Source organism: Parabacteroides sp. Marseille-P3160 (assembly GCF_900162725.1).
Taxonomy (GTDB): Bacteria; Bacteroidota; Bacteroidia; order Bacteroidales; family Tannerellaceae; genus Marseille-P3160.
Genome location: NZ_LT799418.1, coordinates 725804 through 783474, shown reverse-complemented (window position 1 = coordinate 783474; position 57671 = coordinate 725804). Strand labels below are relative to the sequence as shown.

Genomic DNA, 57671 nt, shown 5'->3' with positions numbered 1-57671 from the left:
GCGTATTAACGCATTTCCCATGTTAACATTTCCTTTTGCGGTAGTTGAAAAAGGAATGTATAATCCTGCCACACTGTTTCTTAAAAGATCTGTTGCATTTGAGGTGAGTTTTTCAACCTTTTTAGTTGGATCAATTTGAGAAATGGCTCCCGTCAAATCACTTTTACGCACTGTCCCGTATCCAACCACGACCACTTCTTCCAATGTCTGGGTATCTTCTCTCAAAACAACATCAATCGTCTTCTGATTGCCAACCGGAATTTCCTGCGCCATATATCCGATAAATGAAAACACCAATACCGCTTTCTGATTAGGAATAGAAAGGTTGAATTTCCCACCCAGGTCACTCATTGTTCCGTTACTTGTTCCTTTCTCTACTATATTCACCCCGATCAGAGGTTCTCCCTTTTCGTCAGTAACGATCCCTGATACTTTTGGGGGTTGCTGTTGCTGTGTAAATGTGACTCCATCACTTTCACTTTTGTTAGCATTAGCAGACAATACAATATAGGAACCATCAATCGTATATTTAACATCGGTTTTGTCAAATAGATAATGTAATGCCTCTTTCAGCGGCGCCTTGCGTAGATCAACGGAAACCTTTCGGTTCACGTCTACCGATTTATTATAGATAAACAGGAAATCGGTCTGTTTTTCTATGTCGTTCAATACATTTTCAAGTGTAGTGTTGCTATTGATTATAGTAACCTTCACATTTTGCGAATTTGCATTTCTTGCACTCATGCAGAAAATGCAACAAATAAAAAAGAAAGTGGCTATCTTCATAATTCTAAAAGAATGTATCCATCGGAGGCTTTTCATAGCAGAGACCTCCGACAAAGATTTTTTTTTCATATCTTTGTAGTTCTTGTAAATTAATATAATTAGAAATAATTGTGTTAGTTATATGCCGATAGGTGTGGGGCACTTGTCGGCATTTTTCTTAAAGGTTAACAAAAATGGTCATTCATAGGCATCTTGTTTTTTAGGTTATTATTTTATGTAAATTACGGTATCATCGGCATCTCTTTCAAAGGTGTATTTTGCATCGCTTTGTAATAACCTCAGTGCATAATCGATCCCGTCAGAGATACGGAATTTACCGCTGCATTCATAATCTGATATCTTTTTATTCTCTATAACAATCCGAATGCCATAGCATTTTTCAAAACGTCTCATCAACTCTTTGAAGTTTGTGTTTTTAAAGCAGATCAATCCATCTCGCCAACGATAGAGATCATAATCCTCAATAGGCATAGACGACATTTCTCCCTTTTTATTCATCTCCACCCGATGATTCGGGGATAGTAAGACAAAGTCCTCAGGATGATTGTTATTGATCATTTTGACAGAACCCTCCAGTAATGCCGTGCAAAGATCATCCGAATCGGCATAGGCTTCGACATTAAATTTCGTGCCGAAGACTTCAATGTTACAGCGTTCCGTATGTACAATAAATTTTTGATCTTTCGCCTTCGTTACGTCAAAGAAAGCTTCGCCATTTAGGTAGACCTCCCTTAAATCTCCGGAAAAAGAAGATGGATAAGAGAAAACCGTACGGGAGTTTAGCCACACTTGGGTGCCATCTGACAAGACGAGGTTAACCCTTTGACCCGCAGGAACCGAGATGGAATTCATCGCCAGGTTTATGTCTTTCTGATCTTTAGTGAGGAAATAGATCCCTGAGAGAAATGCGATTACGACAATGGCTGCAACCCTTATCAGCGTATGGAGTTTTATTGATAGCGTGTTTTTTGTTTTTACCATTGGGTTCGGAATATCCACCCACTGGATGATGTCGTATAACTCTCTTTGCTTCAGAAAAGATTCTTTGTTTCGTTGATCGGCCTCGACCCATCTTCGAACTTCGGAAAGCTGCTCTTTTGAAGCATTTCCTTTGAAATAGTTATATAATATATTCTGATCCATTTTTCCCGTTTCTGTATATAAGGCAAATGAACGTCCGGGTACCCTAATGGAAAAGTGATTTTTTTTATAAACGACCGTAGAAGAATTCGAATACAGGTAGTAACAGGGGGAGATAATCTTTCAATGCAATTCGTAGAACACCCAAGGCTTTGCTCATATGGAACTCAATGCTTTTTGTCGTCAGATTCATCGTTTCGGCTATTTCTTTATACGATTTTTCGTCAGAGCGGCTCATCATAAAGATGCGGCGTGTCTTTTCCGGCAATGTCTCAAGCGCTTTATCAAATAGTTGTTGAATCTCTTCAGAGAAAAGAGACTGTGGATCACATGCCTCTAACGAAGAAATACGCATTTGGAGATCCCATTCTTTATCTGATAAGATTTTTTCCGATAAATCATCCCAGGTACATTGCCTTTGCAGATAGTTCAGGCATTTATGTTTTATTACCGTCAATAGATACATGGGAACATTTTCCACTGTTGATAGGTTTTCTCTGTTTTCCCAATAATATAACAGACTGTCCATTACTAGATCTTCCGCTGCCTCAGTGTCGTGGACATAAGATTGTGCAAAGCGGATATAGCGTTGTTTATATTTTACCAAAATTTGGTTGAAAAATAGGTCTGTTTGTTTTTCCAAAATAGAATAGGCTTTTATTAGTTTTCCTGTTATGTAGCAAATATAAATATTCCCTGGCGATTCCGGTTAGTGCAAATATATGAAATCAATGGTTTTTTCAAGCATCCTTAAAACCTCTAATAACTTATCAAGTTTCTTTGGTTGATTTTATACGCTTTAAAAAGAGATTCAAGATTGCTTATGCGTTGCCAAACATTGAATAGTTACAAAAGCATAATGCTATTAATAAAAACGTCATGCATTAACTTACATGTTCATAATAAGATATAATTTTGCTTATTACGAACTTTAAATAAGGCTAATATGAAAAATCTTAATCTAATTTGGACAATGATCCTGTTAGTAATGGCAGGGTGCGGACAAAGGCAAGCAGGCAACGATGATTTCATAACAGTTGATGTCACTAAGACCGATTATCCCAAAAAGGAACTGATCCTCCAGGACTTTATGGATGTGGAGTATGTTCCGTTAGAGACGAAAGAGGGTTTTTATAACCGAGGGGTTGTGAATTTTGTCGGTGAAAAATTTATATTGGTTACAAACTCTCGGAATGGTGATATTTTTATTTATGGTAGGGATGGAAAAGCCATACAAAAGATAAACCGTAAAGGTCAAGGCCCCGAAGAGTATATAAGCATTAATGCTGGCATTATATTAGATGAAGATAATAATGAAATTCTATCCAATGATCTTTTTAATAGAAGAATCCTTGTCTATGACTTACGAGGAAATTTTAAGCGAAGTTTTAAACAAAAGGTCGCTACTGACCATGAAGAATTTTATACCAACATTTTTAATTATGATAAAGGAAATCTGATTTGCTACAATGAATACAATGAAAAGATACCATTTCTCATCGTATCTAAACAGGATGGAAGCATTACAAAGGAAATTGAAATCCCATATGAAAAGAAAAAATTTCTGCGACAAATCAAGGACGGGGAAACTCCCGGTTCGGCAACCGTTGTTTTTCCCGGCCGTCATCGTTCAATGATTCCACATAAAGGAAACTGGATATTGATAGAACTATCGTCTGATACGGTATATACGATGTTGCCGGATTATAGTTTGCATCCGTTTCTCGTAAGGTCTCCGTCCATTCAATCCATGGATCCGGAAATATTCCTGACTCTTCATCTTATTTCTGACTCTTATCTTTTTATGGAAGCCACTAAAAATGAATATAACTGGGAGACAAGAAATGGTTTTCCGAAAACTTACATGATGTATGACAGACAGGAAAAGGCGATGCGAAATTATACTATTTTCAATGGAGATTATTCTATAAAAAAAGAAATGTATATGAGTGCGACAACCCCTGTCAATCACGAAATCGAATCATGGTACCCATTAGAAGCTTACAAGCTTGTTGAATCTTACAATAAAGGGGAGTTGAAAGGAAAACTAAAAGAAATTGCCGCAACATTGAACGAAGAATCCAATCCGGTGATTATGTTGATAAAACATAAGAAATAGATCTGCTTTTAGTTTATTATCCATCTTGGAATCTATACATCATTCTGTTAGTGAATTGACAAATTCCTCAAATCGCAAAATCTTTGCACTATTTGCTTTATTGAAAAGCAGGTGTTCAAAATCTTTTTGTTTCTTTTTCAAATCAACCTTCCACAAGTTCCATGTGGATCCTATTTTTTTCATTTTAATATGGTTTAGAGGTTAATTAATGTTTAAATTTGGAGAAACCAAGGAAACTGTGTTTTATTGTGGTATTATACTGTTCCTTTTTGTTTAATTCCACTGTTAGTTTTTGCGGTTTGTTCTTTTTTCAATCTCTTTGATTGACGTAGCCGAAGAAATGTTCAAGATTCCGATCCGAAAAAAAGCTGGCACCAAACGGTAAAAAGGATGCACAAGGAGCAAGCCATTTATAAAGTGACTCGTCTTTGCGTACTGTTTGGTGTAAGCAGACAGTCTTATTATCAACATCATGAAGTAAATTTTGAATGTCTTGTATATTAGAATATGTCCTAATATTTGGAAACTTATGCCGTCCAATGAATTTAGTTTTTCATGATCCGTAAATTGTACTTGAAGGTAATTAGGAAATAACCTTGCAGGAGCTGGGTGTGCCGTTCGTAAAAACCATCGGCCATGGAATTGCGTTCGTAATTTTTCTGGTCGGCCAGGATGTCGATCCAGTTGATGGATAACTCCGCCTGCTTCTTCTTCAGGAATCTCCAGAGGGCGCTAACGTTCCACAAGATTTCGTCGTTGTCATTTCCTTGCAGGTTAGTCCCGTTCCGGAAATGATAAGAAGCATCGGAACGAATGGACAGTCCGAATGGGAAATTTCCGTATCCCTCCAACCGGAAGGAGTAATTACGGGTATGGGTACGGCTGTCGGTCAGCGAATTAACCGATTGCTGAAAGAAATTGTTGGACGAAAAGTAAAGTCCTCCCCAGCGGGGTTGGTAGCCGAGCTGCGCGTTTCCTCCCAGGTTGGAACTGCGGGTGCGGCTTCGCTCGGGAATGGCCGAACGGTTTTCATTGACCAGGCTGACGTTATTGGAATAACCCCCCCTTCCGTTCAATTGGAAGGAGAAAAGCCCTTTCCGTTTATTCCAGAGGAGAAAGGTGTTCAGGTTCCAGTTTCCGTTGATGTTGACGGGGTAGGTTTCCCGGCCTCCGGTCTGCTCATTGTATAAGACGGCCTGTGTGATACTGTTTTGTACGGTTCCCCATCCGATATTCGCCATCCATCCTTTGACGGGGTTATGCAGGTTTAATTGAAGATTATGATTGAACGACTGCTTCAGGCCGGTGTTTCCCCGGGTGATATAGAGCGGGTCGCTATTGTCGGTCAACGGGATGAGGGCCGACAAAGAAGGCTGGCTGGTGCCTCCGTTGTAATTCAGGCTGAGGCGGCTGTCTTTCTTGCGCCATTCTGCGCGCGCCGAAGGACGGAGGTCACAGGTTTGTAAAGTCGTGTCTGCTTGCAATTTACCTATTCTACGGTCGATCGTTCTCTGTTCAGGGGCGGCTGAAAAACCGAAATTCAGGTTCCACGTCCGGTCGTTATAATTGAGGCGGAGCCCGAGAGTATGCCCCTGGGTGCGGCTGCTGCTCCGGTTGCTCAGGCTGTCTGTATATCCTTCGGTATAACCGGCAGGGAGTTTCCCGTATTCGACCGCCTCGTCTCCGGCAAAAACCGAAAGGTCGTACGTATCCCGGTAATCCTGTTCTTTCCGCGTGTTCCACTGATAAGAAAACTGGAGTCTTGTCTTTTCGCCCAGCGGTTGTGTGAAGGCAAGCCGGGCGCCCCATGAATGGTTGTTCTGAGGGGATCGCTGATACTGGTTGCGGTGTAATACGGAGTCGTTCCCGGCTGCATCAGGCAGTTGGAAGTAAGTTGTGCGGGAGACCGAAAAATTATGCCCCGTTCCGGTCGTATTCGAATGCGTCAGCGAAAGGCTGAGGTTACTCCCTTTTTCGTTCAGGCGGCGGGTGAAATTGGCCGACCCATTATAGTACTGCATGCGGTTGGTGTTCGATACGCGATTGTCGTTGTTGTTTAAACGGATGCTGTCCGGTATTTTTTCCAGATCCGGGTCGAAGGCGGTCAGATCGATGCCGGGCGGAGCGTTAAAGGTTGCGTTCACGCTGTTATTCTCGCTTTCATTCCGGTTCAGTCCCATATTGCTGAAAAAGTTAAACTGCGTTTGTTTGTCGATTTCCCAGACTGCGTTGAGATTAGACAGGAACGATTTCATTTCCTGGCGTGTCCCTCCGGAAGAGAAAGAATACTGGTTGCCGCTGCTGAGGTATTGTTCGTGATAGGTGGAGGAGACGCCGCCGTTGCGGTTGAGGTTCTGCTGGATATTTCCGTTCAGGCTGAACGAGGAGCCGAACTTACGGGTGAAATTGACGCCGAGGGAACGGTTGAGGTTATCCTTATAGGTCGTGTTTTGGTTTGTATTCGAGGAGCGTAACATAAGGGATAAATTCTCTCCGCCTTTCCGAAAGAAATTGAACTGCCCTTCCAACTCCTTTTTGCGATAATTGCCATATCCTGCGCTGGCTGAGGCAAGGAGCGTCTTGTTGAACTCTTCTTTCGTCTGCAGGTCGAGTACAAAATTCTCCGCCCCGTCGTCCATCCCTGTCGCCCGTTCGGTTTCGGAGCGTTTATTGTACACTTTGATTTTGCCGATAAAGTCGGCAGGCAGGTTTTCCAGTGCGATTCGGTGGTTGCCGGAGAAGAAAGATTCGCCGTTTACATTGATCTCCCGTATCGGCGTACCGTTATAGCTCAGCGACTGTGTCTTCTCATCATATTCCAACCCGGGAATGCGTTTCACCAGATCCTGCAAATAAGAGCCCTCGGGCGTAGGGTAGGCGTCGGCATTGATGATAGTCGTGTCTCCCTCCATCTTCACCTCGGGAATTTGTGCGGTAACAATTGTTTCCTTCAGGTTGATGCCTGTTTCGTTCAATTGGATCGTACCCAACCGGAGGACTGACGCCGTGTCGTTCAATGCGCGATAAGCCGTCTCCATACCAAGAGAAGAGAATTTCAACAAGTAGTTTTTCCCTTTTTGTACTGGAAATTGCACCCTGAAGTTCCCTTTCTCGTCGGTCGCCGCTCCCTTCACAAACGAAGAATCTTTTTTCTCCAGGATGACAACGTTGGCGTAAGGCAAGTCTTTTCCCGCCTTTTTCCCGTTTTCCACAGTCTGTATCTTACCGGTAATAGTCCTGATTTGCTGGGCAAGCAGTGCGGAAGGGAAAAAGAATAAGAGCAAAAATAAAAACCAGGTATTTATATGCTTCATTTCTTTTTAAGGAATTAAAGGAATGGGCTCTATTCCGTATATTCTTCTATAGCCATTACCCTAGTAGTCCTGGCAATAACGTGCTAAGTTGCAAATTTATTTTCTGTTAAGGAAGGAATGGCTGGAATAAAATTCCTCCACGGGTATGCACTTTTCTGTAAATTTCCCTATTCCGCGGAATAATCGGACGGATTCGATTGTATATTTATAGGGATTCAGGTCTTTTTTTTACCTTGATGTGCCTGGTGGCCCACCAAGGTTGGTCACCAGTCACACCATGGTGGGCCTGCAGGCCCACCATGGTGTGATAAAAAAGCCAATAGAGAGAAAAAACGATTTCAGTACGGCATGAAACTCTTTTCATGCTGCCAACCTTAAATAATAACTACTATAAGGAGAACTATTTTTCCCAAATCCTTTTTTACTCCTGATTTTTGCCATTGGAACAAATGTTCATCGGTTTCTTCTGCTAACTTTAATTCATAACTCATACACCTAACACGTTTCTAATTTTTTCGAGCAGCTCAACGATTTCTTTAACTTTTTTAGTCATAAACAATTAATTTGCTTTTTTTTCGTTATATAATAAATTTAATTGGCAGGAAGGAATCCGGTCGGTTCATAAAGGCTCAAATAATATTTATTTCATACTGAATCATTCACCTATAAATACGATTATATGAAAAGGTTAATTTCTTTTTTGCCGGAGATGTTCTTTCTTGCAGGTTCCGGTTTTATATTTTTAATGGATCTTATTAAAGACCGATCTATCTCTTATCCCGCATTGGCAATAATCGCATTGATAATAACCCTGCTACTATGGAAAAACAAGATATACGCCTTGTTTTTATCCTACATTTCCGTGGCCTTTTGCTTATTTATGTTTTTGGCTTTATGGTCGGAACTAAGTGAATTTACCGCTCTTTCCGCCGGATTCTGGGAAATGCTAATAGTGGGGCATCTGTTATTACTTTCCATAATTGTATCAACTGTTTTCATACTGATCAAATACATCAAACAACGTTTTTGAAGGTTGTCATTTAAATATTCTACAACCACAGTTATATCATCAATATCGCTATCCTATACAAAATAGCCGTTTCGGTCGATGTGCAAAGATTATACGAGTTTGCCAAACCGGTATTGAATGAACGGGAAACAACCGTGTTAAATCAGGAACACTCTGTTTTATGGCAGGATTTAGTTAAGATAAGCTCCTCTCCGGGAGGAAAACGGCCGAAAGCGGTTCTTGCTTTAAATAAGTAACCATAAAAGAAGGTGCTAATACTCGTTTGCCAGCCAATCGGCAAAGAAATAATCGTACACCCGGTAGGCATCTCCTTCCTGCGTTACTAAACCTGTCTTTAGCAATGGTTTGAGCGCCGACTGCACGGAACTGGCCGAGGGTAAATTATATTTTTTGATAAATGCCGACGAGGTAACCCCTCTCGCATCCCCCTCTTTAGCTATGGCTTGAAGCACCAGTTTCTGCTTGGGAGCAAGTCGTGAAAGCAAGTCTTTGTAACTGCCTTCCTGCGTTTGGATAACGTTCTTCCAGGCAGTATCTAACTTTGAAGTATCACAGCATTCATCCTTTGCCGTGAGCGCAAAGAGTTCATTCATTATCATTTGTACAAACCAGGTGCAGCCATTAAATTGCTGGTAGACTTTTTCAACAAGAATGGGTTCGACTTGCTTTCCCCGTTCTTCAAACAGGCGGATGGCAAAGGTTGTATAAATCTCCATCGGTATCGGTTCTAATCCCATGCTGATGGCACTCTGATAAAATGGCTTGGAAGAAGAATTGAATAGGTTACTCATCAGATGTTGCTTACTGCCGGAGAAGATAAACATGGTTTGTTTGCATTGCTGGATTTTTGTACGTAGCAAAGCTTCCACATTCTTTTCCTCATAACTGCCTATCTGCTGGAACTCGTCGATCGCCACAAGGCAAGGCTTGTCGGCAGCTTCGAGGTACTCGAAAATTTCATCGAGTGTGGTTTGAGGTGCCCGGATATCTCCCAAGCCTATATCGAAACTTGGCTCTCCCGTCATCGTATCCAATTTAAAGCCAACACGCAAAGAGCGGATAATTTGAAAAAATCGTTCCGTCCAAACGGTTCTCTTTGGTTTCAGCTCATCATAAATGGCTTTGCCTAATAGATAGGCAAACTCGGCTAACGAGGTCGTAGCATAAATATCGACAAAGAAAGTATGATAGTATTCTCTAAATTGCTCTTGGTTGAAGCAATGCTGAATCAATCCTGTTTTCCCCATGCGTCGTGGAGAAATGAGAGCAACATTGCGTCCGTTCTTGATTTGTTTTATCAAAAACTCCGTTTCCTTTTGGCGGTCACAGAAAAACCTATCTGAAACATACCTGCCGACTACAAAAGGGTTAAGTATATTTGCCGTTTCCATACTGTTTTGCTTTTATTGCAAATATAATAATTATATTTACAATAATCTCTCTTCATCCAGCAAGAACTCATAGATGTTCATAGATTGCATACAAAATCAACTTCTAATTGCTTTCACTGGCTGTACTTCGTCAAGAAGGATATAATACATTTGGCTATCCACCATTTTGCCATCAATATATTCCAAGACTGCATCCGGATCACGCAAAGTTTTATTGCGTCTGTCCTCTAAATCAATCGGTTTCAGCCGTTCGGCTGTCGACTGCTTGAACTCCTGTAAGCTATGTTTCCCATTTCTTCAAACAAAGCGATCCTCCATCCGGAAGAAATCAGGCATTTTACACTTGCTTTCAAGGGTCTTTCCATCAATAATATATTTTATCGATATAACGTTTTATATTTAAAACAAAATAGTTATTTTTGCATAGAATATAAAACATTATGAAAGGTTATAAAACGATATTATTGCCCAAACTGACTACTATTCTAGCCGGGTTAGGCGAGAATATCAAATTTGCCCGGTTGCGCAGAAAATTAACAGCGGAGCAAGTTGCTGAGCGGGCAGGAATTTCACGTTCCACGCTTTGGCAGGTGGAAAAAGGTTTGCCAAGTGTATCTATGGGGACGTACGCGCAAGTATTGTTTGTATTAGGACTGGAGAATGATTTGTCGGAAGTTGGAAAAGATGATGTGTTAGGACGTAAACTTCAGGATGCCGAATTGGTTGTTGGAAGACGTGCGCCTAAGAAATAGACGGCTATGGAAACAGCACAAAAAAGAATATACGTTTATGCCGATTGGTTAGGATTGGAAAATCCGGAACAGATGGGAATTCTTTCTTCTGAATTATTGAGGGGCAAAGAGATTTTCTCCTTCGAATACGATAAAGATTGGCTAAAAAATCGTCACACACAGCTTCTTGACCCTGATTTAGGCTTTTATTCGGGTGTGCAATATTTGAGAGACGAGAAATCAAACTTTGGCTTGTTCTTAGATTCTTCCCCTGACCGTTGGGGACGTGTATTGATGAAGCGCAGAGAAGCGATTCTGGCTAAAACGGAAGGGCGCCCCGTAAATAAACTATACGAATCTGATTTTTTACTGGGAGTATATGATATGCATCGTATGGGTGCACTCCGTTTCAAGCTGAATCCTAAAGGCGATTTTTTGGATAACAACAAAGGTCTTTCCGCACCACCTTGGATTTCCATTCGTGAATTGGAACACGCAAGCTTGGAATTGGAACGTAATTTAGAAAAAGACAATCCTATCCTGTTGAAATGGTTAAATATATTAATGGCTCCCGGTTCTTCATTAGGTGGCGCAAGACCAAAAGCAAGCGTTCAGCATACAGATGGCTCATTGTGGATAGCAAAATTCCCCAGCGTAAATGACGAGACCGATATGGGGGCTTGGGAAATGGTTGTAAATGAATTAGCTCAAAAATCGGGAATAAACATTGCCATGGCAAATATCAAGCGTTTCAACAGTAAACATCACACATTTTTGACTAAACGTTTCGATAGAATTATAGAGGGAAAAAGAATACATTTCTCATCGGCGATGACATTGCTTGGATATACCGATGGAGCGGATTGTTCAGCGGGTGTTAGTTATCTTGAAATAGTGGAGTATATTATTCAGAATGCTGCAAATGCAAAAGAAGATTTGCAAGAATTGTTCAGAAGAATTGTCTTTTCGATTGCAGTGAGTAATACTGACGACCATTTACGCAATCACGGCTTTATTTTAACCAATAAGGGATGGATATTATCACCGGCTTATGACATCAATCCCAACCCGTATGGCGCAGGACTAAAATTAAATATTTCGGAGGAGGATAATTCGTTGGATTTTGATTTAGCCCTGCAAGTAGCTCCATATTTCAGACTGAAAGGAGAGGAAGCCAAGCAGATTATCGGGCAAATAAAATTAGTTGTTTCCGATTGGAGACAAACTGCCAACAAGTACAAGATATCGAGTTCAGAGCAATTGATGATGGAGCCGGCGTTCAGATATTGACTCTATTTCCCTCATTATGCGACCAATTATTAAAATGAAAGTGAATCATTAATTTGTCCCATTGCGTTGAAAAGCTGTTCTGAGTTTAGCTTGGAGTTAAATGATTGATAACCTGTTACATATTCAGATAGATAAACTCTTTCCCCAAATTTGTGAAAAGCGCTCTTTTGCCGACAAAGCGGGGTAGTTTGTTATTCCTTTCAATGGAAAGGCAAATGATTGTTCCCTGCATGCCTTATTTATGCCGTAAAATAATTGAATAAGAATTGAGTTCGGATTTATCGTAGTTTTTCCTTTTTTATTGGTTATTTGGGAAAGAATTACATTCACCTAAAATCTGAATAAAATGTTTGACCGGAAACTATTATGTCTTGCCTTTCTTTGCCTCTTCCTATGCTTTTCCTGCAACCGATTAGATATTCCATCCATGGGGAATATCTCCGACTTTCTGGATCAAAAGTTTAATTCCGAAGAAGGAGAACCTATGAAAAACGTATAAAAAGCGATTCCGGAGCTATATTAACTTTTATTTATTTTGCTCACTGATAAAGAGATATCCTTTTCTAATACATAAAAAAGCGATATAACTCCGATAGGCTATTTTATAAGAGAAATATAAAATATAACTTTGGTACTAAGAACTTTAAATCAAATCAAAATGAAAAAACGACCTCTTTTCGTAACAATAATTGTTACAAGTTTCATGCTTTTCTCAACAGGCTGCGGGACGGCGCCTGCTGGAGATGGTTCCGTCATCGTAACTGAGAGTGAGGGTAATTCCCTGACTGTATGTAATTTCAACAATGTGAAAGATACCGTTACGCTGAATTTAAGCGATTTGGTGCAAGATTTCAAGATTGTACGCTTTGAAAATAAAGATGAAGCCTATTTTAAACCTGCACTGCCGATCATCACCGATAAATATATCGGTATCCGCCAAAGTAACCGGCCTTTTCTGCTGTTCGACCATACGGGAAAATTGATTTGTAAAGTGGGAAGTATAGGAGGAGGTCCCGGTGAATATACGTCCCTTTATGATGAAGCCATACAAGACCAGCCAGGGAAAGTGTATTTGTCTCCTTTTGCCAATTCCCGAAAGGTTTTAGAATACAATACCGACGGTAGTTTTGTGGGGGAGATTATCGTAAAAGCCAATCTCAACAAACCCAAAATAGACGTTTCCGACAATGGGGACATTACCTTGGTCCACATGCCTTTTAGTACCGACGAAGATCCGTTTCTCGCTTTGCAATACGACAAAGACGGCCATTTGAAAAGCGAGTTGAAACCTTCCGGCGGCCTTCTGGTACAGGCGATGGATCCTACCTATGGTTTCGTAGGATTCAATAACGAAGTTTTCTCCTATCGGAATACGCCCGATTTCAGTTTTATGATTACTTCATGTGACACCCTGTTCCATTACGACAAAGAAAAAAATAAAGCGTATCCGAAATTCACAATGAATTTTGGCAGGGGAGAGGAAATTCCCGGACATATTTATAGCGAAATTGCGAACTACTACCTGACTGTAGTTTTCGGGAAAGGTGTAATTTATGTAGACAAGAAGAAAAACACGTCGGACTATATAAAAATAGTAAATGACTTTTTCGGACATATGGATGCGCCCACGTTCAATTTCAATAAAGGCTGGTTCTACCAAATGTTTGAGCCGTCGTCTCTTGTCGAAAAAATCGAAGAGCGGCTTGCTAAAAGCGATTGTTCGGCCAAAGACCGCAAGCAATTGGAAGAGATGATGAGCTCGTTAGACGAAAACGATAATAACGTGCTGTTTATAGCCAAACTAAAGTGACTCTATACTGTGGATAAGAAAATCCGGAAAACGTCAGGAAAATTAAAACTAAAGGATGCAGTTCTTATGAATGAGAACGAAATAAAAAATGATTACAGGCGGATATGGTGGTGGTGATACCTGTCCTTCTGGGGATGGGAGTAAAATAAAGGCTTGTGAAGGTAAACAATATAATGACAAATGTTGTATTAAATATCTATGGTAGAAAGTGCATTCAAACACCTTATACATCTAGTTCGTTGTATTGTTCTGATGTAAGGTAAACCTAAATAAAGTATATTTAGCCCTAAGAAATAAATTTCTATAGTTCAATATACTTTTCCTATATGGTCAAAAAATAAAAAACATGAATAGATATTTTTATAGGAGGATTCTGACTATTGCGACTTTGCTAGCCTTTGTTTCATTGGATCTTTTACCCAGTTCAGCCGTAAAAAAAGCGACACTGCCTGATCCGCAAATCAAAATGGAAATTGCTAAATTGTCTGGGAAAATCATTCATATGGACCCGGACACTTTGAATGAGAAACCAGTCATTACTTTGATGTTTCCTAATCCGGTAACAGCTGAAATCAAAGAATTTAAAACCGAGTTGAGAAAAGATGGTACGTTTAATTTCGAAGTTCCGATTGTTTGTAACATTCTCATAGGTAGCATTAGTTCCAATATTTTCGAATCTCCGATTTTAATCGGTTTGGAGATTGGTAAAGAAACAAAAATTGAATTTGTTCACACCGAAATAGGTCCTATAAAAGCAAGGATGAAATCTGGTATAGGTTTAACAGTCGATAATCCGTCTCGATTCAACGAAGTTATGCAAATGATGCATAATCCTATTCCGGAGCGTTATAAATTAAAATTATATAAGTTGACTCCGGCAGAATATGCTCAGGAATGCTGGAAGTTGCCCATGAAGGATTGACAATAACAAATGACTGATGCAATAGGTACAGATTGGGAAATCCTATTAAAGAATAATATAGGTTTCTTTCAATTGTATGAAAGGAGTCGTTTCTAGTAAATTTTATTCATATCATGTAAGAATTGAGCAAGAATTGAATTCGGATTTTATCGTAGTTTTTCCTTTTTTATTGGTTAATTTGGCAAGAATTACATTCACCTAAAATCTGAATAAAATGTTTGACCGGAAACTATTATGCCTTGCCCTTCTTTTCCTCTTCCTAAGCTTTTCCTGCAACCGGGAACCGCAGGAGACCGATGATTTACCGGATCATCTCCTGGCGTTTGCTTGCCATAGAGACTATACACATTATTTGGCCTCCGTTTTAGCAGAAAACAGTCTGAAGGCCGTTCTGGAAATCCGGGAGAAAAACGATCCCAAATGGTTGCAAAGCGAGAATATCCGGCTGGTGTTCCAACGAAAGCGATTACTTTTCTATTCTTTTTTCTTACTTTCCGTCACTCTTCTTCTTGCACTGGTTTATTACAAAAAATGCATTCAAAGTAAAAAGAAAGAACGGGAAGCCGAACAAAAGATCAACCGTCTGATGGAGATGGCTAAGAGCTTTGATGAGAAAGAAAGATCTTTCCATAACACCCTGCTTCATCATTTTGGGATTTTAAAGAAAGCCGCCCTCTTGGAAAAACAGATAAAGAAGGAAAAAGAGAAAAGAAATGGAGATCAGAATATAACTAAATTGTTTAATGAAATCGCATATGGCCGGGAAGAGTTGGATTGGAACATTCTCTATCATTCCATGAATGAATTGCAATACCATCTTTTTGATCGTTTGCGTGAAGTTTACCCCGCATTGGATGAAACGGAGTTCTGTATCTGTTGCCTGACCTACATGAAATTTCATAGCGACGAGATCGGGATCATTATGGAGTTAAGCTTGAATACCGTCCAGATGAAGCGTTCCTCTATCCGGAAGAAATTAGGTATTCCACCCATGGGAAATATTTCCGACTTTCTGTACCAAAAGTTTAATTCCCGAGGAACTAAGTCCGAAGATTCCATATAAAAAGCTATATCAGACCTATATTAACTTTTATTTATTCTGTTTATTCATAAACAGATAGCCGTTTTTTATGTAAAAAAAACTATATGGCAGCTATAGCCTATTTTTCAAGAAAAAGAGAAGAGATAAATTTGAAAACAAGCTCTTAAATCAACTGGATATGAAAAAAATCATCTTTTTAGTTTGTGTGGCCATTGGCTGCTCACTTTATTCAACTATTGCAACATTTGCTGAAAATCCCTCAGTCAAGGAATGCAACGACACCGAAAAGGAAATCGAATTGGAAGGAAGTCTGGCTTCCGCTAGAACCCGGTCCTTGTTCTCACCCATAAAATTAGTCCAGAACTCTATCCAATTGGATGCTTCTTTTTTAGGAAACTTAGGTGCGATTCAGATTATTATCATTGATTTTTCTGGAAATCCGGCGTTTAAAAAAGTGTTAAAGCTTCCGTAAGATCAAAAGCATATGAAAAATCCTAAAATATCAGTGGTAATGCCTGTCTATAATGCCGAAAAACATCTTCGAGAGTCTATTGACAGTGTTCTTGAACAAACGTTTAGCGACTTTGAACTTATTATTGTAAATGATGGCTCTACCGATAGTAGCCTAGAAATTTTAAAAAGCTATCAGGATCCGAGGATTAAGATTCTGAATAATAAGCATTCCTTTATTGATTCTTTAAATAAAGGTGTATCTGCCGCTAATGGAGAATATATTGCCAGAATGGATTCAGATGATATAATGTTTCCTTATAGATTACAAGAGCAAGTGGCATTTTTAATAGACAACCCCATTCTAGATATTTGTGGAGGTTGGATGGAAACCTTTGGTGATTATGAGACTGTGGTGAAAACTTTTGAAAATCATTCGGATATTGTTCGTGCTGCGATTTTTTATAATCCGATGTGTCATCCGACAATAATGATGAAAGGTGCGTTAAAAAAACTATTTCCTTATGCAAATGGAATCTATGGAGTATATAAGAAAGGTTATTCTTGCGCAGAAGATTATAAATTATGGATAGACTTAATAAGTAAAGGCCTTCTCTTTGGAAATATACCTAAAGTCGTTTTAAAATATCGCCTTTCTAATATGCAGGTGACATCGGTAAATAAAAAGAAAATGTTCGAAAGTTCAATTAAGATACAGGTGGAGTACATTGAACTTATTATGGAGAAAATCATAGCAGAGGACAGCTCATATTATAATCTGCTGAATACAACTATTTGTTTGTTGAACGAAAATAAAATTTCGTTTGAACAGCTAAAGAAAATTGTAGAAACTACTGCGGAAGAAATGCAGATCAGTTTTGTAAAAGAGAGAAGATCGTTGCAAGCTTATTAGCTGATTTGGCGTGAGGGTGAATAACTTATTTTTAAGAGAAGTGTAATGTAAGATAACATTAAAATGTCAGCCGATAATAAAATCGTACAAAGCTTATGGATCGGAAATCATTTATCCGTAATGGAGTTACTATGTATAAATTCTTATATAAAAAATGGCCATGAATTTCATTTGTATGTTTATGACCGTCAAATCTCCATTCCGCAGTATGCGGTATTGTATGATGCAAATGAGATAATTCCGGAGGAAAATATTTTCCTTGACTCAAGGGGAAGTGTTGCAAGTTTTGCTGACTGGTTCAGATATAAACTCCTTTATGAAAAGGGAGGATGGTGGGTAGATATGGATACCGTTTGCCTTAAACCATTTGCCTTTGAAAAAGCGTATTGTTTTGCGCAAGAAGAAGTCGGTTCTTTATCTATTATAAATATAGGGTATATAAAGTCTCCTATGCGTGCTGATTATTTAGAAGATTGCCTGAATTCCATTAATGAATACCCTTCGAAAGCAGGGATCGCATGGGGGACGTTCGGACTTTCCCTTATTCGTGAAGTTCTTTCTCTCTATGACTTTGAGCCGTATCTGCAGAAACCAGCCGTTTTCTGTCCGATACCCTATTATCAATTAGATAAACTCATTAATGATATATCTCCTATTATCTCTGAAGAAGCATACGCGGTCCATTTGTGGAATGAGATGTGGAGATTAAATGATTTGAATAAAGATGGTGTTTATTCCAGGCATAGCTTATATGAATGGTTGAAAGATCTCTATTTGCATTAATGGGATTGAATAGGATAATTATTATTGTGGATCAGATGGATCGGCTATTGCTGGCCGGTCAAATGCCGAGATTCTTTGGTCTTATTATAAAATATTTTGATGTGTAACAAAGGTGAGTTTAAATTTATAGAGTATGAAATGGTTGACAGTCATTATTCCTTTTCTAAATGAAGGCGATGAGGTAGGAAATACATTAGAGAGTATAAAGGCATTCTCGAATGATGATGTGGAAATTATTCTTATCAACGACGCCTCTACCGATCAGTATGATTATGCCTCCGTTGCCGCTCGATTCGGAGCCGTTTACCTGGAGAATACGGAGCGGCTCGGAGTTGCCGCGTCCCGTGATTTAGGAGTGGAACTTTCACGGACGCCCTTTTTTCTCTTGTTAGATGCACATATGAGATTTTACCATACGGGTTGGGTGGACGAAATCATACGGGAATTAAAGTACGACAGTAAACTTTTGCTTTGTTGCCAGACAAAGGCTTTGCATCTCAAAGACGGGAAGCTGATTGAAGATGCCAAAAGGCCTGTGTCTTACGGTGCCTACATTGGTTTGGATAAATCGTTGGATGCCGAATGGATTTGGGATAAGAACGAGTTCCCAAATGTACCGGAGGATGGCATTCCTTGCGTCTTGGGAGCCGCCTATGCATCAAGTAAGGAATATTGGCAATACCTTAAGGGGTTAGACGGATTGATCTCTTATGGTAGCGACGAAGTGTATATTAGCCTGAAAGTCTGGCTTGAAGGAGGGCGTTGTAAATTGCTTGAAGATATTGAGGTCGGACATATCTACAGAAAGGAATTCCCTTATCAGGTGGAAACGATACATACCACCTATAACAAGTTGTTGATAGCGGAAACTCTACTGCCTTTGGAACTCAAAAAGCAATTGTTCCGCAAACTTAAGTCCAGTTGGAAAGAAATCTATGGGGATGCTTACGCTTTGTTTTATAAAAATGCCGGTTCTATGGAGCGATTGAAGCAGTACTACCAACAGATTTTCACCAAAGATTTTGACTTTGTATTACAGTTGAACAGGAACAAGGACCAGATTCGGTTGTCGTCCGAAGAAAAAGAAAAACGGTTGAGACAAATAGCCCGACATATTGCTTTACATAGTTGTTCAACTGCCGATATAGGCCTTTTTTACGGAAGAATGGGACATCTTCTCTTTTTGTATCATTATGCCAAGTATGCCGGAGATGTGGTTTCGGAAGAGTTGGCGGGTTATTTGTTGGATGATTTGTGTAAAAATCTGAATACCTCTCTTCCTGTGAATATGGAAAGCGGTTATTGCGGCATTGCCTGGGGAATTGCCTATTTGATGCGACATGGATTTGTGGAGGGCGATCCGGATGAGGTATTGGAAGATCTTGATAAAAAAATAATGGAACGGGATCCGAAACGAATTTCCGATTGGACGTTTGACCGGGGATTGGCGGGGATCTTATTCTATGTATCTACCCGTTTGATGTTTGCCGAAGAAAACAACCGGAAATCTTATTTTGATCCGGAATATCTCACCGGTTTAGCGGATAAGGTCCGTGAGGTTTTGTCTTTACCGGACTTTACAAAACAGGATGACGCGGACATCCTTTTGGAATATTCCGCTTATATCCTGCGGAATCAGCTGGTACTCCATCCGATCGGGTTATCCGATTTTATTTGTGTAAGGATTCCGGCAGAAGAGGAATTGGAAAGAATGCCTTCAGGGTTATTAAACGGAAGCGCCGGTATGGGACTCAACATGCTCTTTTTTTGTAAATAAATTAAAGTAAAGCTACCATGAAAAAGGGAAATATACTGTTTTGTGACAGGGAACTGATTGTGGAAGAATCGAATAAGGTTACCTGTCTTTATTATTATGATATCCTTGATGTCGTGGCGGAAGCTCCTTATACCACTATTACAACCATAAAAAACAAAAAAGTATATTTGGAGACTCCTTTGTCTCAAATAGCCAAAAGACTTCCCTCTGTCTTTTTCCAATGTAATCGTTCCGTCATTGTTAATCTTATTTACGTTTCCTTGTATGAAAAAGAAGGCTCTTTTTTTGTTTTGCATGCGGCATTGGGGAAAAAGTATATAATATCTTCCAGGAAAAAGAATGTCTTCCGGGAACGGTTACATTACGTAAAAACTCATTTTTTCCGGTGTGAAGCATGTTTGTCCTGCCGGAATGCCGTATTCTGTGAGAAATTTAACACTTAAATTCTATTCAACATATAAAACAGCCACATTCAACAAATTGCCTATAAAATAGTGATGGCAAGCATTTATTTTTTAATAAATTCAAGGTGTTATTGTCTATTGCAATAATATAACTTAAAATATAATAGATATGAAGAAGCTTGGGAAATTAAAATTGCATGATCTTAGCAAAGCTGAGATGGGAAAAAGAGAACAAAATGTTATTAAAGGAGGAAGATGTATCTGTAACTGTAGATATGCTGGTACTCAGTCTGACCCAACTGATAGTTATTATGGGGGAGCTCCTACTGAAAATAACTTTCTTGCTAATGGGGGCTATTAATTTAGATAAAAGAAAAGCTTTGTCACCGTTAGATAGAGTGATAAAAGCTTTTCTCTTTTATTTCTTAGTATATTCGTAAATGTTTACAATCTGGATATTATAAAGATTTGACAACTACTTACCTCCCATTATATCTTACTCAAATAAAGTTCTTATAAAATTATATTTATGAAATATCTACATATTTATTTAGAGAATGGTGTTTTATTATTTTGTATTTGTTTAATTTTTAACAGTTGTAATAAATCTCAAAATTCAAATAAAGCAGCTATTCCATTTATTGAAAATAGTTCAAATAAATTTCAAAATGAAATATTGAAAATTGATTTGAAAAAATCTTATCCCCCAAAAGAAATAGATTTAAAGAATATCGCTGATATCGAATTTATTCCGTTGGAAACCAAAGCGGATTTCTTATGTGACGAAAAAGGGCGTGTATTTGCTGTGACCGACGATAAAATTTTCTTTCATAATTGGAAAGAGGGAACTGTTTTTATTTTTAGCAGAAAGGGAAAAGCACTAACGAAATTCAATAGAAAAGGAGGTGGGGGTGAAGAATATATCGGTATCTCCCAAGCGGTTTTGGACCATGAGAATAAAGAGCTATATATTAACGACATGTGGAAAAAGAAGATTTTTGTTTATGACTTTGTCGGGAAATATAAACGAAGTTTTCGCCATCATCCCGGAAGTTTATATTCTAAAATAGCAAGTTTTAATGATAGCACAATGATTTGTTACGACCGGGGGGAAGAAAGTAGAGCAGGGAAAGCCTCTCCTTTTATAATTGTATCAAAAAAGACCGGGAAGAAAATAAGAGATATTATTATCCCTTTTGATAAAAGACTGGAGGTCGAAATAATTAAGAAAAGCGAGGACATATGGATAGGAGAATCCACCCCTGTATTTCCAATAATCAAAACAGAGGACGGCTTTCTGCTAAATGAGGTATCATCCGATACCCTCTATAAACTTAAGCCAAATTATGAACTTCAGGCAGTGGTTACAAGGACTCCTCCGGTGCAAACGATGGACCCTACGGTTTTTCTTCTGTCGGACATTGAAACAAATCGCTATCTTTTCGTGGATGTTGTTACAAAAAAATATGATTGGAAAACTAATATCGGATTCCCAAGAGTGCATTTAGGTTATGACTATAAAGACTGCAAGGTGTATGAATATAAGATTTGTTATGAATCTCCCGATCAAATCATTGATTTTAATTTGTTTCCTAAAATCGAACGGGAATGTTATATTAATAAAAACACATTCGTTGGAACGATTCAGTCATATTTACTTAAAAAGATGAAAGATAATGATGAATTACAGGGACAACTTAAACAGATTGCTCAAAATATAAAAGAAGATGACAATCCGGTATTGATGTTGATCAAATTTAAAGAATAAAGGACACACGAAACAATTTTCCGATATAAATCGAATGACGAAATAACTAATTAAAAAACAATCAGTATCTCTGACAGTTAAGAACTTTAATCCGATTAAACATGAAAAGAATCGCCATCTTACTTTGTGTAGCCATTGGAGTTTCACTATGCTTAAGCGCTTGCCATCGATCCGCTAAGCCAACCGATAAAAACCATACTGGGAAAGATACTCTTTTACAGGAAGGAAGCTATAGCAAAAACAGCCTTATCGAAGTGGACGTGACTAAAAAATATTCGGTTAAGAAAATCCGGTTGCAAGACATTGCCGATGTGGAGTATATTCCCTTGGAAACAAATCGCGAATTTATAGCAGATGGGCAAATTTGTTTTGCCGGGGATAAAAATATAATCATTTCAAATAATGCGGGGGAAGGTTCCATTCTAATTTTCGACCGACAGGGAAAGGCTGTCAAGAAGATAAATCGGAAAGGACAGGGGCCGGAAGAGTATTTCTCGATGGGGAGTGTCACCTTTGACAGTGAAAAGGGGGAGTTGTATGTCAATAATATGTTTGCCAAAAAGATTTCGGTATATGATATGGAGGGTAATTATAAACGAAGCTTTTATCATTTGCCGGGAGAACAGTACAGCTTTTTCTCTGTTTTTAACGATAAGGAGTTAATTGTTCCCTGCAGAGGACAGAAAGCAAATGAATCTTGTCTGTTACTATCGAAAAGCGACGGGCAAAAGACAAGGACGGTTTACATTCCGTATAAGGAGAAACAATCATTGGCCTTTACAATGGAACGGGAAGATGGGGCCTTTGGCACCATGCTCACAGTCGCGTTTCCCCTGATTCATAGAGGAGCTGATATTATAGTCAATGAGATCTCTTCCGACACGATCTTCCGGTTTACAAAAGATTCTGGTTTGGTCCCTTTGCTTACCCGTACTCCTTCAGTACTTGAGACAACACCTTTCATCGCGTTAATGGTCACTTTGGAGACAGAGCATTATTTGTTTATGCAAACAATCAGGAAAGAATGGGATAAAAAAATGAATACTGCTTTTCCCCGTACTTTTTTAATGGCGGATAAGCGTACGGGTGAAATAGGGGAATATACTTTGTTTAATGATGACTATCCCGATGTTCCTATTGTTTTCGACGGATTAGCAAATGCCGTTTTCTTGAACAAAAACCAATCTTTTGTTACTTTACGGGCTTCCCGGTTAAAAGAAACTCTTGAGAAGGGGGCCCTAAAAAATGAATTAAAAGAAATAGCCGCCAATCTGAAGGAGGATGATAATGATGTCGTTATGTTTCTGAAGTTTAAAAACTAATCAATATGTTTTCAGAGATAAATAAAAAATGTCTTGCATAATATCGTAAATCTAAGGCCGTTGGTTTTCGAGGTTACAGATGCTTGCAATCTCAGATATAAATATTGCGGTTACTATGAAATATATAAGGGGTATGATATAAGAGAAGGAATATTTGACCCCGTGGAAATTCAGCTATTTGCGAGGATTTTAACATTTAAAACTCGTTCAACATACTAAATCGCTATGTTCAACATATTTTATACAAAATGATGATTTTCTCAATTTTGCTTTTAATAAATTCATAGTGTTATTGCCTATTGCAATGATATAACTTAAAATATAAGAGATATGAAAAAACTTGGGAAATTACATTTGCATGATCTCAGTAAAGCTGAGATGGAAAAAAGAGAACAGAACATGATTAAGGGAGGGTATGATTTGCCACCGGTCTATGTTTGCTATTGTCCATGTCGATATGAAGGAACTCAATCTGATCCTACAGATAGCTATTATGGAGGTTCAAGTACCGCAGCAAATAATAGTGGAAATCGGAGTTAGTCGGATAATTGACTTTTAAAACTTAATTTATGGGGGTATATCAAAAGGCCTGGAATACCTTATCCATATTTTTAATAGGCTTTTGATATACACCCACATTTCCTATTAATTCTAGTACAAAATATGAAGCAGTCTTTAATTATTCTCTTTTTATTCGATTTGATTTTATTAAGTGGATGCCATAATCCAAGTAAACCAGTCAAGGAAGATAGTGTTAAAAAGGATACCCTTTCACAAAAAGAAACGGATAATAAAAATAGCCTTATAATGATAGATGTAACCAAAGACTACCCGAAGAAAGATTTTAATTGGGAAGATATGGCGGACATCGAATTTATTCCGTTGGAAACCAAAAATGATTTTTTATGTGATGCGAGAGTACATGTAGTGGGCTTGATGGATGAAGCAATTGTGTTAACAAATAGATCGGATGGGAATGTTTTCATTTTTGACATGACGGGAAAAGCACTGAAAAGATTTAACCATCAAGGACAGAGTGGGGAAGAATATACGAAAATAGGTCCAACATTCTTGGATAATGTCCAAAAAGAATTATATATAAATGACATGTTTAAGAAAAAAATATTCGTATATGATTTGGATGGCAATTATAAACGCAGTTTTAATCATATCCAAGCTGCACAATATAGTAAAATCGCAAATTTTAATGAAAAGGAATTAATTTGTTATGATGTCTCTTCAGAATATAGGAGTGGTAAAATTAATCCGTTTTTAATTATCTCAAAGCAAACCGGAGCTAAAATAAAAAAAATAGTCATTGCTTTTGAAAAAAAAATATCTCTTAATTTTACTCAAGATGTTGATGAAGGTGCTGTGTCAACGGCTATGCCTGATTATCCCATAATGAAATTCGGAAATGATTTTATCATAAATGAACTATCATCGGATACCATCTACTGTCTCAAACAAAACTATGAGCTTCAACCGATGGCGGTTCGAACTCCTCCCATACAAACCATGTCTCCATTTGTTTTCTTGTTGACAAACATGAATACGCATCGCTATTTTTTTATGTGGACCGTAAAGAAAGAGTATAACTGGGAGACTAATGTCGGTTTTCCGACCGTTTCATTAGTCTACGACAGAAACGAAAAAAAAATCTATGAATTTAACTTGTATTATCAGGGTATTAAAATTAAAACATATAGCGAAAGTGATTTCCCCTATATAGAGAGAATTTGCTACATAAAAGAAAATGTTTATGTTGGAACAATACAAGCCCATGTCCTCAAGAATATGGAAGAGAAAGGTGAATTGAAAGGTCAGTTAAAGGAAATAGCCGTTCAAATAAAAGAAGATGATAATCCGGTATTGATGTTGATCAAATTTAAAGAATAAGAAAATGGATACGGATTTATTCCTGCAAGTTGATAAGAAAATCATTCTGTATAATCTAATAAATTTAAAACAGTTGGTGTTTGAGGTAACAGATGCTTGCAATCTCAGATATAAATATTGCGGTTACTATGAAATATATAAGGGGTATGATATAAGAGAAGGAATATTTGACTCCGTGGAAATTCAGCTATTTGCGAGGAATTTAACATTTAAAGTTCATTCAACATATAGAATCGCTATGTTCAACATATTTTATACAAAATAATGATTTTCTCAATTTTGATTCTAATAAATTCAAGATGTTATTGCATATTGCAATAATATAATTAAAAATATAAGAGATATGAAAAAACTTGGGAAATTACATTTGCATGATCTCAGTAAAGCTGAGATGGAAAAAAGAGAACAGAACTTAATAAAAGGCGGAAGCTGTGTTTCTGCTTGCCTTTGTGGATGTCGATATTCTGGAACCCAATCTGATCCTACAGATAGCTATTATGGCGGATCCAGCAATATCGATAATGGTGACAGTAATTTACGTGGGCATGAGACATTTTATAACTAATAATAAAAAAATGATTGTAGTATTATAGTTCTATGTTTTTAAAAAGGAAGCCTCATTATTCTTAAATAATCGTACGTCAATATTTCTTTTAATTATCAATTGGCGTACGATTAAAAAATAAAAATCCAATAAGGTTGTAATAATTAACAAAATAAATAGAGCTTATGTCAAATAAGAAAAATTAGGAATTTAACTATATCATCATCAATCTAGTATTTAAAAAAAATGAAAGAGAAAAGCATCATAGTATATGTTCTGATTATTCTTCTATTCCTATCTGATTGTGGAAACGGATCACAGAAAAAGACTTCAGAAGCAAATTTTCCTGATACTAAAGAAATTCAATGGTCAAGGGATGATTTAATTCTTGTGGATGTAACCAAGAAATATCCTTTGAAGAAATTTAGATTACAAGACATTGCCGATGTGGAATATATACCTTTGGAAACGAATAAAAGTTTTTTATGTGACGGTTACCCCATGTATGTAGATGGNTTAAAACATATAGCGAAAGTGATTTCCCCTATATAGAGAGAATTTGCTACATAAAAGAAAATGTTTATGTTGGAACAATACAAGCCCATGTCCTCAAGAATATGGAAGAGAAAGGTGAATTGAAAGGTCAGTTAAAGGAAATAGCCGTTCAAATAAAAGAAGATGATAATCCGGTATTGATGTTGATCAAATTTAAAGAATAAGAAAATGGATACGGATTTATTCCTGCAAGTTGATAAGAAAATCATTCTGTATAATCTAATAAATTTAAAACAGTTGGTGTTTGAGGTAACAGATGCTTGCAATCTCAGATATAAATATTGCGGTTACTATGAAATATATAAGGGGTATGATATAAGAGAAGGAATATTTGACTCCGTGGAAATTCAGCTATTTGCGAGGAATTTAACATTTAAAGTTCATTCAACATATAGAATCGCTATGTTCAACATATTTTATACAAAATAATGATTTTCTCAATTTTGATTCTAATAAATTCAAGATGTTATTGCATATTGCAATAATATAATTAAAAATATAAGAGATATGAAAAAACTTGGGAAATTACATTTGCATGATCTCAGTAAAGCTGAGATGGAAAAAAGAGAACAGAACTTAATAAAAGGCGGAAGCTGTGTTTCTGCTTGCCTTTGTGGATGTCGATATTCTGGAACCCAATCTGATCCTACAGATAGCTATTATGGCGGATCCAGCAATATCGATAATGGTGACAGTAATTTACGTGGGCATGAGACATTTTATAACTAATAATAAAAAAATGATTGTAGTATTATAGTTCTATGTTTTTAAAAAGGAAGCCTCATTATTCTTAAATAATCGTACGTCAATATTTCTTTTAATTATCAATTGGCGTACGATTAAAAAATAAAAATCCAATAAGGTTGTAATAATTAACAAAATAAATAGAGCTTATGTCAAATAAGAAAAATTAGGAATTTAACTATATCATCATCAATCTAGTATTTAAAAAAAATGAAAGAGAAAAGCATCATAGTATATGTTCTGATTATTCTTCTATTCCTATCTGATTGTGGAAACGGATCACAGAAAAAGACTTCAGAAGCAAATTTTCCTGATACTAAAGAAATTCAATGGTCAAGGGATGATTTAATTCTTGTGGATGTAACCAAGAAATATCCTTTGAAGAAATTTAGATTACAAGACATTGCCGATGTGGAATATATACCTTTGGAAACGAATAAAAGTTTTTTATGTGACGGTTACCCCATGTATGTAGATGGTGAGAAAATCATTTATTGTATGAAAAAAGAAGCGACTATCCTCCTTTTTGACAGACAGGGCAAGGCCGTTAAAAAAATAAACCGTCAAGGCCAAAGCGGAGAGGAATATAGCATGGCTTCAGGAGCGACATTCGATAAAGCACGCGGAGAGCTCTATATCAATGACATGCAAAAAAAGAAAATATTCGTATACGATCAGGAAGGCCAATATAAGAGGAGTTTCTTCCATTCAAAAGGAAGACAATACGTGAACATGTCAAACTTTGATGCGGAACATCTAATCTGCTATGCCACCTTTCACAGTACGGGAAATCCTTATATCATTATTTCGAAACAGGATGGCCATGTGGTGAAAGATTTCAAACTCCCTTATGAGAAAAGGCTGGATTTGAAGTTTATCGAACAATTAGAAAACGGAATGTCTTTGTTTATTTCTACCGGAAGTTTTCCAATTGTAAAGAAAGGAAAAGACATTCTTCTGAATGAGATATCCTCGGATAGTGTTTATAAGATCAATCCGGACTTTAGTCTTACGCCGTTGATGGTGAAAAAACCTTCTGTCCAACAATTGGATCCGCCTATCTTCGTTTTCGCCGGAGTCCGGTCGGACAGATATCAATTCTTCCATACGGTTAAAAAAGAATATGACAAGGCCACTCAAATCGGTTATCCGGATGTTCAACTAATGTATGATAAGCAAACTCAAGAAATGTGTGCGTATGATGTATACAACGAGGATTGCCCCAATACTAAATCGCTGTTCTTTAGAGCGAATGAATGTGAAATCATTTCGGAAGATGATATGGATATCTTCTTCCTTAGGCCTTCAATGCTGCTGGAAGCAAATAGCAAAGGAGAACTAAAAGGACAGTTGAAAGAAATAGTTGCCACCTTAAAGGAAGACGATAATCCGGTACTGATGTTAATCAAATTTAAAGAATAAGAAAATGGATACGGATTTATTTCTAAAAGTTGATAAGAAAGCAATTTTGTATAACCTAATAAATCTAAAACAGTTGGTGTTTGAAGTAACAGATGCTTGCAATCTAAGATGTAAATATTGTGGTTATGCCGAATTATACGAAGGATATGATTTAAGGGAAGACAAATATCTACCCATAGAGAAGGCAAAATTGATTATTGATTATTTAGCTGATATATGGAGAACCCATTTATCTAAATCATTGGTCCAACCCGTGGTATTTGGTTTTTATGGCGGTGAACCATTGATGAACATGAAATTTATAAAAGAAGTGATTAATTATCTGGATACTATTAAAGAGGTAGGTAAACAATTTTTCTTTTCAATGACAACCAATGCCATGTTGCTGAATAAATATATGGACTACATAGCCGAAAAGAAAATCCAATTATTAATCAGTTTAGATGGTGACGAGCAGGGTCAAAGCTATAGAGTAGATGCAAGTGGAAAAAATTCATTCGACAGAGTCATCAGAAACGTAAAAAAATTGCAGGAGCAGTATCCGGATTATTTTAGAAAATATGTAAATTTCAATTCCGTTTTACATAACCGGAACAGCGTTGAAAGTACATATCATTTTATTAAAAATAATTTTTCTAAGGAAACAAGAATTTCACCCTTAAATAATTCTGGGATTAGGCTCGATAAGATTGAAGAATTCCGGAACACATACCAAAATGTGGAAGAAAGTATCAAAAAATCTTTGAACTGTGAGGTTTTAGAAGCTGAATTATTTATAAAAGAGCCCAAAACCGGAACTTTGCTTTCATTTATTCATAACTATAGTGAAAATGTATATGACAACTATAATGATCTTTTTATAGATAAGTCTAAATTACAATCTTGTCCTACCGGAACATGTCCTCCCTTTTATAAAAAAATGTTCGTTACGGTAAATGGAAAAATTTTGCAATGTGAGAAAATCAATCATGAATTTGCCTTGGGGCAAGTCTATGATGACAGGGTTGAATTGTACCTTGAAAAAGCGGCTAAACAGCATAATGATTATGTGTTCCGTTACCAAAAACAATGTGCTGTTTGTAGCATTAATAAACAATGTATCCAATGTGTTTTTCAAATCGATGATATTCATAAGCCCGATACAAAATGTTTTGGTTTTAGAAATGCCGAGGCGCATAAGAGATATATAAAGAATAATATAGACTATTTGAGAAAACACCCGAAGTTATACGGCCGTCTTATGAGGGAAGCCCGTATATCGGATTAATCTATAATAAGATGAAGAAATATTGGTTAAGCATATTCCAAGATGTATTTATATGGCAGACCAAGGATACCATTTTGGTATATAATTGCAAGAACAAACAAAGTTTTTCGGGTCCGAATCGTCTTGTTTTGAAAGAATATATTGACGATCTGTCGAACTTAGATAATCTTTATACGGTTGATATAGAGGAAGAGCAATTAAAGGAATTAAATCTTAAAAACTGGATAGACAAATTGGTTTCGACTCATTCAGGAGAACTTGTCGAACAGCAGGAAGGCGTTCTCCGGCCGGTTTCACTCTATCCCTATTTTAAGCTACAGAATGATATCGAACATATCCGATGGGAACATCGGTTGGGAATAGGAGGAAAAATCATACAGGACCTTCACGAAATCACCGTTCATGTTAATGGGACGGATCTGGGGAGTGAACTTTTCTCCAGACAGACTATTTATCCGCGACCCTCTTCCAGGATAATCGATTGGGAAAAGCTAAAAAACTTTTTACATAATTGCAGGGGAGGAATGCTTACGAAAGTAAGCCTAGTCGGGGATATTATGACTTATCCACATTTAAATGAATTAATTTCATGGTTGGATGATAATCAATTGGAAGTATCTGTTTACTTGCTTGATTCCGATCTTATCCGTAGTATGAAAGATAAAGAAGCATTAAAGCGGGGATGTGAAACAAATGTACTTTGCAATAATTTGTCATTATTACCTCAAGTTTCAAATTATTGTAAGCATAATAGTTTGGATTTTCATATTCTTTTCCCGGTCACGTCAGAAGAAGAATATGAGCAGATTTCAAATGTAATTGAAGAAACCAAAATGAGAGGATACGACCTGATCCCTTTATTCAATGGACATAATGAAAACTTTTTTCAGGACTATGTTTTTACGTCAATGGACGACATCCAGGAAATAGATCTTTCCAAAAGAGAAGTTTTTTCCCATCAGGCCGTGAATACCAATTTCTTTGGGAAATTAACCATCCTTCCCGACGGAAGGGTTTATGCTAACCTGAATCAATTACCGATCGGAACAATGAATGACCCAATATATAATCTATTGTATAAAGAAATGGACGAAGGAATTTCGTGGAGAATGATACGGGATCAAAAGCCTTGTTCGGATTGTGTTTACCAATGGCTATGTCCTTCTCCTTCCAATTACGAATTAGTGATCGGGAAGTCCAATCTTTGCCATATCAATCCGTGAAAAACGCATAATCTGTAATGAAGCTATTCCCCCATTATACCCAGCTTGATGCGATGGACTGCGGTCCGACTTGCTTGCGCATGATCGCTAAGTATTACGGGCGTAGTTATTCGTTGCAAAATTTACGGGAGAAGTCTTTTATCACCCGTGAAGGGGTGTCGATGTTGGGAATCAGCGATGCCGCGGAAAGTATCGGTTTTCATACAAGTGGGGTGAAAATTACTTTTGAGCAATTGACTAATGAAGTATCCATTCCTTGTATACTTCATTGGAATCAAAACCATTTTGTGGTTTGCTACGGCATAAAAAAGAAAGGAAATCAAGCGTATGAAATTAAAATAGCGGATCCGGCGGGAGAAAAATATACACTGAATAAAGAGGAATTCCTTAAGTGCTGGATCAGTACAAAACGGGAAGGTCAGGATACCGGGACGGCGCTCCTTTTAAGTCCGACACCCGAGTTTTATAGCCTGGAAGATGATAAGGAGCAGGGGAAAAGAAACTTGGGGTATTTTATCCGTTACCTGATTCCATATCGCTCGCAATTAGCCCAGTTGATTGTAGGAATGCTTATCGGCAGTGTCCTGCAGTTAATATTCCCGTTCCTTACGCAAGCCATGGTCGATCAGGGAATCGGCAATAATAACCTTTCTTTTATTACCCTTGTACTGATTGCCCAACTGGTTCTGTTCATTACCCAGTTGGCGGTTGAGTTTATCCGTAACTGGATTATGTTGCATGTGAATACCCGGATCAGCATTTCGTTGATTTCCGATTTTCTGTCCAAACTAATGAAGCTGCCGATTCGTTTTTTCGACACGAAAAATATCGGGGATATCATGCAGAGGATCGGAGATAACAGCCGTATCAAGTCTTTTCTAACAGGTTCGGCATTAACCACCCTGTTTTCTTTTGTCAATTTTATCATTTTCGCCTTTATCCTGGCTTATTATAATTTTATTATCTTAGGTGTATTTGTATTGGGAAATGCATTGTATATTACCTGGATCCTTTTATTTATGAGATACCGCCGGAAATTGGATTATAAGCGGTTTACCCAGGCATCCGCCGAACAAAGCAACCTGGTCCAGATAGTTACCGGCATGCAGGAAATCAAATTAAACAACTGCGAAAAACAGCAACGGTGGAAATGGGAACGAATCCAGGTTAAACTATTCAAGATCAGCATCAAGGGGTTGTCATTAGGACAATTCCAACAGATCGGTTCCGTCTTTTTCAATCAAACGACCTCTTTATTGATCTCATTTATATCCGCAAAAGCGGTAGTAAATGGGGACATAACATTAGGAATGATGATGTCCATCAGTTATATCATCGGACAATTATCCGGTCCGATCGGGCAGGTGATCGGTTTCGCCCAATCCTTGCAAGACGCTAAAATAAGTCTGGAGCGATTGAATGAAATACATAACAAGGAAGATGAGGAACGGACTATAGAATCAAAGATCAATGCGCTCCCTGAAAACCGGGCCCTGACAGTAGAAAATATTTGTTTCAGTTATGATGGCGCCGACCGGGATTATGTATTGAATAACCTTCAATTGGTCATTCCTCAAAATAAAGTAACCGCTATCGTGGGAACCAGTGGAAGCGGTAAAACCACATTAGTTAAACTTTTATTGGGGTTCTATCCATTGAATAAAGGTAAGATAAGAATAGATCAGATTCCTTTAGAGGATATCAATCCTCATTTATGGAGACAGAAAACGGGAGCCGTTTTGCAGGACGGTTTCATCTTTTCGGATACGATCGCAAATAATATTGCCGTGGGAGAAGAAGCGGTGGATAAAAAACGGCTGCTACAAGCGGTGAAGGTAGCCAATATCAAGGACTTTATCGAATCCCTGCCCTTAGGTTACAACTCAAAAATAGGAATGGAAGGAAACGGCGTCAGCCAAGGACAGCGGCAACGGATATTAATAGCCCGCGCAGTCTATAAAAACCCGGATTTCCTTTTTTTAGACGAAGCGACGAATGCGTTAGATGCCAATAACGAACGAACGATATTGGATAACCTGAATGAATTTTATAAGGGAAAAACCGTGGTGATCGTGGCTCACCGGTTAAGTACAGTTCAGCATGCGGACAAGATCGTGGTTCTGGACAAGGGGAAAGTGATAGAAGAAGGTAACCATTTGCAACTGACGGCTAAAAAAGGAGCTTATTATACTTTGGTGAAAAATCAGTTGGAGTTAGGGATGTAATGATGGCGGAAGAAGAAGATAAAGTAGAGTTGAGAAGCGAAGAATTTGAGGACGTATTGGGAAGTGTGCCTCCTTGGATTTTACGCTGGGGAATCATGTTCCTGGCTCTTATTGTCGTACTTATACTGATAGGGAGCGCAGTCTTTAAATATCCCGATATCATCAGTTCTTCCATGACGTTGACAGGTACGACTCCGCCGGCCGGAGTCGTAGCCAAAACTTCCGGTAAAATACAACAGTTATTTGTGAAAGATAACCAATCGGTTCGGGAAGGCGATTATTTGGCTGTTATTGAAAATCCGGCGACAATCGGAGATGTTTTATATCTAAAAAATTACCTGTTTTCACTCAGTCTGAATTTTGATACCGTCACCTCCTTACCTCCGAAAGAGTTGAAGTTGGGCGGTATCCAATCCGTTTACTCTTCCTTCTATATTACCCTGTTCGATTATCTGGAATTTAAACGACTGGAATATTATTCCAAGAAAATCGATTTGATGAAAGACCGGATCGTCCGGAATGAAGTTTATTACCGAAACATGAGCCGGCAAAAACAGATTGTGGAAGAACAGTTGACCGTCGCCCAAAAACAGTATGCCCGGGATTCGGCCTTAAATAAAAAAGGAATTATAGCCGACGAAGAATACGAGCAGATGTACAATCAATACCTGCAAAGCCATCTTTCACTGGAAAATACATCTACGACCTTAGAAAATGTGCAAATCCAAATCGCCCAAATGAGAGAATCTTTGCTGGATACGGAATACCAGTATATAGAAAAAAAGAACTCCCTGGAAACCCAGCTTAAAACGTATGCCACCCAGTTGTCAGCGGAAATACAATCTTGGGAAATCACATATGCTTTTATCGCTTCGATCGCCGGGAAAATCACCTTTACAAATTATTGGGTGGAAAACCAGAATGTAACATCGGGGGAAGAGATCTTTAATATAATCCCGGTGAACAAAGGAACCCTGATAGGCAAGGCATCGCTTCCAACCACCCGTTCGGGGAAAGTGAAGATCGGGCAGACGGTGAATGTCCGGTTTGATAATTTCCCGGAGAATGAATTCGGGATTGTAAGGGGAAAAGTGCAGAATATCTCTTTGGTTCCGTCCAGAAAGCAGGAAGAGAACCGTTATGTTGTGGATATTGCATTTCCGGACGGGCTAAGGACGACTTATAACAAAGAATTGCCTTATTTGCCGGAGATGCAGGCGCAAGCCGATATCATAACCGATGATTTATCTTTACTGGAAAGATTTTTCCTGCCGATAAAAAAAGTAATAACTGAAAGCCTATGAATACTAAGACAGAAAATACCACAGTCAATCTTCTCACACGCGTCGGACGGTATCTGATGCTGCATGCCAGTTACACGGATAATATCGGATTGCTGAATGGGAAAACCGGTATTGCAATCTTCTTCTTTCATTATGCCAGGTATACGAAAATGAAACTCTATGAGAAATTTGCCGGAGAACTATTGGACGAAATATACGATGAAATTCATACTCATATATCAACCGATTTTAAAGACGGATTATGCGGTATTGCATGGGGAATAGAATACCTGATACAAAACGGCTTTGTGAAGGGAGAGACGGATGAAATATTGGAAGAACTTGACAAACAGATCTTGGAACGTAATGTCAGGCGGATAATGGATAATTCCCTTGAAACCGGCTTAAAAGGAATCGCGGCTTATGCCATTAGCCGCAATACAAATATGAAAAACAACCTTATCAGTAAGGAATATATAAACGATCTGATATGGGCTTTATATAAGAATGTCGAAACAGACAAGGAGAATGAAGCGCTGATTTCGCAATTGGAAAAAATGGCAGAGGGTATTCGGCTTTCTATGAATGGGAAACTCCTTGCCGAAAAAATAAATAAAACCATATATAGTCCTAAGACTTTATTTAATGATAAACGTCCTTTAGGCATTATAAACAATGGTTTTTCAGGTGTAGGGCTTAAGATTCTCGGAGGGATACAACGATGAAAAAAAAGAAACTGTATATTTTCAATGGAACCAGTCGGGCCGCCACCTATGGTATCGGTACGTACATAAACGAATTGGCAAATAGCCTTAAAAATACAGATATTGATTTTACGGTTGTTCATTTATATGCGGAAGGTAATGAAGTTCAGCAGGTGGAGAAAGACGGTTATAAACAGATACAGATCCCGGCGGATAATAATCCGGCCAAAGCGAGAGGAAGTCAGCGTTATTATTCGAAAACAGTCTCTTATTTATTAAGGGAGATCATACCGGAAGAAAAAGAGATTGAGTATATCTTCCAATTGAACTTCATGACAAACAGTTCCTTGGTAGTTTCTTTGAAAAAAATGTTTGCTTGTAAAGTGATCCTTGTCGCCCATTATACCAATTGGAGTTTTTCTTTATTGGGAGATACAAAAAAACTTCAATCCATTATGAATAAAAAAAGCTTACGGCTTAAAGGTCCTTTGGAGAAACAAATATATAAAGGTTTAAAGGAGGATGAAAAGATGATCGCTAAATGTGACTGTTTTGTCTGCGTGGCCCAACATACATTGACTTCACTGGGTAAAGTGATTCGTATAGATAAATCCAAATGTTATGTTGTAAGCAATGCGTTAACAGATACTTATAAACAATTTTCTGATGAGAAAAAGAATAATCTTCGCGAAAAATATCACATTGATCCGGATGAATGGATCCTTCTATATGCAGGCAGATTGGACGAGGTGAAGGGTGTAAAATTCTTAATTAACGCTTTTAAGAAGATTTTTGATTCTTATTCCTCAATACGGTTGATAATTGTGGGCGATGGGGCTTTTCAACAACTCTTGACAGACTCCAAGCATTACTGGACGAAGGTTTCTTTTACGGGTAGATTGAATAAGAAAGAGCTGTATGATTTGTACCAGATTGCAAACGTCGGCATTATTCCCTCCCTTCATGAAGAATTCGGTCTCATTGCAATCGAGATGATGATGCACGAACTACCGATTATTGTATCGGACACAGGAGGGCTTTCCGAGATAGTTGAGGATGCCGTTTCAGGGTTGAAAGTTCCGGTAAGGGTAAAAAAAGGCAAAAGGATCGTAGACGAAAAGCTTCTGGCTGAAAAAATATCCGCCTTGCTGGATGATCCGGTTTATGCCCGAAACATAGGGGAAGCCGGAAGGCAAGTCTTTCTGCAAAAATATGAGTTGTCAATATTTAAAGAGAAAATGCTCCACCTTTACCAAACGATATAATGGAACAAATCCCTCATATTATCCATCAAATCTGGTCTGGAATTGACGGACCTTTACCCGAACGCTTTCAGATCCTTGGCGAGACTTGGAAACGTGATTATCCTGCATGGGACTATGAATTTTGGGATAATACCCGGATGGATCTATTTGTGAAAAATAATTATCCTCAGTATATGGAAATGTATAATGAGTTTCCTTATAATATTCAACGATGGGATGCAATACGGTATTTGATATTGGAGAAAATCGGAGGAATGTATGTGGATTTTGATTATGAGTCGATAAGGCCCATCGATGTAATCATTAAAGATAAAACCTGTTGTTTTGCTTCTGAACCCAAAGAACATTTGTCTATTTTTAATAAGAATATGTACATAAATAATGCGCTTATGGGCGCAGTACCAGATCATCCGTTTATTCACGAGATTATTCAAAAAATATTTGATGCAGAGTGGCGAAAGAGGCCGTTTGTGAGTAAAATGGAGGAGGTTTTAAATACAACAGGCCCTTTATTTATTACTGACCTGTTGGAGAAGACGAATTATCGTAATGAGGTCTGTATTCTTCCGGCAAGTTATGTCTCTCCCTTTAGTAAAATGGATGTGCAAAAACTATTGTCTAATCGATACGACAAGACTTTTGAAGATTACCTGGAATTGAAACTGGATGAGGCTTATGCCGTACACTATTTTATTGGAACATGGATGTGATATATGTATAAATATGGAGATTCCGAAGATTATACACCAAATTTGGTCCGACTTTTTCCACCCGCTTCCTGATTGTTTTAAGGAACTTTCCCAGACTTGGAAACATGATTATCCTGAATGGAAATATGAATTTTGGGATGATAATCGTATGAATCAGTTTGTGATAAATAATTACCCTCAATACTGGGAATTTTATAATCGTTTTCCGTACGACATTCAGCGATGGGATGCGATACGGTATTTGATATTGGATAAGATGGGAGGAATGTATGTGGATTTTGATTATGAGTCGATTAAACCTTTGGATCAACTCCTGGAAGATAAAAGATGCTGCTTTGCCGCTGAGCCTGAACATACTTATTCTTTTTTTGATAAAAATGTAATGTTTAATAATGCCTTGATGTTGTCGGTCCCGGAGCATCCCTTTATTCAAAATATTATTCATTCTGTTTTTTGTGAGAGAACCCTTAATTACCCTGTTCTACCGAAGGACAGGTGTGTGTTAAATACAACCGGACCTTTTCTTCTCATTGATTTATATAATAATTTGCCGGTATCTGAGAAATCCGATGTGTATTTGGTGCCCGCCAAGTTTGTAACTCCTTTTGATGGTAATCAGGCGAAGTTAGCCAGGGCTGGTGTTGAAAATTCAGAACTTGAAACTTGTCTTGAGGATGCTTATGCCGTACATTATTTTATAGGTAATTGGAAGAATGAAGTCTGATGATCTTGTAAAAAAGCAATGTCAGGCTTATATTCATTTTTGTATATTCTGTTTATTCAGAAATAGATGTTTTTTTATATGCAAAAATGCAAAATGAGAACTCCTTTCATTTTTTTAAGAAATGAAATATAACTTTGATAATGATTGCTTTAAATCGATTGGATATGAAAAAATATATTTTGATAATTAATCTTCTTGACTATAATGAAGTGACACATACTATAAAGGTTTATCAATGTAATGAAAATTTTTTGTTCCTCTACTTGCATTATTTCCAAATATCCTAATCCTCTACCAAAAGACATTGGAAGCCTCTGTATCGATAAAATGCACTATAAAAGTGCATTTTTAGTTGGGATATGCACTATTTAAGTGCATAATGGTTATCTTTGTGGAAAACAGATTTATATGGATAAGTTATTCGAGTATTTTTATAGATTGTTGAAAGAGACAGACACTCATTTCTTTCGTTATATGTATGACGAAATTAATTGGAGAAACAAGATGACGGGCCTTATTGGTCCAAGAGGCGTGGGTAAGACAACATTAATTCTACAGCATATTAAGAAAAAGCTAAATCCGGCGGAAACCCTTTATGTAAATGCCGAAGATTTTTATTTTGTGGATAACCGGTTGATTGATTTGGCAGATGCTTTTGTAAAACGGGGGGGGAAATATTTATTTATAGACGAAATTCATAAATATAAGGATTGGGCCAAAGAACTGAAACTTATCTATGATTACCATAATGATTTGAATGTCGTATTTACGGGTTCTTCCATATTGGACATAAAGAAAGGAGCTTCCGATTTAAGCAGACGTGCCATTATATATAATATGCAAGGGCTTTCTTTCAGGGAATATTTACTGTTATTTCGGCAAATTTCCGCTAAAACATATTCATTAAGTGAGATTCTTGAACATAAGGTCGAAATACCTGAACTTCCCCACCCCTTACCGCTTTTCAACGATTACCTAAAAAGGGGCTATTATCCGTTTGCTTTGGAGGAGGATTTTGAGTTGCGCTTGAGACAGATCATCAATCAAACCTTGGAGAACGACATTCCTGTATATGCCGATATGAATGTTGCGACAGGGAGAAAGTTAAAGCAATTGTTGTCTATTATTGCAAAAAGTGCGCCGTTCAAACCCAACTTTAGTAAAATCGCTGAGATATTATCTGCCAGCCGTAATAATATTTCGGATTATTGCTTATATATCGAAGAAGCGGGAATGATCGGCCAATTAAGGAATAGCACAGGAGGTATAAGAGGTTTGGGAAAAGTTGATAAAATATATCTTGACAATACAAACCTGATTTATAATCTGGCGGATGATACTTCTAATACCGGTAATATCAGGGAAACATTTTTCTTTAATCAAATGCGGGTAAAACAGGCTGTCTTTGCTTCTCCTGTCTCCGATTTCCTCATTGATGATCTTACTTTTGAGGTGGGAGGTAAAAACAAAGGGCAAAAACAAATCAAGGATATTGAAAAAGGATATATAGTAAAAGATGATATAGAAAACGGTTATATGAATACAATTCCACTTTGGCATTTGGGTTTGACTTATTGAAAAAGTAGGGAAACATTTCTGTTAAGTCAGAAAAGGTTGGTTTCTGATGCTTTTAAACTGATTGTATTTCTCCGGAGAATATATTACTGATTGGTCTTAAGTTGGCCGAGCAATTTCGTAGGGGTATAGCCAAAGTGTTTTTTGAATGCGTATGAAAAATGTGACAGGTTTTCAAAGCCTGTTTCGTAACAGACATCAATGGGACGTTTTTGTTTTTCCGTAAACTGGTAATGTGCCAGTTCCAGCCGTTTTTGTGTGAGCCATCGCTGTGGTGTAGTGTTAAATGCTTTGCCAAAATCTCTTTTAAAAGTAGTCAGGCTCCTTCCAGTCAGGTAACCGAATTTTTCCAAAGGAAGGTTAAACATAAAGTTCTTTTCCATATAGCCAGCCAGATCTATTTTCCCCGGTTCTTCAAAATTCGCCAGTATATTATCTATGTTTTTATCCATCGCTCTCAGGATACTAATCGCTTCCGTAATTTTCAACGACGCGATATCCTCCGGTAGCTCTTTCATCTCAAAATACGGAATCAGGGACGACAGGCAGCTTGCCAATAAAGGATGGTTGCTGAAGTGATAGATTTTCTGTGACTCGAGAGCTTTGGGCTTTACATCCAGATTCGCATAAAAATCCCTTAGCTTTGCTGTGGAAAGGTGCATTACTACCGTCTTGTGTGGCTGCCCGTCCATGGGGTAATTGATGATGGTAGCCAGCTGGTTTCTCGGGATCAGGAAAATATCCCCTCCCTTAAAAACATAAGTGGCATCTGCCTGGACAATTTTTGTTTCACCCGAAATAAACCAGATCAGCATGTGATGCTCAAACATGATGTCCGATTTGAAAAACTTATCCTCATAGCAGGAGAGTTTGATATCATCCGTTATATATTTTGCTCTATATTCCATTCTTCTTTCTTTCCTTCAAGGAAAATAGTACTGTAAAAGTAAAAAATATCATTTATAACACTTTGTCATCTTTGAACCTTTTTCATTGCTTCGTTTTGAGGTTAAACAACAGGAAAGGATATGCCACTGACTTCTTCGCTCCATTTCCACAAACGTTTGGCGTCTGCCTCGTCCAATGAATAGCGTTTTACACCGGGAGACATCTCGCTATCGGACGCCAAGGGAGCTATGTCTGCATCTTCGCAGTACACGCCTCCAATGCTATCGAGCAATGGTGTAGTAGCACACCACACCGTTGTGGCAGCACCCTGAGGAATGGTTTTAAGCGATGCTAATATCTCGGGAAACATGTTGCCTTCTTCATCCACAAAGCCCATTTTCCGGAAAAGTTCCGGCGGTGCTTCCCTTCCCAGTTCTGTTCCGCCAATGGAACCCGGATGCAGGCTGTAGGCCCGTACATCGAATGATTTACCTCGGTTGTCCAATTCAAGGGCAAATAGGTTACTCGCTGTTTTGGATTGTCCGTATGCTTGTAGCGTTTCATACTCACGTTTTTGGAAATTGGGATCGTCAAAACGAAAGGTTCCAAACTGGTGGCCATGAGAAGATACATTGATAACCCTGGCTCCATTGGCTTGTTTGAGTGCGGACCATAACCTCGCCGTTAATTGGAATTGTGCCAGGTAATTGGTAGCCAGTTGCGATTCGATGCCGCGGCTGTCCCTGCGAAGTGGTACCCACATAATGCCCGCATTGTTAATTAGCAGATGAAGCGGCCTGCCTGAAGCCAGAAATTTTTTTGCGAATGCATCAATAGAAGCCGGGTCCATTAAGTCCATGGGGTCTATTTCAACACGGGCGATTCCATTCAGGTTACGTTTCGCTTTTTCTACGTCTCTTGCCGGAATAATAACAGTTGCCCCCGCTTGTGCAAGTGTTTTCGTGGTTTCCAAACCAATGCCTGTATTACCGCCTGTTATAATGGCTATTTTTCCTTTAAGGTCAATGCCTTTAATCACTTCTGCTGCTGTGGAAGCTACGTTAAAACCCGAACCGATCGGTTGCTGTAATGCTCCCTGATAATTGTTTTGTTCCATCTTTTTTAATTTTATTGGTTATTGATGGAACAAAGGTAAATACGCATCTTTCCGCCGACTTTGTTTAAACGTCCGAAGTCGCTTTGTTTAAAAGCTCAATGGTTGCGACATACCTTCATCGACCGTATTTTTTCGAACTTATCCGGAATATCCCATTAAGTTAATAACCTTTTATAGATTCAAAGAGATAAGTTCTTTCCCCAATTTGTGTAAAGCCCTTTCTATTTTGCGAATTTGTTCCGGACGCGGTTTACTGCTGCCTGAAGCATAATGCCACAACTGCTTTTGGTTAATTCCGGTAATACGTTCCAATCCCGCTTTGCTAAAAATTCCCGAATAAACATCAAGGAGGGATTTTACATCCGTTTTAAAGGTCAGATCGTAATTATCCTTTAATTCTTCCGGAATTTCACAACCCAATTCCTTGCATTCGTTTTTGAAGAGATCGATCGCTTCACTCATATTTTGTTTGATTTCATCAATGGTTGATCCGGTAGTAGTGATACCGTCAACTCCTTCAATAAACGCGGAGTAATTCTTTTCCGCCGTTTCTATTATGACTGTTAAATTTTTCATTTTGTTTTGATCTTAATAGCTTTGATTGCTTACTTTAATCCGGCTTCTCTTAAGATGGAAGATAGCGTTCCTTCTTTTAAATCGTCACTTTTTTTTCCCTGGTATTACTATGGGACGCCTTGCTCCCTCCTTGTACTACACATGATGGTCTACTTTTGTCCTTATGAATTTCCATCCATTTTTTTCGAGTAGCTCAATGACTTCTCTCACTTTTTTAGTCATAAATGATTAATATGTAAGTCGATATCCGTTTCATAAATGTTTTATATACCCCCTATTTGATAGATGATAACAGTACAAAAGTAACTATTTTTCTATTACTAATGGTTGAACAGGGAGGAATCCGGTTCGGTTCATAAAAGCTCAAACAATATTTATTTTATGCTGTTTCCTTCTCTAATACATTGATCGATCAGGGAGAATTGTATATAAAGGATTTGATGATTCCTATTTAATAGGAGTATTTGAAAATAATACAATAATAAAATAATATGTCAACCTTTTGATGGCGATCATCGCATGCTCAAAAAACTGTTGATTCTTGATTTATACATACTTTTGTATTCTTTTTTGAGCGTATCAGACAGAAAAGAATGTTCAATGAGTTCATCAATAAGTGGATGTATGGCACAGAATTTATCTAATAATCCACCCGCCAAATTAGTCGGCAGATTAATTATTTCTCCAAACACTTGAAATGTTTTTCCAGTCACGGCTGATGAAATACCAAAATACTCAGGCTTAGGTTTTGTAAAGAGCCCTTTGCTCAATGCAAAAACACTGTCATCTACATGTATATATGTGTTGAGCAGGTCATAAGCCGGAGATAGACGAAATTTACCATTCTTATCTTCCAACAAAGAGAAATTCTTTAAATGGGCATCACCGTTAGAAAGGGCAAAAACAAATCAAGGATGTTGAAAAAGGATATATAGTAAAAGATGATATAGAAAAGGGTTATCTGAATAAAATTCCACTTTGGCATTTGGGTTTGACTTATTGAAAAGTAGAGAAGCTCAATGATATCGTATGCGGGTAGGAAAAATAGAATTGGGAGATACGGTACCGCTAAATGTATCTAATATAAACTTATGGAACAAAGAGATTATATTATGAATGAAATAGAAGCTGTGGGAAAGATACTCGCAGCAATGATCACATTCTTACTCGGCATAAGAAATGGAGCTACAACAGTAAAATAGATAATATACATATAAATTCTTTTTAGCTGAATTCCGGAGAAACAATATACGAATATTCCGTATATTGTTAATTTTCAGAATAAATTAACGTTTGTTATTCTTGTAATTTCTGGCGAAGTTGTATTTTTCGTACGTTAAAAGAGGATCGGATTATTTTGTGTGTTCTTATAATTGTGAATCTTAAATCGAATAAAAATGAAAAAAGTAGTCTTTTTAATTTGGGTTGCCGCCGGCTTATTGCTATGTCTGGGCGGTTGTAGCCATTCCGGCCAGCTGACCGACAAGGGTGGTTCGGGGAAAGATTCGCTTTTGCAGGTAAAGGCGAAAACCGGAAATAATCTGATCGAAGTGGACGTGACTAAAAAATATCCGCTTAAGAAAATACGGTTACAGGATATCGCGGATGTGGAGTATATTCCTCTGGAAACGAATAAAAGGTTTTTATGTGACGGTTGCCCCATGTATGTAGACGANCTCCTCCCATACAAACCATGTCTCCATTTGTTTTCTTGTTGACAAACATGAATACGCATCGCTATTTTTTTATGTGGACCGTAAAGAAAGAGTATAACTGGGAGACTAATGTCGGTTTTCCGACCGTTTCATTAGTCTACGACAGAAACGAAAAAAAAATCTATGAATTTAACTTGTATTATCAGGGTATTAAAATTAAAACATATAGCGAAAGTGATTTCCCCTATATAGAGAGAATTTGCTACATAAAAGAAAATGTTTATGTTGGAACAATACAAGCCCATGTCCTCAAGAATATGGAAGAGAAAGGTGAATTGAAAGGTCAGTTAAAGGAAATAGCCGTTCAAATAAAAGAAGATGATAATCCGGTATTGATGTTGATCAAATTTAAAGAATAAGAAAATGGATACGGATTTATTCCTGCAAGTTGATAAGAAAATCATTCTGTATAATCTAATAAATTTAAAACAGTTGGTGTTTGAGGTAACAGATGCTTGCAATCTCAGATATAAATATTGCGGTTACTATGAAATATATAAGGGGTATGATATAAGAGAAGGAATATTTGACTCCGTGGAAATTCAGCTATTTGCGAGGAATTTAACATTTAAAGTTCATTCAACATATAGAATCGCTATGTTCAACATATTTTATACAAAATAATGATTTTCTCAATTTTGATTCTAATAAATTCAAGATGTTATTGCATATTGCAATAATATAATTAAAAATATAAGAGATATGAAAAAACTTGGGAAATTACATTTGCATGATCTCAGTAAAGCTGAGATGGAAAAAAGAGAACAGAACTTAATAAAAGGCGGAAGCTGTGTTTCTGCTTGCCTTTGTGGATGTCGATATTCTGGAACCCAATCTGATCCTACAGATAGCTATTATGGCGGATCCAGCAATATCGATAATGGTGACAGTAATTTACGTGGGCATGAGACATTTTATAACTAATAATAAAAAAATGATTGTAGTATTATAGTTCTATGTTTTTAAAAAGGAAGCCTCATTATTCTTAAATAATCGTACGTCAATATTTCTTTTAATTATCAATTGGCGTACGATTAAAAAATAAAAATCCAATAAGGTTGTAATAATTAACAAAATAAATAGAGCTTATGTCAAATAAGAAAAATTAGGAATTTAACTATATCATCATCAATCTAGTATTTAAAAAAAATGAAAGAGAAAAGCATCATAGTATATGTTCTGATTATTCTTCTATTCCTATCTGATTGTGGAAACGGATCACAGAAAAAGACTTCAGAAGCAAATTTTCCTGATACTAAAGAAATTCAATGGTCAAGGGATGATTTAATTCTTGTGGATGTAACCAAGAAATATCCTTTGAAGAAATTTAGATTACAAGACATTGCCGATGTGGAATATATACCTTTGGAAACGAATAAAAGTTTTTTATGTGACGGTTACCCCATGTATGTAGATGGTGAGAAAATCATTTATTGTATGAAAAAAGAAGCGACTATCCTCCTTTTTGACAGACAGGGCAAGGCCGTTAAAAAAATAAACCGTCAAGGCCAAAGCGGAGAGGAATATAGCATGGCTTCAGGAGCGACATTCGATAAAGCACGCGGAGAGCTCTATATCAATGACATGCAAAAAAAGAAAATATTCGTATACGATCAGGAAGGCCAATATAAGAGGAGTTTCTTCCATTCAAAAGGAAGACAATACGTGAACATGTCAAACTTTGATGCGGAACATCTAATCTGCTATGCCACCTTTCACAGTACGGGAAATCCTTATATCATTATTTCGAAACAGGATGGCCATGTGGTGAAAGATTTCAAACTCCCTTATGAGAAAAGGCTGGATTTGAAGTTTATCGAACAATTAGAAAACGGAATGTCTTTGTTTATTTCTACCGGAAGTTTTCCAATTGTAAAGAAAGGAAAAGACATTCTTCTGAATGAGATATCCTCGGATAGTGTTTATAAGATCAATCCGGACTTTAGTCTTACGCCGTTGATGGTGAAAAAACCTTCTGTCCAACAATTGGATCCGCCTATCTTCGTTTTCGCCGGAGTCCGGTCGGACAGATATCAATTCTTCCATACGGTTAAAAAAGAATATGACAAGGCCACTCAAATCGGTTATCCGGATGTTCAACTAATGTATGATAAGCAAACTCAAGAAATGTGTGCGTATGATGTATACAACGAGGATTGCCCCAATACTAAATCGCTGTTCTTTAGAGCGAATGAATGTGAAATCATTTCGGAAGATGATATGGATATCTTCTTCCTCAGGCCTTCAATACTGCTGGAAGCAAATAGCAAAGGAGAACTAAAAGGACAGTTGAAAGAAATAGTTGCCACCTTAAAGGAAGACGACAATCCGATACTGATGTTAATCAAATTTAAAGAATAAGAAAATGGATACGGATCTGTTAATGGAAAGAACTCCGTCTGTCCAATCTATGCATCCGGAAGTGTTTCTTTGTTTTAGGCTAATTTTAGAAGCTCACCAGATTAGAGAGGATTACAGGAAAGAGAAGTTAAAAGACAGATTAAAAGAAATTGCCGCGACTTTGGAAGAAGATTCAAATCCGGTCATAATGCTGATAAAGCATAAAAAATAAAACAACTGCAAGTGGATATGCATCAAATGAAAATTTTAAATAGTAATTATACACAATGAATATAAAATTTTTACTTCCCATCTTGTTTGCATTTTATTTGATAGGGTGTCGTCAAAAGGATCATGACTATTCGAATTTTAATTTAAGTTTTGAAAAGATTCAGAATGGAATGCCCCAAAACTGGGAAGTATATCCTTCACAACAAAACTATTCAATTTATTTAGACTCCATAATTGTTAAATCCGGGAAGTACGCAATTGCTATAGAGTCAACGGGGGACTCAATAACGGATCATGCGATAACTTTTAATTTTCCAAATAAGTATGAGGGTAAAAAAATTACTTTATCCGGATACATCAAAAGTGAAAATGTTGACGGGTATGCTGGATTGCTAATGGCTGTAGGAGCAGATAAAGAAATTCACATACCAAATAAGAATGGAGTTGTCGGAACTACTGATTGGAATAAATACGAATTAACATTAGACTTGGTCCATCCCTTAATACAAAATATTATTATAGGTGGGTTTCTAGAGGGAAAAGGCAAAATATGGCTTGATGATCTTAAAGTAACTATTGATGGACAGAATATAGAAAAAATACAATCATATAAACCTAAACCTTTTCCGGCAAAAGGTGACAAGGAATTTGATAAAGGTTCAAATATAATTTTTCCTACACTTAGTGAACAGAAAATAGAAGATCTGGAATTATTAGGAAGGATATGGGGGTTTTTGAAATATCATCATCCAATAATTGCAAATGGCGATTATAATATAGATTATGAGCTGTTTAGGATATTACCCTCTTATCTGAACTCTAATGACAATAAACAACGAGATAAAATATTATTGAAGTGGATAAATAAATATGGTAGAATACAAAAAAGTAATATTTGCAGGTCAATACATGATACTGCTTTTGTTAAACCGAATTTGACGTGGATTGAACGAAGTAATATCAACCTAAAGTTAAAGAAAACATTAATAAAAATATATTTGAATAGAAATCAAGGATATCATTATTATATTGAATTAATGCCAGGTGTTGGAAATCCATATTTTTCAAATGAGAGAACATATGAAGCTATGGATTATCCTGATGCCGGCTTTCGATTGTTGGCATTGTTCCGATATTGGAATATAATATATTACTTTTTTCCGTATAAACATTTAATAGATAAGGATTGGAATGTCATATTTAAAGAATATATTCCACTTTTTATTAAGGCAAAAAATCGATTAGAGTATGAATTGGCTGCCAGTCAACTTATTGGGGAGATTTGTGATTCACATGCTATTTTATTGGATGGTTGGATAAAAGTAGATTCACTAAGGGGGAAAGGACAAACGCCAATTGTAGCTCAATTTATCGAGAATAGACTGGTTGTAACAGACTATTATTTTTTTTATGATGAAAAAGTAAAAAGTGCCGCATTACATAAAGGAGATATTATTACTCATATTGATGGAAAACCTGTTGAGTTAATTGTTGATAGTGTTAAAAAATATTATTCAGCATCCAATAACGTGGCAAAAATGAGAGACATTGCCAGAGATATACTACGTTCCAACAAACCTTATATTCGTATAAATTATATTTCATCTGGTAAGATAAAACAAAAAGAAGTAATTGTTGGAAGAAGGGATCGATGGATCTATTATAGAAATAAGGGAAAAGACAATGATATTACTCCATGTTATAAGTTTATATGTAAAGACATCGGTTATATTACGTTAAAAAACATAAAATCTAAAGAGATCTCTGTTATAATGCAGAAATTCATTAATACAAAAGGAATTATTATTGACATTCGAAATTATCCGCATTCTTTCGTTCCTTTTTTGTTAGGCTCTTATTTTGTGTCTGATACGACCCCTTTTGTGAAATTTACAATATCAAATCCGGAGAATCCTGGAGAGTTTAATTATACTCCTGTGCTTGTAATACCTAAACCGGAAAGATTCTATCAAGGGAGATTATTGGTTTTAGTCAATGAAGAAACGCATAGTCAAGCAGAATACACAGCAATGGCGTTTCGGGCAGGAGACAATACAACGATTGTTGGAAGCCAAACAAGTGGAGCTGATGGAAATGTTTCTAAAATTGTTCTTCCGGGTGGATTATATACCAGAATTTCAGGAATTGGCGTTTATTATCCGGATGGAAGTGAAACTCAACGTTTCGGTATAGTACCGGATATAAAAATAGAGCCTACGATAAAAGGCATCAGGGAAGGGCGTGATGAACTTTTGGAAAAGGCTATTGAGATAATAAAACAGAAAAGATAAGTTGTTTGCCCTGCTTTTTGCTCTTCTCAGCCCTTTTTGCCCTTTTCCACGAGAGGATAAACCGGAACTCTAACTTCAGTGTAAATGAGCTGGATGAACATCCAATTAGTAATGGGCGTGCTACTTTTTGTTGCCGACCTTATTCTTATTTCCGCCGGGAGGATTTCTTTTCGACTACGACATCCAGTTTGCCAAGGTAGACTCCCTTGGCGCCGGTTTGGAGGACGAGAACTTTTTTGCCGTCCGCATTCAGACGTTCGTCCGCCTGCTTCAGGAAGGTATGGGAGTGGCCTCCGATAATGAAATCGATAAAACGGGTTTGTTGGGCCAAAGTGGTATCCTGGTCATAGCCGATATGGGACAGGCAAATCACAAGGTCGCATTTTTTCTTTTTCTTCAATTCTTCGGCAGTACGGTTGACCGATTCGGTAATCGGATGGAAAACCATACCCTCGCACTTACTCTGCTGGATCAAGCCCTCAGGGTCGATACCGACTCCCAGGACGCCGATCTTCAATCCGAAACGCTTGAGAATCACATACGGCTTCACAAGGCCTTTCAGTACCGTCTTCGAGAAATCGTAATTACAACAGACGACGGGAAAATCCATCCGTTCCAACATCATCCGGAGCGTGTCCAATCCGAAATCAAATTCGTGGTTTCCGATAGTGCCCACATCGTATTTCATGCGGTTCATGGCTTCGGCCTCCACTCTTCCCTTAAAGAAATTATAGTAAGGAGTGCCCTGCACGACATCCCCGGCATCGAAAAGCAGTACATTCTCATTGCTACGGCGGATCGAATCGATCAAAGCCAGGCGGTTGACAACGCCCCCCTTCCCCGGGTCGTAAGCGTCATTCATCGGAAGAGGTTCAATCCGACTATGGGTATCATTGGTATGAAGGATCACCAGCTTCTTTTGCGCGCCCATCGCCAGGGAAAGGCCGGCAAAGAGGAAAAGGAATAAAAGTCGTTTCGTTTTCATTTCATTCATAAAATATTCATTCGACAATAATCCGGCCGTCCAACCGGGAAGTTATCTGTTTTCCCTCTCCGGTCAGATTCGTTATATATTCCAAGATATAATCCCGTAAAGTCAGCCCGGTAGCATTGATTGAGACCGCCCTTTTGAAAGCGTCCATATGGTCGTTTCCTTCGGAGAGATAGTCCAGCGTCACGACGCGGTAAATCCGGTCCGGATCGACCGCCTGTCCGTTGACTTTGGCATCCGAAAGTTGCTTATCTTTGATGATAAGCCGGACATTTCCGGAAATGCCGGCTCCTCCGATCTGTGCGTAAGCCCGGAAAATATCCAACAGGTCGTTCCCCTTCAGGTTTACGATAACCAACGAATTATCAAAAGGATAAATATTATAGATCGCCCCTACCGTAATATCCCCCTTGGCAAGCGGGGCGCGATGCCCATGTACATTCATGACGGCTAAATCCGGCTTCTCCGCTTTCGCAGAGTCCCGGTAAACCTGCATCATGGCATCGGAAGTGAAATTAGTCAGCAGACTTTCCGGGCGCTCATACATCATCTCTTGGGCAGAATAACCGATCACTTTATCCATTTCAGCCTCCATCACCCGTTTGTGCCGGTCTACATAAGCCGACAGGCTACTGTCGGGATGGGAAGCCGCTATCACCGGAATCCGTTCCCAGGAAGCGGAAGTCACCGCATAACGCGGCCCAGTCGTACAAGATGCTGCCAAAAAAAGGACGCCACTAAAGAAAATTATCGTTTTTTTCATCTTGAAATGTTTTGACCCTGTAAAGGTAATGGATTCCCCAATAAGGTAATGGAAATAAATCAGGATTCTATCATTCCGGGACATAGATTATTTCCCCGTTCTCCCGTTCGTAAGCAATGCCGACTTTACGCCCCTTGGCACCGGAAGCTTGCTCTTTAGATGGAGTATAAAGATTAATTTTATCGATCATTTTAACATTTTAGTCTATGAAAAAAGGCCCTACTCCGATTCTTTTTGTATACGGGAGATACAGGAATTAGTTTTGCTGCCATAAGTAAAGCTAAAAGAATATGAAACAATATCGATGCAAATACATTTTCCTTCTCCTTTCACTAGCAAGCTGCCTCAGTTTGCAAGCAGAGGAATCCGCCGGGAAATGGACACTCAAAAAATGTCTGGATTACGCATTGGAAAACAATATTCAGGTAAAGAAAAGCAAAATTACACAGCTTTCCGGCAATGAGGATTATTTGCAAAGCAAGGCAGAGCTTTTCCCATCCTTGTCTGCAGGAATATCCCAAGGGGCTGTTTTCTACCCTTCCGACGGGGCCACTTCCAATAAAAGTTATACCGGGAACTACAGCCTGACAGCCAACTGGACGTTGTTTGACGGAGGAAGCCGGCGGACAGCCATCAAACAGAGTGAGATACAAAACGAAATCAACCGTTTGGGAGTAGCTCAGGATGAAAACGACATTCGGATCTCCATCATCCAAACCTATATGCAGGTGCTCTACGCCTACGAGTCGGTCCGCATCAATGAAAATACGGTGGAGGTCTCCAAAGCCCAACGCGACCGCGGAGAGCAATTGCTGGCGGCAGGCTCCATTTCGAAAGCAGACCTTGCCCAGTTGGAGAGCCAATACAGTACGGACAAACACCAGTTGGTCGTTTCACAAACCAGCTTGGAAAATTACAAATTGCAGCTGAAACAACTCTTGGAACTGAATATCACCGAAGAGATCCGGCTGGATATCCCGGAATTGGGCGATGCCGATGTGATGGTTCCGCTACCGGAAAAAGAAGTGATCTATACGACAGCGCTGGCCGTCATGCCGGAGATAGAAAGCAGCCGGTTGAATCTGGATAAAGCGCAGCTGGATATCAGGAAGGCAAAGGCCGCTTATCTTCCTTCCCTTTCTTTGAATGCCGGTGTAGGCACAGGGCATCTTTCCGGTACGGATTATTCTTTCGGAACACAGATGTGGGATCGCTTCAACCAGAGCATCGGGTTAACTGTCAGTATCCCAATCTTCACTAACCGAAGCAACAAAACGGCCTTAAACAAGGCAAAGCTTGCTGTAATCAGCCAGGAACTGGAACAAACGGATACCGAAAAGCAACTGCTCAAGACGGTCGAGGGCATTTACCTGGATGCGACCTCTTCGCAGCATCAATATCTGTCATCCAAAGAACAGACCCAATCACTTGAAACCTCCTATGAATTGATAGAAGAACAATTCAACCTGGGAATGAAAAATACACTGGAGCTTTTAACGGAAAAGAATAATCTGAAAAATGCACAACAGGAAGTCTTACAAAGTAAATATATGTCGATCATGAGTATTCTGTTATTGGATCTGTATCAAAACAAGCCGATTCAACCGGAATTCTAAGAAATAAAAGAAGAATCTATGAACAAGAAGAAAATCATCCTTGGAGCTATCTGCATTCTCCTGATCGCAGGAGGAATCTATCTATTCAGAAAAAAAACGAGCGGCGGGAAAATGCGGCTGGAGATGGTTACCGTCACACGTAGTTCCATCTCCAATGTGGTGACGGCGACCGGTACGGTCGAACCGGTAGTCTTAGTAGAAGTCGGTACACAAGTTTCGGGTATTATCGACAAGATCTATGTCGACTATAACGACCAGGTTAAGAAGGGTGAAATAATCGCCGAGATGGATAAAGTGACTCTTCAATCTGAGTTGGCTTCGCAACAGGCGACGCTGGCCGTAAGAAAAACAGAGTATGATTACCAGCAGCGGAATTATGCGCGTAGTAAAACCTTGCATGAGAAAAGCCTGATTAGCGATAGCGAATATGAAACGGCAACCTATAATTACGAAACATCCAAAAACAACTACGAAAGCACTAAGGCAACCTTAGAGAAAGCAACGAGGAATTTAGGATATGCCACAATTACGAGTCCTATCGACGGAGTGGTCATTAGCCGCGCCGTAGAAGAAGGACAAACCGTAGCCTCCGGCTTCAGCACACCGACCTTATTTACCATAGCCAACGACCTGACGCAAATGCGCGTGATTGCCAATGTCGATGAAGCTGATATAGGAGGAGTGGAGGTAGGACAAAAAGTAACATTCAACGTAGATGCCTATCCGAATGATACCTTTGAAGGTAAAGTGACCCAAGTACGTCTGGAAGCGACGACGGAGTCCAATGTCGTAACCTATGAAGTTGTCATCAGTGCCTATAACCCGGACTTAAAACTAAAACCGGGGTTAACGGCAAATGTGACGATTTATACCCTCGAGCGTAATAACGTATTGACCGTTCCGATAAAATCCTTACGTTTTGTTCCGGACGAAAAGATATTAGCCTCTATTGGATTGACGGTAAAAGATGCGACAATAGTAGCTCCTTCAGGCAAGAAGATTGTTTGGCAAAGAGAGGATAATGTATTAGTTCCCAGAACAATTACGACAGGAACAACTAGCGGAAGCATTATCGAAGTGGAAGAAGGATTGAAAGAAGGGGAGGAAATTGTAGAGAGCCTTGCCTCCTCCTCTACTCCGGTAACGTCAACAATAGAACGGAGTCCGTTTGCTCCGAGCCCTCCGGGTGGAAATAAGAATAATTCTAAAAAATAAGGACAAGGTAACAACTGACGTAAAATGAGCAAGATAGTTATAGAACTGAAAGACATAAAGCGTGATTTCCATGTAGGAGGAGAAATAGTACATGCTCTCCGGGGAGTTTCGTTTGCCATAACAGAAGGAGAATTTGTGACGATTATGGGTGCCTCCGGTTCAGGAAAAAGTACGTTGCTAAATACTTTAGGTTGTTTAGATACACCGACTTCGGGTGAGTATTATTTAGACGGGGTGGAAGTACGATCGATGGGAAAGAATGCCCGGGCTACCTTGCGTAACCGGAAAATCGGCTTTGTTTTTCAAAGTTATAATTTATTACCCAAAACGACAGCAGTCGAAAATGTAGAGTTACCGCTATTATATAATCCGGCATACTCAGCCGCTACTCGCCGGCAAAAGGCGATAGCTGCTTTGAAGGCCGTCGGACTAGGAGACCGGTTGAATCACAAAAGCAACCAGATGAGCGGCGGACAAATGCAGCGGGTGGCTATTGCTCGTGCTTTGGTGAATGATCCAGCCGTTATTCTGGCGGATGAAGCGACCGGAAACCTGGATACGCGCACATCTTTTGAGATCCTGGTTCTTTTTCAGCGCCTGCATATGGAAGGACGTACGATTATTTTTGTGACGCATAATGCGGATTTAGCCCGATATAGTAGCCGGAATATATTATTGAGGGACGGACATCTCATCAGTGATACGTTTAACGAACAAATTCTTTCGGCGGCTGAGACATTAAAGAAAATACCGGTCGAAGAGGATTAAAAAACAAACAAAAGAATGAACGTAACCAACCTATTCAGAATAGCCCTCCGGGCATTAGCCAACAATAAGATGAGAGGGTTCCTTACGATGCTGGGAGTCATTATCGGAGTCGCTTCCGTAATCACCATGCTGGCTATCGGGCAAGGTTCGAAGAAAAGTATCCAGTCCCAGATAAGCGAAATGGGATCAAATATTATTTCTATCCAACCGGGAGCAGATATGCGCGGAGGCGTCAGGCAGGATGCATCGGCGATGGAAACATTAAAACTAACGGACTATGAATCCATCCGGGAGGAAGCACGCTATATTACTTTTATTTCACCGACCGTCAACAGTAGCGGACAGTTTATCTATGGAAGCAACAATACCCCCAGTACCATTTACGGCGTAGGTATAGAGTACGCGGATATTCGCAAATATACGGTCGCCGACGGTTCTATGTTCACCGAGCAGGATATCCTGACGAGTGCAAAAGTATGTCTGATCGGACAAACAGTAGCCGACAACCTTTTCACAAACGGAGAGAACCCGGTCGGGAAAATCATTCGTTTCAAATCGATTCCTCTTAAAATTATCGGTCTCCTGACTCCCAAGGGATATAATAGTATGGGAATGGATCAGGATAATCTGGTGTTGGCGCCCTATACGACGGTTCAAAAACGTATCCTGGCGATTACCCACCTGCATGGAATTACCTGTTCGGCGCTAAAAGAAGAATATACCAATGAAGCAATAGAAGAAATAACAGAAATACTCCGTCGCAACCACAAACTGCAACCGACTGCTGCTGATGATTTTACAATTCGTTCGACGCAGGAGTTAAGTACAATGCTGACTTCGACGTCCGACTTGATGACGGTTCTTTTGTCGGCTGTGGCGGGTATTTCTTTATTGGTAGGAGGAATCGGCATTATGAATATCATGTATGTCAGTGTGACGGAACGAACTCGCGAAATCGGACTGCGGATGAGTATCGGAGCAAGAGGCGTGGACATATTGGCCCAGTTTCTGATCGAAGCCATCTTAATCAGCGTAACCGGAGGCATCATCGGGGTATTCGCAGGGGTCATTGCCTCATTGTTGGTAAACTTGATTGCTCATTATCCGATTTTCATTCAGCCTTGGAGTGTCTTGCTCTCTTTCCTTGTCTGTACGATAACAGGCATCTTTTTCGGATGGTATCCGGCCAAGAAAGCTGCCCAATTAGACCCGATCGACGCAATACGATATGAATAATAAAAAGATATCCGGTAAAATATTTTAATATTTGATTGCTTCCTGTTATGTTTGTAAAAATAGAATTTAAAAATACGATCTCTATGGATAAGACAAAAACGTTATCCGGCCTGATACATATCATTGCATGGGGAATTGTATTGGGTATTCCGTTCTTCTTTACCGGACGGGAAATGCAAATCGTAACATGGGAAAGTTATATTCGTTTTCTTATCGTACCTGTTTCTTTCATGTTGGTGTTTTATATAAATTACTTTTATCTGGTAAAGAAGTTTTTATTCACCCAACAACAGATTTCCTTTCTTTTAAGTAATCTTATATTGATTGCGGTGGTGATGGTAAGTGTCCACCTTTTAATGCAAATGCTGCCTCACCCCCCTTATTTTAACGAAAGACATCCTTCGCGACCGCATGATTTATCGGATGTTATCCGCTTTTTTTCGGCTAACGCATTGCTGTATGCACTGGTGGCCGGCCTTAGCGTAGCCATACGGATGACCGGAAGTTGGTATGATGCCGAAGCTTCCCGGAAAGAACTGGAACGGAACCGTACACAAGCGGAATTGCAGAATTTAAAAAGTCAGTTGAATCCGCATTTCTTGTTTAACACATTAAATAATATATACAGCTTGATTGCCTTTAGCCCGGAAAAGGCTCAGGAAGCGGTACACGACTTAAGTCGCTTGTTGCGCTATGTCTTATACGACAGTAGCCAGCCGACCGTTTTATTGTCCAAAGAAGTGAATTTCCTACAGGACTATATCGAGCTAATGCGTATTCGCCTCCCGGAACCGGTTCAGGTAGAAACGGATTTCCGGATATCCTCCCCAAGTATCCAGGTGCCTCCTCTGCTTTTTATTTCGCTCATTGAGAATGCATTCAAGCATGGAGTAAGTCCCAGTAGGCCCTCTTTCGTACGAATCCATCTCACCCAGGAAGATAGGCAAATCTCCTGTTCTATTACGAACAGCTATTTCCCTAAAAACGAAGCGGATAAAAGCGGTTCAGGAATCGGGTTGCAGAATCTTCATAAACGATTAACTTTGTTGCATCCGAATCAGTTTTCATTAATTTGCAAACAGGAAGGAGATATCTTCCGAAGTGAATTAAATTTGACACTTCCTGAGAGATAACTTTAAATGATGTATTATGATTTTATCTTGTGCCATTATTGATGATGAACCATTAGCTGTCAGCTTGTTGGAAAGCTATGTAAACAAAACGCCCTTTCTTCGTTTGGAAGGGAAGTACAACAGTGCAATCAATGCGCTGTCGGTATTAAACCGACAGCCGGTCGACCTGCTTTTTCTGGATATCCAAATGCCGGAACTAAACGGGATGGAGTTTTCACGTATGATCGGCAGTGAGACGCGCATCATCTTTACTACCGCTTTTGAACAGTATGCCTTAGATAGTTATAAAGCAAATGCTCTGGATTATTTATTGAAACCAATCAGTTACCCGGACTTTCTAAAATCAGCGCAGAAAGCACTGCAATGGTATGACTTATTACGTAGGCCCTCCGCAGAAAAAGAGGTAGCCTCTTCGGCAGCAAGCAGTGAAGCGGAGCGGATTTTTATTAAGACGGAACATCGTCTCGTTCAGATTCCTCTCCAAAAGATTCTCTATATTGAAGGACTCAAAGACTATGTCAAGATCCATATAGAAGACGAACCTCGCTCCATCCTTTCGTTAATGAGCATGAAAAGCATGGAAGAGATATTGCCTGAAGAGCGTTTTGTCCGGGTGCACCGATCCTTTATCGTACAATTAGAGAAAATAAGAGTCATCGAGCGTAATCGGATTGTTTTCGGCAAAGAATATATTCCCATCTCCGACAGTTACAAAAACAAATTTCAGGAACTCCTTGTCCGCCATACCATCTACCCCAAAGAGAAAGAGAAATAAATTTTCATATATACATATAAAACAGCAAAGGCGATACTCTTTTCAGAATATCGCCCAATGCGAATAATAGTTAAAAAGTGGAGCGTATCGGACTCGAACCGATCACCTTAACACTGCCAGTGTTACGCTCTAGCCAGATGAGCTAACGCCCCGAACTGATGCGAGCAACAAGCCTTTTGCCAATTGCGGCGTAAAGATAGTATTTTTTTTAAATATCTTCCCCTCAGTAATGGCATTGTGGCTAAAAAATATAGGTTACACCTAAAAATAGCGATGGACATGTTGGCGTCCCTCCTCCGGGAAGTAACCGAACGCCCAAAATGATAGTTATGAATGACCGTAGTCATAACTGTGAACGAGCGCATTCATAGTTATGATCGGAGAGATTCATAACTATAAATGCTTAGAGGCAGTATAACCCGTAAATTTATCCGAAGAAATGCTCTCTTTATTTCTTGAAGAGAATCGTGGCTAACTGACTTTTAATAGCTCCAACATTTCCCGGTCCAAAAGATATCCTTTATAATTCTCGTACTTTACATCTTTGCGTCCACTATTCAACACGCCGAAATCACCATGCAAATTCCATAGCGCCCATCCCCAGTCTTGTTCCTTAAACAAGCTGAAAACATCTTTCAACCATGCCATAGCAACCGGATGAGGCGTTTTGTTATAACAGCCCATTTCTCCGATATGTACCCTTCCTCCTTGTTCAATCCAGGATTTCCAAGGAGCAACAGATGTTTCATATACCGCATCCCTGTCCAAAAGTTTTCCATCCAGTGTGAGGGGCCATGACAACTCCTTTTCCGGGAAATCCATCAGGACTTTCATTCCCGGCCATGGAGCCCTGAAATGAGAGATAAGCATGGGAGCATAACCTC

At 38.6% G+C, this 57671-nt stretch carries 53 protein-coding genes, 1 tRNA gene and 4 pseudogenes (2 of these 58 running past the window's edge); 42 read left to right on the top strand and 16 right to left on the bottom strand.

Going from position 1 to position 57671, the window contains the following annotated elements; translation table 11 throughout:
* From BQ8014_RS03235 to BQ8014_RS03225, 3 genes are all read right to left on the bottom strand, one after another.
* Positions 1 to 744 carry the 5' end (the start) of a SusC/RagA family TonB-linked outer membrane protein gene (locus tag BQ8014_RS03235; protein WP_160150021.1) on the bottom strand. Its footprint begins 2580 nt before the window's first position, so the window shows 744 of its 3324 coding nt (coding positions 1–744); its start codon is at positions 742 to 744; its stop codon lies off the left edge, out of view.
* A gap of 249 nt (positions 745 to 993) precedes the next feature.
* Positions 994 to 1929 (bottom strand): FecR family protein, encoded by a 936-nt coding sequence (locus BQ8014_RS03230; protein ID WP_080903106.1) that lies wholly within the window; start codon positions 1927 to 1929, stop codon positions 994 to 996.
* A 64-nt stretch (positions 1930 to 1993) separates the two neighbouring features.
* Positions 1994 to 2569 carry an RNA polymerase sigma-70 factor gene (locus BQ8014_RS03225; protein ID WP_080903105.1) on the bottom strand — a complete coding sequence of 192 codons (576 nt, stop codon included), beginning with the start codon at positions 2567 to 2569 and terminating at the stop codon, positions 1994 to 1996.
* 303 nt (positions 2570 to 2872) lie between these two features.
* On the opposite strand from BQ8014_RS03225, the gene BQ8014_RS03220 reads away from it, so the two are divergent.
* Complete coding sequence (locus BQ8014_RS03220; RefSeq protein ID WP_080903104.1) at positions 2873 to 4045, top strand: 6-bladed beta-propeller; 1173 nt, start codon at positions 2873 to 2875, stop codon at positions 4043 to 4045.
* Positions 4046 to 4084: 39 nt separating this feature from the next.
* Here BQ8014_RS03220 and BQ8014_RS19315 read toward each other — a convergent pair whose 3' ends face one another.
* Positions 4085 to 4228: a hypothetical protein gene (locus BQ8014_RS19315; RefSeq protein ID WP_160150020.1), complete on the bottom strand. Its 144-nt coding sequence runs from the start codon at positions 4226 to 4228 to the stop codon at positions 4085 to 4087.
* A 362-nt stretch (positions 4229 to 4590) separates the two neighbouring features.
* On the bottom strand, positions 4591 to 7359 hold the full coding sequence (locus BQ8014_RS03215) for an outer membrane beta-barrel protein (protein WP_080903103.1): 2769 nt from the start codon (positions 7357 to 7359) through the stop codon (positions 4591 to 4593).
* Positions 7360 to 8038: 679 nt separating this feature from the next.
* On the opposite strand from BQ8014_RS03215, the gene BQ8014_RS03210 reads away from it, so the two are divergent.
* A complete protein-coding gene (locus tag BQ8014_RS03210) occupies positions 8039 to 8389 on the top strand; it encodes a hypothetical protein (protein WP_080903102.1) in 351 nt (116 codons plus the stop codon).
* A gap of 251 nt (positions 8390 to 8640) precedes the next feature.
* Here the strand turns inward: BQ8014_RS03210 and BQ8014_RS03205 are convergent, their stop codons facing one another.
* Both BQ8014_RS03205 and BQ8014_RS19850 read right to left on the bottom strand, forming a co-directional pair.
* Positions 8641 to 9780, bottom strand: coding sequence for an AAA family ATPase (locus BQ8014_RS03205; protein ID WP_080903101.1), 1140 nt, complete (start codon positions 9778 to 9780; stop codon positions 8641 to 8643).
* A gap of 242 nt (positions 9781 to 10022) precedes the next feature.
* On the bottom strand, positions 10023 to 10145 hold the full coding sequence (locus BQ8014_RS19850; RefSeq protein ID WP_255376295.1) for a hypothetical protein: 123 nt from the start codon (positions 10143 to 10145) through the stop codon (positions 10023 to 10025).
* A 75-nt stretch (positions 10146 to 10220) separates the two neighbouring features.
* On the opposite strand from BQ8014_RS19850, the gene BQ8014_RS03200 reads away from it, so the two are divergent.
* The 29 genes and pseudogenes from BQ8014_RS03200 (at position 10221) to BQ8014_RS03055 (ending at position 39135) form a co-directional block, all read left to right on the top strand.
* Positions 10221 to 10532 (top strand): helix-turn-helix domain-containing protein, encoded by a 312-nt coding sequence (locus tag BQ8014_RS03200; protein WP_080903100.1) that lies wholly within the window; start codon positions 10221 to 10223, stop codon positions 10530 to 10532.
* A gap of 6 nt (positions 10533 to 10538) precedes the next feature.
* A complete protein-coding gene (locus tag BQ8014_RS03195) occupies positions 10539 to 11801 on the top strand; it encodes a type II toxin-antitoxin system HipA family toxin (RefSeq protein ID WP_080903099.1) in 1263 nt (420 codons plus the stop codon).
* A 658-nt stretch (positions 11802 to 12459) separates the two neighbouring features.
* On the top strand, positions 12460 to 13611 hold the full coding sequence (locus tag BQ8014_RS03190) for a 6-bladed beta-propeller (RefSeq protein WP_080903098.1): 1152 nt from the start codon (positions 12460 to 12462) through the stop codon (positions 13609 to 13611).
* Positions 13612 to 13957: 346 nt separating this feature from the next.
* The gene (locus BQ8014_RS03185; protein WP_080903097.1) at positions 13958 to 14533 is read left to right on the top strand and encodes a hypothetical protein; all 576 of its coding nucleotides are present in this window, start codon (positions 13958 to 13960) and stop codon (positions 14531 to 14533) included.
* A gap of 214 nt (positions 14534 to 14747) precedes the next feature.
* The gene (locus BQ8014_RS03180) at positions 14748 to 15596 is read left to right on the top strand and encodes a helix-turn-helix transcriptional regulator (protein WP_080903096.1); all 849 of its coding nucleotides are present in this window, start codon (positions 14748 to 14750) and stop codon (positions 15594 to 15596) included.
* 157 nt (positions 15597 to 15753) lie between these two features.
* A complete protein-coding gene (locus BQ8014_RS03175) occupies positions 15754 to 16047 on the top strand; it encodes a hypothetical protein (protein WP_080903095.1) in 294 nt (97 codons plus the stop codon).
* A gap of 12 nt (positions 16048 to 16059) precedes the next feature.
* Positions 16060 to 16938: a glycosyltransferase family 2 protein gene (locus tag BQ8014_RS03170; RefSeq protein ID WP_080903094.1), complete on the top strand. Its 879-nt coding sequence runs from the start codon at positions 16060 to 16062 to the stop codon at positions 16936 to 16938.
* Positions 16939 to 17001: 63 nt separating this feature from the next.
* Positions 17002 to 17721 carry a glycosyltransferase gene (locus tag BQ8014_RS03165; RefSeq protein ID WP_080903093.1) on the top strand — a complete coding sequence of 240 codons (720 nt, stop codon included), beginning with the start codon at positions 17002 to 17004 and terminating at the stop codon, positions 17719 to 17721.
* Positions 17722 to 17854: 133 nt separating this feature from the next.
* Complete coding sequence (locus BQ8014_RS03160; protein ID WP_080903092.1) at positions 17855 to 19498, top strand: glycosyltransferase; 1644 nt, start codon at positions 17855 to 17857, stop codon at positions 19496 to 19498.
* A gap of 17 nt (positions 19499 to 19515) precedes the next feature.
* Positions 19516 to 19941: a LytTR family DNA-binding domain-containing protein gene (locus BQ8014_RS03155; RefSeq protein ID WP_080903091.1), complete on the top strand. Its 426-nt coding sequence runs from the start codon at positions 19516 to 19518 to the stop codon at positions 19939 to 19941.
* A 130-nt stretch (positions 19942 to 20071) separates the two neighbouring features.
* Positions 20072 to 20263, top strand: coding sequence for a TIGR04149 family rSAM-modified RiPP (locus BQ8014_RS03150; protein WP_080903090.1), 192 nt, complete (start codon positions 20072 to 20074; stop codon positions 20261 to 20263).
* A gap of 168 nt (positions 20264 to 20431) precedes the next feature.
* The gene (locus BQ8014_RS03145) at positions 20432 to 21670 is read left to right on the top strand and encodes a 6-bladed beta-propeller (RefSeq protein ID WP_080903089.1); all 1239 of its coding nucleotides are present in this window, start codon (positions 20432 to 20434) and stop codon (positions 21668 to 21670) included.
* Between the two features lie 101 nt (positions 21671 to 21771).
* Positions 21772 to 22992, top strand: coding sequence for a 6-bladed beta-propeller (locus tag BQ8014_RS03140; RefSeq protein ID WP_080903088.1), 1221 nt, complete (start codon positions 21772 to 21774; stop codon positions 22990 to 22992).
* Positions 22993 to 23322: 330 nt separating this feature from the next.
* Positions 23323 to 23532 carry a TIGR04149 family rSAM-modified RiPP gene (locus tag BQ8014_RS03135; RefSeq protein ID WP_080903087.1) on the top strand — a complete coding sequence of 70 codons (210 nt, stop codon included), beginning with the start codon at positions 23323 to 23325 and terminating at the stop codon, positions 23530 to 23532.
* Between the two features lie 123 nt (positions 23533 to 23655).
* Positions 23656 to 24891, top strand: coding sequence for a 6-bladed beta-propeller (locus tag BQ8014_RS03130; RefSeq protein WP_080903086.1), 1236 nt, complete (start codon positions 23656 to 23658; stop codon positions 24889 to 24891).
* Between the two features lie 4 nt (positions 24892 to 24895).
* Positions 24896 to 25051, top strand: a pseudogene (locus BQ8014_RS19995) (radical SAM peptide maturase); the annotation flags it as partial.
* A 183-nt stretch (positions 25052 to 25234) separates the two neighbouring features.
* On the top strand, positions 25235 to 25456 hold the full coding sequence (locus tag BQ8014_RS03120; RefSeq protein ID WP_080903068.1) for a TIGR04149 family rSAM-modified RiPP: 222 nt from the start codon (positions 25235 to 25237) through the stop codon (positions 25454 to 25456).
* Positions 25457 to 26158: 702 nt separating this feature from the next.
* Positions 26159 to 26314: pseudogene (locus tag BQ8014_RS19990) on the top strand (radical SAM peptide maturase); the annotation flags it as partial.
* A gap of 183 nt (positions 26315 to 26497) precedes the next feature.
* A complete protein-coding gene (locus BQ8014_RS03105) occupies positions 26498 to 26719 on the top strand; it encodes a TIGR04149 family rSAM-modified RiPP (RefSeq protein ID WP_080903068.1) in 222 nt (73 codons plus the stop codon).
* Between the two features lie 225 nt (positions 26720 to 26944).
* On the top strand, positions 26945 to 28156 hold the full coding sequence (locus tag BQ8014_RS03100; protein WP_080903084.1) for a 6-bladed beta-propeller: 1212 nt from the start codon (positions 26945 to 26947) through the stop codon (positions 28154 to 28156).
* Between the two features lie 4 nt (positions 28157 to 28160).
* The gene (locus BQ8014_RS03095) at positions 28161 to 29423 is read left to right on the top strand and encodes a radical SAM peptide maturase (protein ID WP_080903083.1); all 1263 of its coding nucleotides are present in this window, start codon (positions 28161 to 28163) and stop codon (positions 29421 to 29423) included.
* Between the two features lie 11 nt (positions 29424 to 29434).
* On the top strand, positions 29435 to 30646 hold the full coding sequence (locus tag BQ8014_RS03090) for a TIGR04150 pseudo-rSAM protein (protein WP_080903082.1): 1212 nt from the start codon (positions 29435 to 29437) through the stop codon (positions 30644 to 30646).
* Positions 30647 to 30663: 17 nt separating this feature from the next.
* Positions 30664 to 32871 (top strand): peptidase domain-containing ABC transporter, encoded by a 2208-nt coding sequence (locus tag BQ8014_RS03085; RefSeq protein ID WP_080903081.1) that lies wholly within the window; start codon positions 30664 to 30666, stop codon positions 32869 to 32871.
* The gene (locus tag BQ8014_RS03080) at positions 32871 to 34175 is read left to right on the top strand and encodes an HlyD family secretion protein (RefSeq protein WP_234997969.1); all 1305 of its coding nucleotides are present in this window, start codon (positions 32871 to 32873) and stop codon (positions 34173 to 34175) included. The genes BQ8014_RS03085 and BQ8014_RS03080 overlap by 1 nt, the downstream gene beginning before the upstream one ends.
* Positions 34172 to 34879 (top strand): lanthionine synthetase LanC family protein, encoded by a 708-nt coding sequence (locus BQ8014_RS03075; protein ID WP_080903080.1) that lies wholly within the window; start codon positions 34172 to 34174, stop codon positions 34877 to 34879. Before BQ8014_RS03080 ends, BQ8014_RS03075 begins: the two co-directional genes overlap by 4 nt.
* On the top strand, positions 34876 to 36123 hold the full coding sequence (locus BQ8014_RS03070) for a TIGR04157 family glycosyltransferase (RefSeq protein WP_080903079.1): 1248 nt from the start codon (positions 34876 to 34878) through the stop codon (positions 36121 to 36123). The genes BQ8014_RS03075 and BQ8014_RS03070 overlap by 4 nt, the downstream gene beginning before the upstream one ends.
* Positions 36123 to 36833 (top strand): glycosyltransferase family 32 protein, encoded by a 711-nt coding sequence (locus BQ8014_RS03065; protein WP_080903078.1) that lies wholly within the window; start codon positions 36123 to 36125, stop codon positions 36831 to 36833. Before BQ8014_RS03070 ends, BQ8014_RS03065 begins: the two co-directional genes overlap by 1 nt.
* The gene (locus tag BQ8014_RS03060) at positions 36790 to 37557 is read left to right on the top strand and encodes a glycosyltransferase family 32 protein (RefSeq protein WP_369808778.1); all 768 of its coding nucleotides are present in this window, start codon (positions 36790 to 36792) and stop codon (positions 37555 to 37557) included. The genes BQ8014_RS03065 and BQ8014_RS03060 overlap by 44 nt, the downstream gene beginning before the upstream one ends.
* A 408-nt stretch (positions 37558 to 37965) precedes the next feature.
* A complete protein-coding gene (locus tag BQ8014_RS03055) occupies positions 37966 to 39135 on the top strand; it encodes an ATP-binding protein (protein WP_080903076.1) in 1170 nt (389 codons plus the stop codon).
* 83 nt (positions 39136 to 39218) lie between these two features.
* Here BQ8014_RS03055 and BQ8014_RS03050 read toward each other — a convergent pair whose 3' ends face one another.
* From BQ8014_RS03050 to BQ8014_RS03035, 4 genes are all read right to left on the bottom strand, one after another.
* Positions 39219 to 40040 carry an AraC family transcriptional regulator gene (locus BQ8014_RS03050; protein WP_080903075.1) on the bottom strand — a complete coding sequence of 274 codons (822 nt, stop codon included), beginning with the start codon at positions 40038 to 40040 and terminating at the stop codon, positions 39219 to 39221.
* 101 nt (positions 40041 to 40141) lie between these two features.
* Positions 40142 to 41137 (bottom strand): SDR family NAD(P)-dependent oxidoreductase, encoded by a 996-nt coding sequence (locus tag BQ8014_RS03045; RefSeq protein ID WP_080903074.1) that lies wholly within the window; start codon positions 41135 to 41137, stop codon positions 40142 to 40144.
* A gap of 171 nt (positions 41138 to 41308) precedes the next feature.
* Positions 41309 to 41713: a type II toxin-antitoxin system HicB family antitoxin gene (locus tag BQ8014_RS03040; RefSeq protein WP_080903073.1), complete on the bottom strand. Its 405-nt coding sequence runs from the start codon at positions 41711 to 41713 to the stop codon at positions 41309 to 41311.
* 512 nt (positions 41714 to 42225) lie between these two features.
* On the bottom strand, positions 42226 to 42570 hold the full coding sequence (locus tag BQ8014_RS03035; RefSeq protein WP_234997968.1) for a hypothetical protein: 345 nt from the start codon (positions 42568 to 42570) through the stop codon (positions 42226 to 42228).
* An 836-nt stretch (positions 42571 to 43406) separates the two neighbouring features.
* Here BQ8014_RS03035 and BQ8014_RS03025 point away from each other — a divergent pair.
* The 5 genes and pseudogenes from BQ8014_RS03025 to BQ8014_RS03005 all read left to right on the top strand — a co-directional run bounded on the left by BQ8014_RS03025 (position 43407) and on the right by BQ8014_RS03005 (position 48290).
* Positions 43407 to 43787, top strand: coding sequence for a hypothetical protein (locus BQ8014_RS03025; protein ID WP_139785062.1), 381 nt, complete (start codon positions 43407 to 43409; stop codon positions 43785 to 43787).
* A 343-nt stretch (positions 43788 to 44130) separates the two neighbouring features.
* Positions 44131 to 44352 (top strand): TIGR04149 family rSAM-modified RiPP, encoded by a 222-nt coding sequence (locus tag BQ8014_RS03015; RefSeq protein WP_080903068.1) that lies wholly within the window; start codon positions 44131 to 44133, stop codon positions 44350 to 44352.
* Between the two features lie 225 nt (positions 44353 to 44577).
* Positions 44578 to 45789 (top strand): 6-bladed beta-propeller, encoded by a 1212-nt coding sequence (locus BQ8014_RS03010; RefSeq protein ID WP_080903067.1) that lies wholly within the window; start codon positions 44578 to 44580, stop codon positions 45787 to 45789.
* An 85-nt stretch (positions 45790 to 45874) separates the two neighbouring features.
* A pseudogene (locus tag BQ8014_RS19625) lies at positions 45875 to 46000 on the top strand (6-bladed beta-propeller); the annotation flags it as partial.
* 55 nt (positions 46001 to 46055) lie between these two features.
* Positions 46056 to 48290, top strand: coding sequence for a S41 family peptidase (locus BQ8014_RS03005; RefSeq protein ID WP_080903066.1), 2235 nt, complete (start codon positions 46056 to 46058; stop codon positions 48288 to 48290).
* A 145-nt stretch (positions 48291 to 48435) separates the two neighbouring features.
* On the opposite strand, the gene BQ8014_RS03000 is transcribed toward BQ8014_RS03005, so the two are convergent.
* The 3 genes and pseudogenes from BQ8014_RS03000 to BQ8014_RS18940 form a co-directional block, all read right to left on the bottom strand.
* Positions 48436 to 49275 carry a bifunctional metallophosphatase/5'-nucleotidase gene (locus BQ8014_RS03000; protein WP_080905781.1) on the bottom strand — a complete coding sequence of 280 codons (840 nt, stop codon included), beginning with the start codon at positions 49273 to 49275 and terminating at the stop codon, positions 48436 to 48438.
* 16 nt (positions 49276 to 49291) lie between these two features.
* Positions 49292 to 50044 carry a 5'-nucleotidase C-terminal domain-containing protein gene (locus BQ8014_RS02995; RefSeq protein WP_160150019.1) on the bottom strand — a complete coding sequence of 251 codons (753 nt, stop codon included), beginning with the start codon at positions 50042 to 50044 and terminating at the stop codon, positions 49292 to 49294.
* A 70-nt stretch (positions 50045 to 50114) separates the two neighbouring features.
* Positions 50115 to 50225 (bottom strand): annotated as a pseudogene (locus BQ8014_RS18940) (DUF2149 domain-containing protein); the annotation flags it as partial.
* 109 nt (positions 50226 to 50334) lie between these two features.
* Here BQ8014_RS18940 and BQ8014_RS02990 point away from each other — a divergent pair.
* From BQ8014_RS02990 to BQ8014_RS02965, 6 genes are all read left to right on the top strand, one after another.
* Positions 50335 to 51660: a TolC family protein gene (locus BQ8014_RS02990; protein WP_080903064.1), complete on the top strand. Its 1326-nt coding sequence runs from the start codon at positions 50335 to 50337 to the stop codon at positions 51658 to 51660.
* A gap of 18 nt (positions 51661 to 51678) precedes the next feature.
* On the top strand, positions 51679 to 52875 hold the full coding sequence (locus tag BQ8014_RS02985; RefSeq protein WP_080903063.1) for an efflux RND transporter periplasmic adaptor subunit: 1197 nt from the start codon (positions 51679 to 51681) through the stop codon (positions 52873 to 52875).
* 24 nt (positions 52876 to 52899) lie between these two features.
* Positions 52900 to 53643: an ABC transporter ATP-binding protein gene (locus tag BQ8014_RS02980; RefSeq protein WP_080903062.1), complete on the top strand. Its 744-nt coding sequence runs from the start codon at positions 52900 to 52902 to the stop codon at positions 53641 to 53643.
* Positions 53644 to 53658: 15 nt separating this feature from the next.
* Entirely contained in the window at positions 53659 to 54879 is a 1221-nt protein-coding gene (locus tag BQ8014_RS02975) for an ABC transporter permease (protein WP_080903061.1), read from the top strand.
* Positions 54880 to 54962: 83 nt separating this feature from the next.
* Positions 54963 to 56012, top strand: coding sequence for a sensor histidine kinase (locus tag BQ8014_RS02970; RefSeq protein WP_080905780.1), 1050 nt, complete (start codon positions 54963 to 54965; stop codon positions 56010 to 56012).
* A 16-nt stretch (positions 56013 to 56028) separates the two neighbouring features.
* Positions 56029 to 56787, top strand: coding sequence for a LytR/AlgR family response regulator transcription factor (locus BQ8014_RS02965; protein WP_080903060.1), 759 nt, complete (start codon positions 56029 to 56031; stop codon positions 56785 to 56787).
* Positions 56788 to 56865: 78 nt separating this feature from the next.
* Here BQ8014_RS02965 and BQ8014_RS02960 read toward each other — a convergent pair.
* Positions 56866 to 56939 (bottom strand) — tRNA-Ala (locus tag BQ8014_RS02960).
* A gap of 319 nt (positions 56940 to 57258) precedes the next feature.
* On the bottom strand, positions 57259 to 57671 hold the 3' end of the coding sequence (locus tag BQ8014_RS02955; protein ID WP_080905779.1) for a glycoside hydrolase family 5 protein. The gene runs 694 nt beyond the window's last position; the window shows 413 of its 1107 coding nt (coding positions 695–1107); its start codon lies off the right edge, out of view; its stop codon occupies positions 57259 to 57261.

Excerpts from the sequence above, each read along its gene's own strand:
- BQ8014_RS03055 (WP_080903076.1), top strand. The coding sequence starts at position 37,966 with ATGGATAAGTTATTCGAGTATTTTTATAGATTGTTGAAAGAGACAGAC.
- BQ8014_RS19315 (WP_160150020.1), bottom strand. The coding sequence starts at position 4,228 with ATGAAAAAAATAGGATCCACATGGAACTTGTGGAAGGTTGATTTGAAA.
- BQ8014_RS03100 (WP_080903084.1), top strand. The coding sequence starts at position 26,945 with ATGAAAGAGAAAAGCATCATAGTATATGTTCTGATTATTCTTCTATTC.
- BQ8014_RS03210 (WP_080903102.1), top strand. The coding sequence starts at position 8,039 with ATGAAAAGGTTAATTTCTTTTTTGCCGGAGATGTTCTTTCTTGCAGGT.
- BQ8014_RS03215 (WP_080903103.1), bottom strand. The coding sequence starts at position 7,359 with ATGAAGCATATAAATACCTGGTTTTTATTTTTGCTCTTATTCTTTTTC.
- BQ8014_RS02985 (WP_080903063.1), top strand. The coding sequence starts at position 51,679 with ATGAACAAGAAGAAAATCATCCTTGGAGCTATCTGCATTCTCCTGATC.
- BQ8014_RS02965 (WP_080903060.1), top strand. The coding sequence starts at position 56,029 with ATGATTTTATCTTGTGCCATTATTGATGATGAACCATTAGCTGTCAGC.
- BQ8014_RS03150 (WP_080903090.1), top strand. The coding sequence starts at position 20,072 with ATGAAGAAGCTTGGGAAATTAAAATTGCATGATCTTAGCAAAGCTGAG.
- BQ8014_RS02995 (WP_160150019.1), bottom strand. The coding sequence starts at position 50,044 with ATGAAAAAAACGATAATTTTCTTTAGTGGCGTCCTTTTTTTGGCAGCA.
- BQ8014_RS03085 (WP_080903081.1), top strand. The coding sequence starts at position 30,664 with ATGAAGCTATTCCCCCATTATACCCAGCTTGATGCGATGGACTGCGGT.
- BQ8014_RS03045 (WP_080903074.1), bottom strand. The coding sequence starts at position 41,137 with ATGGAACAAAACAATTATCAGGGAGCATTACAGCAACCGATCGGTTCG.
- BQ8014_RS02980 (WP_080903062.1), top strand. The coding sequence starts at position 52,900 with ATGAGCAAGATAGTTATAGAACTGAAAGACATAAAGCGTGATTTCCAT.
- BQ8014_RS03025 (WP_139785062.1), top strand. The coding sequence starts at position 43,407 with ATGTCTCCATTTGTTTTCTTGTTGACAAACATGAATACGCATCGCTAT.
- BQ8014_RS03060 (WP_369808778.1), top strand. The coding sequence starts at position 36,790 with ATGAGGCTTATGCCGTACACTATTTTATTGGAACATGGATGTGATATA.
- BQ8014_RS03070 (WP_080903079.1), top strand. The coding sequence starts at position 34,876 with ATGAAAAAAAAGAAACTGTATATTTTCAATGGAACCAGTCGGGCCGCC.
- BQ8014_RS03160 (WP_080903092.1), top strand. The coding sequence starts at position 17,855 with ATGAAATGGTTGACAGTCATTATTCCTTTTCTAAATGAAGGCGATGAG.
- BQ8014_RS03180 (WP_080903096.1), top strand. The coding sequence starts at position 14,748 with ATGTTTGACCGGAAACTATTATGCCTTGCCCTTCTTTTCCTCTTCCTA.
- BQ8014_RS03230 (WP_080903106.1), bottom strand. The coding sequence starts at position 1,929 with ATGGATCAGAATATATTATATAACTATTTCAAAGGAAATGCTTCAAAA.
- BQ8014_RS03205 (WP_080903101.1), bottom strand. The coding sequence starts at position 9,780 with ATGGAAACGGCAAATATACTTAACCCTTTTGTAGTCGGCAGGTATGTT.
- BQ8014_RS03130 (WP_080903086.1), top strand. The coding sequence starts at position 23,656 with ATGAAGCAGTCTTTAATTATTCTCTTTTTATTCGATTTGATTTTATTA.
- BQ8014_RS02990 (WP_080903064.1), top strand. The coding sequence starts at position 50,335 with ATGAAACAATATCGATGCAAATACATTTTCCTTCTCCTTTCACTAGCA.
- BQ8014_RS03145 (WP_080903089.1), top strand. The coding sequence starts at position 20,432 with ATGAAATATCTACATATTTATTTAGAGAATGGTGTTTTATTATTTTGT.
- BQ8014_RS03175 (WP_080903095.1), top strand. The coding sequence starts at position 15,754 with ATGAAAAAAATCATCTTTTTAGTTTGTGTGGCCATTGGCTGCTCACTT.
- BQ8014_RS03005 (WP_080903066.1), top strand. The coding sequence starts at position 46,056 with ATGAATATAAAATTTTTACTTCCCATCTTGTTTGCATTTTATTTGATA.
- BQ8014_RS03135 (WP_080903087.1), top strand. The coding sequence starts at position 23,323 with ATGAAAAAACTTGGGAAATTACATTTGCATGATCTCAGTAAAGCTGAG.
- BQ8014_RS03120 (WP_080903068.1), top strand. The coding sequence starts at position 25,235 with ATGAAAAAACTTGGGAAATTACATTTGCATGATCTCAGTAAAGCTGAG.
- BQ8014_RS03200 (WP_080903100.1), top strand. The coding sequence starts at position 10,221 with ATGAAAGGTTATAAAACGATATTATTGCCCAAACTGACTACTATTCTA.
- BQ8014_RS03105 (WP_080903068.1), top strand. The coding sequence starts at position 26,498 with ATGAAAAAACTTGGGAAATTACATTTGCATGATCTCAGTAAAGCTGAG.
- BQ8014_RS03010 (WP_080903067.1), top strand. The coding sequence starts at position 44,578 with ATGAAAGAGAAAAGCATCATAGTATATGTTCTGATTATTCTTCTATTC.
- BQ8014_RS03170 (WP_080903094.1), top strand. The coding sequence starts at position 16,060 with ATGAAAAATCCTAAAATATCAGTGGTAATGCCTGTCTATAATGCCGAA.
- BQ8014_RS03000 (WP_080905781.1), bottom strand. The coding sequence starts at position 49,275 with ATGAAAACGAAACGACTTTTATTCCTTTTCCTCTTTGCCGGCCTTTCC.
- BQ8014_RS03065 (WP_080903078.1), top strand. The coding sequence starts at position 36,123 with ATGGAACAAATCCCTCATATTATCCATCAAATCTGGTCTGGAATTGAC.
- BQ8014_RS03185 (WP_080903097.1), top strand. The coding sequence starts at position 13,958 with ATGAATAGATATTTTTATAGGAGGATTCTGACTATTGCGACTTTGCTA.
- BQ8014_RS03050 (WP_080903075.1), bottom strand. The coding sequence starts at position 40,040 with ATGGAATATAGAGCAAAATATATAACGGATGATATCAAACTCTCCTGC.
- BQ8014_RS03140 (WP_080903088.1), top strand. The coding sequence starts at position 21,772 with ATGAAAAGAATCGCCATCTTACTTTGTGTAGCCATTGGAGTTTCACTA.
- BQ8014_RS03095 (WP_080903083.1), top strand. The coding sequence starts at position 28,161 with ATGGATACGGATTTATTTCTAAAAGTTGATAAGAAAGCAATTTTGTAT.
- BQ8014_RS03080 (WP_234997969.1), top strand. The coding sequence starts at position 32,871 with ATGATGGCGGAAGAAGAAGATAAAGTAGAGTTGAGAAGCGAAGAATTT.
- BQ8014_RS03090 (WP_080903082.1), top strand. The coding sequence starts at position 29,435 with ATGAAGAAATATTGGTTAAGCATATTCCAAGATGTATTTATATGGCAG.
- BQ8014_RS03190 (WP_080903098.1), top strand. The coding sequence starts at position 12,460 with ATGAAAAAACGACCTCTTTTCGTAACAATAATTGTTACAAGTTTCATG.
- BQ8014_RS03015 (WP_080903068.1), top strand. The coding sequence starts at position 44,131 with ATGAAAAAACTTGGGAAATTACATTTGCATGATCTCAGTAAAGCTGAG.
- BQ8014_RS03040 (WP_080903073.1), bottom strand. The coding sequence starts at position 41,713 with ATGAAAAATTTAACAGTCATAATAGAAACGGCGGAAAAGAATTACTCC.
- BQ8014_RS03220 (WP_080903104.1), top strand. The coding sequence starts at position 2,873 with ATGAAAAATCTTAATCTAATTTGGACAATGATCCTGTTAGTAATGGCA.
- BQ8014_RS19850 (WP_255376295.1), bottom strand. The coding sequence starts at position 10,145 with ATGGAAAGACCCTTGAAAGCAAGTGTAAAATGCCTGATTTCTTCCGGA.
- BQ8014_RS03155 (WP_080903091.1), top strand. The coding sequence starts at position 19,516 with ATGAAAAAGGGAAATATACTGTTTTGTGACAGGGAACTGATTGTGGAA.
- BQ8014_RS03075 (WP_080903080.1), top strand. The coding sequence starts at position 34,172 with ATGAATACTAAGACAGAAAATACCACAGTCAATCTTCTCACACGCGTC.
- BQ8014_RS02975 (WP_080903061.1), top strand. The coding sequence starts at position 53,659 with ATGAACGTAACCAACCTATTCAGAATAGCCCTCCGGGCATTAGCCAAC.
- BQ8014_RS03195 (WP_080903099.1), top strand. The coding sequence starts at position 10,539 with ATGGAAACAGCACAAAAAAGAATATACGTTTATGCCGATTGGTTAGGA.
- BQ8014_RS03165 (WP_080903093.1), top strand. The coding sequence starts at position 17,002 with ATGTCAGCCGATAATAAAATCGTACAAAGCTTATGGATCGGAAATCAT.
- BQ8014_RS02970 (WP_080905780.1), top strand. The coding sequence starts at position 54,963 with ATGGATAAGACAAAAACGTTATCCGGCCTGATACATATCATTGCATGG.